The following is a 56,079-nucleotide window of genomic DNA, read 5'->3' as shown; positions in this document are numbered from 1 at the left end:
CCGCCCTCGACGTCGCGGACGCGGACGGCGACGGCGCGGCGACCGTGGCGGACGTCACGCGCGTGCTGACCGCGCTGGGGGTGCCCGAGGACATCGCGCGGCCGGTCGCCACGGCCCTCGACGCCGACGGTGACGGCAAGGTGGGGGAGTCGGAGATCGTGCCCGCCTTCGCCCGGTACTTCACGGTTCCCGAGTGACCGTACCGCCGTCCTCCGCGCGCCCGTAGCGGTCGCGGAGCTGGTACTCGAGCCCCTTTCGCGGCGTCTCGTCGCGCGGCAGGGCGTCGACCACTTCCAGCCGTTCCGGCAGCTTGTGCGCGGCCGGCCCCGCCGCGCGCAGGTACGCCGTCACCGCCGCCAGGGCCAGCGGGGCGGCGCCCGGCGGCTGTCCGACCACCGCGCACACCCGCTCCCCGCGCTCGGCGTCGGGCAGCCCGATAACTGCTCGCGCGGGACCTGCTGTCCGGGCCTTCTCGATAAGCGACCCGCCAATGTCGCGGATCGTGGCATCCCGTTTTCACGGAGCGTTGATATCGGCTCGTGTCGCAGGCGTGACTCGTCACGTCCTGGAGTCGGAGTCCGGCTCCGGTACCTTGTGTGGGATGCGAGTGGTTCCGGGCACCTGGCGTGCCGGTGGTGACCAGGAGGGCCTTGCGTCCCCCAGTTGTTCGACTCCCCGGAGTGGGCGTCGCACAGTATCGCGCACGGGTACTCCTTCGCGCTGGAATATGCCCGAAGCGCTTGTTGGCGTGACGGTACGTCAACCATGCTGTCCCGCAAGGAATTCACGTTCCGTGATCCTTGCTCTGGTCGTTGTTCTGGCCATGCGGAAAATGGCTACGATCGTGGCCCTCGTGAGGCGCGAGCCTCGGTGTCCATCGGTTCGGATGGTGTGAGCGGTGCAGGTGCTTCGAGCGCAGTTGGAGATCCGGCCCGACCCCGCTGAAGTGGGGCGCGCCCGGAGGTGGGCCCGGTCGCGGCTCGCCGGGTCGGGCATACAGGCCGACGAACCGCTCGCCGAGAACCTGATCCTGCTCGTCTCCGAACTGGTCACCAACGCCGTGGTGCACACCGGCTGTCCGGCCGTACTGCGGCTGTGCCTGCCCGAGGAGGTCGCCGAGTCCGCGACCGTCCGCCTTGAGGTGGCCGACTTCAGCACGCGCGCGCCGGTGCCCCGCTGGGTCGACGGCGAGGCGACCGGCGGCCGGGGGCTCGCCCTCGTCGACGGGCTCGCGGACCGCTGGGGCTGGTCCCCCGAGGGCGTCGGCAAGCGCATCTGGTGCGAACTGGACCGCTGTTCCGGCGCCGACGGGCGCTCGGTGGCGTACGCGGGTGGCGCGCTGCCGACGTGCCAGGGGTACGAGGGGTACGAAGGGCTGGCGTACGAGGCGGTGTAGCGCTGTGCGCCCGGGGCGTGCTTCCGTGCGCGTGCGCTGCAAAAAGGGCGTAAGTAATAAAACTCCGAACAGGTGTTGACGTGGCGTGTCCGTTTCCTCACGCTTGTGGGCAGCGATTCGCCGTGAGGGGACGACGAGGACTCTGGTGACGGGAGCCCTCGACGAGTGTGGGTCGTGAATCGGCGTCGGTCCCCTCAGGGCGCGGGGAAATCACGGGGCGGCTGCGCCGAGCCGGATGGCGGCGCGCGAGTCCCGCTCGCGGCGGAGGACGTCTCGCGCGGGTGACGCCGCGCCGCCAACCGGAATCCCCGCCCAGAGGAACCGGCCGGACGGCCCGGCATCTCCGGCCCGTTTCTCCACAGGCTGTGGACAATTCCTCCAGGTTCCGGTTCCGCCCCTGGAGCGCATCCCCATCTCCGTCGATTGCTCCGTGCGCACCAGCACGACGTCACCCGCGCGCACCCGCACCGTGACGGGCGCCGGACGCGGCATCGGCCGGGCGGTCGCGCTCGCGGCGGCTACCGAGGGCGCGCGGGGTGTCGACGCTCGCCCAGCAGGTCGGCTTCACGGCGGAGCTGGCCCGGGTCGTCCGCGCGGCGAGACGGGACACCGCCGTCGCCTTCGGCGCCACCGACTTCCGCACCTCGGCGGACGGCGTGCGGGAGATCCTGCCCAGGGGTGCCGACCAGGTCTTCGAGTGCCTGGCCCGCGCGGTGGTCACGTTCTGACGCCCTCGGAGCGGACGGGGGCGGTACCCGCGCGGAAGGTGCGCCGGTAGGCCGTAGGGGTGACGCCCAACGCCGCCTGGAGGTGCTGGCGCATCGACTGGGCGGTGCCGAAGCCCGCCTCGCGGGCCACCTGGTCCACGGACAGGTCGGTGGACTCCAGCAGGTGCCGGGCCCGCTCCACGCGCTGCTGGGTGAGCCACTGGCCGGGGCTGACGCCGGTCTCCTCGCGGAAGCGGCGGGTGAACGTCCGTACCGACATCGACTCCCGCGCGGCCATGTCCCGGAGCTGGATCGGCTCCCCGAGGCGGCCGAGCGCCCACGCGCGGGCGCTCGTCGTGGTCGCGGACTGCGGATCGGGCACCGGCCGCTCGATGTACTGCGCCTGCCCGCCGTCGCGGTGCGGCGGTACGACGGTGCGGCGGGCCACCTCGTTGGCGACGGCGGCGCCGTGGTCGCGGCGCACCATGTGCAGGCACAGGTCGATCCCGGCGGCGACGCCCGCCGAGGTGAGCACGTCGCCGTCGTCGATGAACAGCACGTCCGGGTCGACCCGCACCTTGGGGAACATCCGCTGGAACCGGTCGGCGTCGGCCCAGTGCGTGGTCGCCGGGCGGCCGTCCAGGTAACCGGCGACGGCGAGGACGTACACGCCGGTGCAGATGGAGGCCATGCGGGTGCCGGGGCGGACGCGGGCGAGGGCGGCGGCCAGTTCGGGGGTCGGCACGCCGTCGTCGAAGACCGGCCCGAGTTCGTACGACGCCGGGACGATGACCGTGTCGGCGGTGGCGAGGGCCTCGGGCCCGTGCTTGACCTGGATGGCGAAGTCGGCGTCGGTGTCGACCGGCCCGGGCGGGCGGACGGAGCAGGTGACGACCTCGTACAGGGGGCGCCCCGAGGCGTCGCGGGGGCGGCCGAAGATGCGGTGCGGGATGCCGAGTTCGAAGGGGAGCAGGCCGTCGAGGGCGAGGACGACGACGCGGTGCGGGCTGCTCGCGGGGGTCTGGTCGGCCGTGTCCATGGCCCGATCCTAACGAATGCTGTCCTCCGGGCCACTCGATGGAGCGGATCACTGACCCGAAGCTGTATGACGTGACCCAGACAACCGATGCAGCCGTCACGCGCGAACAGGACGGCACCCCGCCGAAGTCCCCCCGCGTCCACTGGGCGTGGTTCGCCGCCGCCGTCACCTTCGTGACGATCATCGGCGCCGCGGCCTTCCGCTCCCTGCCGGGCCTCCTCATCGACCCGCTGCACCAGGAGTTCGGCTGGTCACGCGGCACCATCGGCGCGGCGGTCTCCGTCAACCTCGCGCTCTACGGGCTCACCGCGCCGTTCGCCGCCGCGCTGATGGACCGGTTCGGCATCCGGCGCGTGGTCGCCGTCGCGCTGACGGTGATCGCGGTCGGCTCCGGCGCCACCGTGTGGATGACGGCGGCGTGGCAGCTCATCCTCTGCTGGGGCCTGCTGGTCGGGCTGGGCAGCGGCTCCATGGCGCTCGCGTTCGCCGCGACCGTCACCAACCGCTGGTTCACCGAACGGCGCGGCCTGGTCACCGGCATCCTCACCGCCGCCTCCGCCTCCGGACAGCTCATCTTCCTGCCGCTGCTGTCCTGGATCGTCGAGACCCACGACTGGCGCCCGGCCGCCGTCACGGTGTCGCTCGCCGCCCTCGCCGTCGTCCCCTTCGTCTGGCTGCTGCTGCGCGACCACCCGGCGGACGTGGGGCTGCGGCCCTACGGCGCCACCGAGTTCGTACCCAAGCCGGAGCCCGTGCCGGGCGCCGCCCGCCGTGCCGTGACGGTGCTGCTGTCGGCGGCCCGCACCGGGCCCTTCTGGCTGCTCGCGGGCACCTTCGCGATCTGCGGCGCCTCCACCAACGGGCTGATCCAGACCCACTTCGTGCCCGCGGCGCACGACCACGGGATGCCGATCACCGCGGCGGCCTCGCTGCTCGCCGTCGTCGGGATCTTCGACGTGGTCGGCACGGTGGCCTCCGGCTGGTTCACGGACCGCTTCGACGCGCGCCGCCTGCTGGCCACGTACTACGCCCTGCGCGGCGTCTCGCTGCTCTTCCTGCCGATCCTGCTCGCGCCGAGCGTGCACCCGCCGATGGTGTTCTTCATCGTCTTCTACGGCCTCGACTGGGTCGCCACCGTCCCGCCGACCATGGCCCTGTGCCGGGAGCACTACGGCGACGACTCCGCGATCGTCTTCGGCTGGGTCCTCGCCTCCCACCAGGTCGGCGCCGCGCTGGTGGCCTGGCTGGGCGGGGTCGCGCGGGACGTCTTCGGGGCGTACGACGTCGTCTGGTACGCCTCCGGCGCGCTGTGCGCTGCGGCGGCCCTGCTGTCGCTGGTGATCCGGCGCCGGGCGCCTATGCCGGTGGCCGCGTGAACCGGCCCCGGTGGAACAGCGGCGGCGGCCCCTCGGGGACGGGGGCGCCGGACGCGAGCACCCCCGCGAGCCGGGGCGCCCCGGACACCGGCGCCGCCCGTTAGGCGGGGGCTGGGCGTACGCTCCGGCGCGTGGGGTGGGGAGAGCCGGTGGGCAGGGGCAGGGGCAGGGGCATACGGCAGCGGGTGCGGCGGGCGCGCGCCGCCTGGAACACCGTCGACGTCAACGCGTCCGCGGCCGGGAGCGCGGCCCAGGGCCCCGCGGTGCTGCTGCTGTGGTCCCTCGCGCGGATGGCGGGCGATCCGTACGGCGTCGGCTACGGCGGCGCCCTGCTGTTGCTGCCCTGCGTGTGCGTCCTGGGGTACGTGATGCTCCCGGTGCTGGGCCTGATCCACGTCGCGGTGCACATCGGTCCGGGCTGGCTGCTCGGCCGTGCGGTGGCGGCCCGCGCCCGGTCCGGCCGTCAGCACGCGTGGGCGTGGCACCTGCTGGGCACGACGGTCGTCGGCGCGGGCTGGGCGGTGGTCCTCGCGGTGCTGTGCGGCTGGCCGTTCGCCACGACGGCGGCGGTGTGCGCGGCCCTCGCGGCGGTGCCCGTGCTGTGGGCCGCCCAGGCGCGGCGCCGGGCCAGGGTCTTCACGGCACCGCGCGGCCCCGTCGCCCTGTGGGGCACGTCCCTGCTCGCCTCGTTCGGGCTGGCCCTGCTCGCCTTCGGCGTCGCGGGGGTGGCCTCGGTGACGGGCCTGGGGCCGTTCAAGGAGTACGAGCCACCGGAGCTGTCCGCGGCGCAGGTCGCCGGTGTCTGGCGGGGCGAGGACGGGGCGGTGCTGCGGCTGCGCCCGGATGGCCGGGCCGACGCCACCAGACTGACGGCCGAGCCCTCCTACTCCGACTCCGACGACCGCGAGTACGTGGTGTGCGACGGCACCGGCCACTGGTCCTTCGTCACGGAGGGCCGTGACCGCGTCCTCGTACGGGTCGGTGGCGGCTGCGGCGAGGAGACGGAGTGGACGGTCATCGGCACCGAGCGCAGGCCCGAGCTGTTCCTGTTCGTCGGGGACCCGGACGCCGGGGACCTGCGCGTCCTGCGGCGCGACTGACCCTCAGCGCCCCTCGAAGCGGGGGGTGCGGCGCGCCGTGAAGGCCGTGAGGCCCTCGACCCGATCGCGGGGCACGTCAGCGCATGGGCGCTACCCCGGGGCGGGCTAGCCGCATGGCCCTCACCCCGGGGCGCGTCAGTGGCGACCGTGTTCCCGGGGCGCGTCAGCCGCGCGACCGTCACCCCACCACCCGGGACACCTTCCCGCCCATCCTCCGTGTCACCGACTTGGCGATCTTCTCCGCGTCGATCGCCATCTCCCGGAACATGCCGCTGATCGGGTTGGTGAAGCCGGTGAAGTACAGGCCGGGGGCGTTGTCGGGGGTGCGGGCGCCGTGCACGACCGGTCGGCCGCGGGCGTCGAGGACGCCGAGGTGGCCGACGAGCGGCTCCAGGCCACGGACGTAGCCGGTCGCCGCGATGACGGCGTCAGGGGCGACGCGGTCACCGTCGGCGAGGACGACCTTGCCGTCCTCGAACCCCTCCACGGCGGCCACCACCTCCACCCGTCCGGCCCGCACCGCGTCCACCAGGCCGACGTCCTGCACCGGGATCGCGCCCTCGCGGACCCGGCTGTAGAGGCCGGTGTCGGGCCGCGGCAGCCCGTGCGCCGACAGGTCCGGCACGCTCAGCCGGGCCACCGGGCGGGCCAGCCGGTCGACCAGGCGGACCGGGAGGCGCCGGATGAGGACGGCGGTGTACTGGGCGGCCCACCCGGCGGTGGACCGGCGCACGATGTGCGGGGTGGTGCGGACGGCCAGCCGCACCCGCGACGCCCCGCCCTCCACCAGGTCGACGGCGATCTCCGCGCCGGTGTTGCCGACCCCGACGACCAGCACGTCACGGCCCGCGTAGGGCTCGGCGTTGCGGTAGTGCGCGGCGTGCACCAGGTCGCCGGTGTAGGTGTCGCGGCCGGGCCAGTCGGGGACGCGGGGCGTGTGGTTGAAGCCGGTCGCCACGACCACCGCGCCGCCGGTCAGCTCCCGCCCGCCGGTGGCGTGCAGCAGCCAGCCGGTGCCGTCGGGCGCCCGGTCGACGCGGGACACCTCGACACCGGTCACGATCTCCAGCTTGTGGTGCTCGGCGTACTTCTCCAGGTAGCGGACGACGTTGTCCCGGGAGACCCAGCGGCCGAAGCGGCGCGGCATCGGCAGACCGGGCAGGGCGGACAGCCGCCGGGTGGTGTGCAGGTGCAGCCGGTCGTAGTGGCCGCGCCAGGACGCGCCGACGCGGTCGGCCTTCTCCAGGACGACCGCGCGTATGCCCTCGGCGCGCAGCGCGTAGGCGGCGGCGAGTCCGCCCGGACCGCCGCCTATGACGTACACGGGCCGGTCTGCGGGGGGAGGTGTGGAGGAGTGGGCCATGGGCGCGAGCGTAATCCCATGCCGTGTTGTTGGGTCTCGGTCAAGACCGGAATTGGTTGCGGATCGATCACGGGTGTGTGGGTCGTGTGCGGACGCGTCAGTCATGGACCCCATGGAGACGACGTGGCTCACCGGCGCCGAATGGTTCGCCGTCCTGCGGATCACGTCGGAGACGCGAGTGCCGGCCCTCGGCCTCGGCCCCGTCGATGTTCCGGCAGACGTGGTCCCCCGCGCCTACCGGAGATCGTGGAGCGCGCACCGGCGCGCCCGCGGGCCGGGCTGGCCCTGACCGTCGCCTTACGGGACGGAATCCCCGTCTTCCGCCCCGCGCCGTAGACCGCGACCCGCCCGTCCAGCCCATGTGAAGTCGGCGCGCCGACGCGTTTCAATGGCCGGATGGCCCACCGCATAGTCACCCCGACCCGCCCCCGCGCCCCCCACCCCGAACCGCACGGACACGGGCTGCGCCTGTGCCGCTGGGACGCGGACTCCGACACCGACGTGGCGGACTGGCTGCGCGGGCTGCTCGACCCCGAGTTCCAGCGCTGGAACACCCCCGTGCTCCCGATCACCGACCTCGACTCCGCCCGCGCCTCCCTGCGCTCCAAGAGGCAGCAGGAGACCGACGGCACCGGCGCGTCCTTCCGGATCACGGACGCGGCGACGGGTACGACCCTGGGGCACATCGGCGTCAACGAGATCAACCACGCCCTGCGCACCGCCCGCGTCGGCTACTGGATACTCCCCGAGGCCCGCGGCCACCGCGTCGCCACCCGCGCCCTCGCCCTCGCCGCCGACTGGGCCCTCACCGACCTCGGCCTGCACCGCCTGGAACTGGGCCACGCCGTCGGCCACGACGCGTCCTGCCGGGTCGCCGAGCGGTGCGGCTTCCGGTACGAGGGGACCCTGCGCGACGCGATGTGGGAGGCCCAGGACCGCGACGCCTTCCGCGACGTCCACCTCCACGCCCGCCTGGCCACGGACGCGCCGCCGACCCTCTGACCCCGGCGGCCCCGCCCCCTCACGGCCACAACAGCTCACGGACCCAGCCCGCACCCCCCTCCCCCCTGCGGTAGCGCACCCGCACGTGCCGCCGCTCCCCGTCCCCCTGGAAGAACTCCACCGCGTCCGGGCGCACCCGGTACAGCGTCCAGGTGGGAACGGGGGCGTCCGGTTCCCGCCGGGCGCGTTCCCAGGCGGCCCGTGAGGCGTGCTCCAGATCGTCGTACGACGGCAGGACCTCGCTCTGGTGGCCGGTGAGCGCCGCCGCCAGGGCGCCCGTCGAGCGGGCGTGCAGGTCGGCGGCGCTCTCGGTGGCCGGGGCGGCCGTGACCGGACCCCGGACGCGCACCTGGCGGCCCAGTACGGGCCAGTAGAAGCCGAGCGCGGCGTACGGGCGGGCGGTGAGCTGGCGGCCCTTGGCGCTGCTGGCGTGGGTCGCGAAGGCCCAGCCCTCCCGGTCGGCGCCGTGCAGCATCACCGTCCGTACGTCCGGGAGGCCCGAGGCGTCGGAGGTGGCCAGGGACATGGTGTGCGGCTCGGGCTGCCCCGCCGTCACCGCGTCCGCGAACCACGCCGTGAAGAGGGCGAGGGGGTCGGCGGGCGCGGTCGCGGGGTCGAACACGGGCAGCTCGGTGATCTCGGGGTCCCAGACGCGCAGGGACCTCAACAGCACCGCCAGATCCGTCGTATCCGTGGGATCGGTAGTCATGCCCCGATTGTCAGGCCCCGGCCGGACTCAGAAGGTGCCGAGGTCCGAGCCCACCCAGCGCTCCGGGCGCATGTGGTGGATGATCGTGTCGGCGTGTTCCTTCGCGTTCGAGGTGTACTCGACGTACGCCTCGACCTTCTCGGCGGCCATGTAGCGGCTGGCCATCTCCCGGACGTGTTCCGAGTAGCCGGTGTAGCTGTCGACGATGGGGCCCTCGACGGACACGTAGCGCACGGAGGGCTGAAGCCGGTCCACCATGAGGGTGATCCGGCCCGACTTGCTGATGAGCTGGTTCTTGCGGGACTTGCGGCCGGTCATGAACCAAACGTCGCCGCCAGGCGTGTACTTGTACCAGATGGGAACGGTGAGCGGGGCCCGGTCCGGCCCCGCGTAGACGGAGAGTGCCGCGATATGCGGCTGGGCTAAAAACTCCTCGCGTTCTTCGCGCGTCAGGGCCACTGCGGTCTCCTTCGGTCGATGATGCGCCGGAAAACGGAGCGTGGGGGAGGTTACGGGGCGAGCGGGCATCGCGCGCCCCGCGGAGCGCCCCCGAACCGTGCTCCGTGCATACGGCGGGGACACAACGCCAGGAACGCGACGCCGGAAACCGAACGCCCACTGGCCCCGCCCCCTTCACGTCCCCTCACCCCGCCCCCAGCACCACCGTCCCCGACGAGCAGAACCAGCCACCCGTCCCCGACGCCACCGCCAGCCGTCTGCCGTACCGGTCACCAGCGTCATGTACGCGCAGGCGTCGTGGACATGGGCGAAGTCCGTCTCCTCCGGCCGCACCCCGGCCCGCGCGACAGCGAGCGGGTGAGGCGGCAGGGTGCTGCCCAGCACGGCGCTGCTACCGGGCCTCGCACGGGAACCGAGGGGATGACGCACAACAGGCGGCGACCCACGCCAGGGTGGGCCACCGCCTGCGGTACAGGACAGGACTCTCGCGGATCAGGAGCGCCGGGCTACCTCGTCGGCTTCTTGCCAGTGATCCCCAGGTACACCAACAACGCCAGATTCGGCTTCAGTTCCGCCTGCTTCACACCCCACGACGTGAAGCCCTTCTGGTGCGAGGCCACCGCCGCGAGCATCGCGACCAGGGAACCGGCGATCGCGGCCGGGTTCACGTCCTTGTCGACCCTGCCCTTGGACTGCAACTCGGCGACCGCGTCCGCGAGGGAGCTGTTCACGGAGTTGAGGATCTTCGTCCGGAGCTTGTAGAACCGCTTGTCGCCCTCGGCCGCGCCGAGGTCCACGACGCGCAGGATGGCCTCGTTCTTCCGCCAGAACTCCAGGAACGCGTCGACCAGTTCCTGAGCGGTCTGCCACCCGGCCTTGCCGACCCAGGAGCGCCCTTGGACGACCTCGGTCAAACCGGCGCCCTCGGCGGCCATTTGCTCGGCGATCTCAAGGACGGCGCCCTCGACGTCCGGGAAGTACTGATAGAACGTCGCGGGCGAAGTCCCCGCCTTGCGGGCGACGTCGATGACTTTGACGTCGCGGTACGGAGAGGAGCTGAGCATCTCGCTGAGGCAGTCGAGCAGCTTCTGCCGCGTCGCCTGCCCACGCCGACCGGCCACGCGGCCGTCGACGGTACGCACTTGTCCTGTCATGCCGTCAGCTTACCGACGGGTGATCTGAGCGCTATTCGGCCGAGTGCAAATGGGGTGCGCCCGGCTCCGACGGGTGGTGTGCCTGGTAGGCGGGGTGCGCGCCGGGCCGTTACGTTGACGACATGGCCGAAAACAGGGCATCTGCCACCGAAGAGACGTACCCCGAGGGCGTCCCCTGCTGGCTGGACGCGCAGCTCGCCGACGTGGCGGCGGGACAGCGGTTCTACGGTGGGCTCTTCGGGTGGACCTTCGAGGAGTCGTACGGCGGCACGGTGTGGGCGTACGCCGAGGGGGAGCCGGTGGCCGCGCTCGCCCAGAAGGCGGACGGACGGCTGCCCACCGTGTGGACGGTGTACTTCGCCACCCCCGACGCCGACGCCCTGACCCGGCGGATCCACGCCGCGGGCGGCCAGATCGTCACGCACCCGATGCCGCTCGGCGACCTGGGCACCGCCGCCCTCGCCACCGACCCCGAGGGCGCCGTCTTCGGCCTCTGGCAGCCGGGCACCCACGCGGGCTTCGGGCGCCGTCACGAACCGGGCACGTTCGTGTGGGCCGAGCTGTACGCCCGGGACACCGCCGCCGCCAACGCCTTCTACGGCGGCCTCTTCCCCGACGCCCTCTTCGGGCCCGGCGCCGAGCCCGACTTCGGGCGGGCGCCGCTGGCCGACGTCTTCCCCGCCGAGATGCCGCCGCACTTCCTGATCCACTTCCGGGTGCCGGACTGCGCGGCGGCGCTGGCGGACGTGGTCCGGCTCGGCGGGCGGGTACAGGCTGATCCGCTCACCACCTCGTATGGGACCGTGGGCCTGGTGAGCGACGACCAGGGGGCGTCGTTCGCGGTCCTGGAGCGCTGAACTGCCACCCTATGGTGCTGTCTGGGTGAGACATCCCCATTCGTCACCGGGTTCGCAACCTGCGCCCCGGCCAGGAAGAATCGGGGTGCGTGCCGCCATGGCGGTGCGGTGGTGAGACGCTGCACGGGGCGGCTCGTACGGGGAGGTGGCAGGCAAGTGGTGGATCAGCTGACGCAGCACGATCCGCGGCGGATCGGGCCGTTCGAGGTGCTGGGACGGCTCGGCGCCGGCGGCATGGGGCTGGTCTATCTCGCGCGCTCGGCGTCCGGACGGCGCGTGGCGATCAAGACGGTGCGCACCGAGCTGGCGGAGGACCAGCTCTTCCGGGTCCGCTTCACCCGCGAGGTGGAGGCGGCCCGCGCGGTCTCCGGCTTCTACACGGCGGCCGTCGTCGACGCCGACCCGCGCGCCGCGGTGCCGTGGCTGGCCACCGCGTACGTGCCCGCGCCCTCCCTGGAAGAAATAGTGAACGACTGCGGACCGCTGCCCGCCCAGGCGGTGCGCTGGCTGGCCGCGGGCGTCGCCGAGGCGCTCCAGTCGATCCACGGCGCCGGACTGGTCCACCGCGACCTGAAGCCGTCCAACGTCCTCGTCGTCGAGGACGGCCCCCGGGTGATCGACTTCGGGATCGCCTCCGGGGTCTCCAACACCCGGCTGACCATGACGAACGTCGCCGTCGGCACCCCCGCCTACATGTCCCCGGAGCAGGCCAAGGACTCGCGCAGCGTGACCGGCGCCTCCGACGTCTTCTCCCTCGGCTCCACCCTCGTCTTCGCCGCCACCGGCCACCCGCCCTTCCACGGCGCCAACCCGGTCGAGACGGTCTTCATGCTGCTGCGCGAGGGCCCCGACCTGGAGGGCCTCCCGGACGAGCTGCGCCCGCTGATCGAGTCCTGTATGCAGATGGACGCCGGGGCCCGCCCCACCCCCGCCGACCTCCAGGCCCAGCTCGCCCCCCACCTCTTCGGCTCCGGCTCCGACGACAGCGGTACGGCGTCGGCGTGGCTGCCGGGCAAGGCGGTCGCCCTGATCGAGTCCCGCCGCGGTGGACGGCTCCCCGCGCCGAAGCCCGCCCACGGCCACGGCAGCGGCGGGCACGGCGGCGGCGGTCACGGCGGCGGCCACGGTGGCGGTCACGGCGGTGGGCACCACGCCGGTGGCCGGGGCGGCGGCCGACCGCACGTCCCGCCCCCGCCCCCGCACGACCCCGTCGTCCCGCCGCCGCCCACCGCCCCGCCCGTCCCGGCGCCCGTCCCGGCGCCCGTGCCCGCGCCGGTCGGCGCCCCCGACGGCGGCCCGGTCCGGCTGGCCGGGGCCCGCGTGCCCATCGGCCCCGGCCCGCGCGTCGCCGACGTCCGCGCCGCCGCCCTCCAGGCACCCCCGCCCGAGGCGGGCCTCGCCGCGTCCTGGTCCAAGCCGCGCCCCGGCGTCAACGGCGCCGACGCGGCCCTGCCCGGCGCCGCCGACCGCACCGCGCCCGCGCCCGTGGCGGCGCCCGACCCGGGGGCGACCGGCTGGCGCCCCTGGCGGTTCCGCATGTCCAACGACGTCTGGGGCACCCCGGCCGTCGCCGCCGACCTCGTCTACGTCACCTCCTTCGAGGTGCACGCCCTCGACGTGGCGACCGGCCGACGGCGCTTCAAGACCCGCGACGTCGCCTGGTCCATGGCCGTCGCGGACGGCCGCATCCACGCCTCCGACGGGCCCACGCTGTACGCCCTCGACGCCCGCGAGGGCACCGACCTGTGGCGGCTGTCCACGGACGCGTGGGTGTACTGCCTCAAGGCCGACCGGGGCACCGTCGTCACCGGCACCCGCGGCGGCGGCGTCCAGGCGTGGGAGGCGTCCAGCGGGCAGAAGCTGTGGGAGGTCAGCGGCTGCCAGACCGACTTCGAGACCCCGGAGGCCGGACCCGCCCTGCACGACGGCACCGTCTACGTCTGGCAGGACGCCCGGCTGCGCGCCCTGGACGCCCGCACCGGCGACGAGCGCTGGTCCTACCCGATCGGCGACGCCGCCTCCTGCGGCGGGGTACCGGTACGGGTCAGCCCCGCGTCCGACGGCCACGTCTACGTCTGCGCGGGCACCCGCGTCATCGCCGCCGACGTCGCCACCGGCCACGTCCGCTGGCACTTCGAGGCGCCCGCGGTCTTCCTCTCCCCGCCGACCTTCGTCCCCGGCCCCGCGGTCACCGGCGGCGGCGTCTACCTCGCCGACTACCTCGGCACCGTCTACGCCCTCGACGCCACCGACGGACGCGACCGCTGGCGCATCGCCACCGAGGCCCGCTCCGCGACCGACCCGGTGCTGGTCGCCGCGGGCCACGTCCACGTCGGCAGCGGCACCGGGCTCTACACCCTGGACGCCGTGACCGGCACGCCCAAGTGGCGCTTCCAGGCGGGCGGCGACATCGTCGGCGCGCCCGCGGTGGCCGAGGGCCGCATCCACTTCGGCTCCACCGACCACCTCCTCTACACCCTCAAGGCCGACGACGGCCGACTCCGCTGGAAGCTCGCCACCGGCGGCGAGATCACCGGCTCCCCGGTGGTGCGGGACGGCATCGTGTACGCGTGCAGCAAGGACCGCTGCGTGTACGCCCTGGACGCCGAGAAGGGCACGGGCACGGCACGCGCCTGACCGGCCGGACGAAGGCGTGGGACGGCCGTCGCACCGGCGTACGGAAGGGGCCCGGACGGCGGCCGTCCTCCCTGACCGTACGCCGGGTACGGACCGGTCGCCATGCGGTGACATGACCGTGACAGGCGACTGGCTAGGGTGTGGGCCATGCAGATTCGGGGGAGCGCACTCAAGCTCACGGCGGTGTCGGCGTTGGTGGTCCTGGCCCTGACGGGCTTCTCGACGGGCCGCGGCCACCGCTCCGGCGGCGACTCGGACGGCGGCGGCTGCAGCAGCTCAAGCCAGAACCACGACAGCTCGTCGGTGGGCAAGTACGATGATGACGACGACTACGACGACGGCTACGGCGGCGGATACGACAGCGACGGCAGCGGCAGTTCGGGCTCCGACTCCGGCAGCGGCCAGAGCGGTACGACCCTGGAGGCGGCCACCGTCGAGCTGGTCACCTGCGCCACACCGGACCAGCCGTACGCCACCGTCGAGGTCACCAACCCCAACAGCACGGAAGGCGTGTTCGACGTCACCGTGGGCTTCGAGGACGCCGCGGCCACCGAGATCACCACCCAGCACAAGGTGACCAGGGTCCCCGCGTACGACACGGTGACCGTCCAGGTCGACCTCGGCAGCGGCGAGTCACGGGCCGCCGACGTCGACCACTGCGAGGCCGCCGAACTGGCCCCCGCGACCGTCTGATCACCGGGTACGGAACCCCACGCGGCGGTCCCCGTCAACGCCATCCCGGCCGCCGTCACCAGGGACTCGTACGCGCTGACCCTCCCGTAGGTGGTGTGCGGGCCGAAGAAGCCGCGGACAGTGTGCGGGAAGGAGGTGATCGGCCCTTTTGGCTCACGCCCAGCCCGCCTCTCCTCAGGAGTGAGGATGGTGTTCGTCCGTCCTGGTCAGGAGGGCGTGGGTCAAAGGGGCCAATCACCCCCCACCGGGCCGGAAGCCGCTGAGCCAGCCCGGCGTGCTGGCGAGGCGCGGACGCGCCCCTCAGCCCCGGCCCACTACGCACCCCACCTGAAGGGACAACGGACCTGGGGCCCCCGCCTTTTCCGGGCCGTCCGCTCGCTTCTTACCCGTGCTGGAGCGGGCCGGGGTCAAGGGTGGCCCGCTAGGGCCATCGCCGAAGGCGACGCGACCGTAGGGAGCGCCCTTGAGGCCGGGCCGTGGAAGTACGACCCTGGCAAAGAAGCGGGCGGCCCCAACGGCACCCTCTCCAGCAGGCGTCGCACAGATGCCCTCCCCCTCCCCTACCTCCAGCACTCCGCCCACAGCAGCTTGCCGACCTCAGGGGTGCCCAGGCCGTGCGGTGTTGCCGCGCCCCACGTGTCCGCGCAGGACTGGACGAGGGGGATGCCTCGGCCGTTCTCGGCGTCGGGGGGTGGGGTGGGGGTGCGGGCGTCGGAGAAGGCGGGCGGTACCTGGGGGTCCGTGTCCCAGACCGCCACGCGGAGGCGGTCCGGTGCCGTCGAGCGGACACGGAGGGCGTACGGGCCCTTGGTGTGGCAGTGGGAGTTGGCCAGGAGTTCCGCCGCGACGAGTTCCGCCGTGGGGGCGAGGTCGGGCATCTCGTGTGCGGCGAGGATCAGTCTCAGGGTGGCCCTGGCGATACCCGGTGCGCGTGGATCGTGCGGAAGATGAAGGGTGTACTTCCACGACGGGGATACGGTGACCATCGGAAGTCTCCGTTCGCTGAAGGGGTGTTGGACAGATGCCTGGTGTCTCTGCCGCGGCGTCCCACGGTGCGCTTCCAGGCGAGGCGCCTGAGGATGACCATAAGGGCTGGGCAAATACCATTTGCGGGCTCCCGGGATACTTCGGTCAGCTTCCCTCATGTGAGTGACGCGCTATAGGAACGCATGTCCAGGAGGGGTTCACGTGCCCGCAAGACCACCGCTGACGGCACGCCGCCTGCGGCTCGCCGCAGAGTTGCGCAAGATGCGGGAGCGCGCGGGGATGACGGCCACCGAGGCCGCGCGCACGCTGGGCACCAGCCAAGGTCAGCTCAGCAACGTGGAGTCGGGACGGTTCGGGGTGAGCCCCGAGCGGATCCGGGCGCTGGCGCGTATCTACTCTTGCCCTGACCAGGCGTTCATCGACGCCTTGGTCACGATGGCGACCGACAGGAACCCCGGCTGGTGGGAGACGTACCGCGAGGTGCTGCCCTCAGGGCTTCTCGACCTCGCCGAGCTGGAGCACCACGCAATCGCCGTACGCACGGCGTACACCGCCCATATGCCCGGACTGCTCCAGACCGCAGATCACGCACGCGAGATTTTCCGCCAGATCATCCCGGCGCCCACGGCGCCCGAGGTCGAGCACCGGGTGTCCCATCGCGTCAAGCGTCAGGGAATCCTCTACGGGGACACTCCGACGCCGTACCGGACCACTGTGCACGAAGCCGCCCTGCACATGCGGGTTGGCGGGCGGAAGGTATCGCTTGCCCAGTTGCGGCACCTACTCGACATGAGCGAACGCGACCACATCACGATTCGCGTGCTGCCCTTCGACGTGGGCGCCTTCCCCGGTTCCGGCCAGTCGATCAACTACCTCTACGGATCCGTGCCCCAACTCGACACGGCACAACTGGACCAGTTCCACGGGCCCGTGCTGCTGGACGCCGAGTCACTTCTGGACAAGTACCGACACCTTCTCGACATCGTGGAAACCGCCGCACTCAGCCCGGCACAGTCCCGGGATCTCATCCACTCCATCGTCCGAACCCTGTGAGGGAGCCGACATGACCCCGCACCGCTGGCAGAAGTCGTCCTATTGCCAGGAAGGCGACGCCTGCGTCCACATAGCCGCCGCCCCCGACGCCATCCACTTCACCGACCGCCCCGAGCCACCCCATCCCACCCTCACCCTCACCCCCACCGCGTTCCGCACCTTCCTCCGCGCGCTGAAGGGCCAACACCTCACCCCCCGTTGACCCCCACACGCACCCCCGCCAAATCCGCCACCACCGCCGCGTGGTCCGAAGGCCACACCCCGTCCACGGGACCGTCGCACGCTCGCCGTGCGGTGCGGACGTGGCCGATGCCGTCGGGGCCGGGTGGGGCGACGTGGATGTAGTCGATGCGGACGCTGGGGCTGTGGGTCTCGGCGACGTAGGGGTTGGTGGCGTCCCAGGTGGCGGAGGGGGCCGTCGGGGTGGCGTACTCCCAGGCGTCGAGGAAGACCTGGCCCGGCACGGCGGGGGCGGTACGGGTGCCGCTGAAGGCGCGGACCTCGTCGGAGTCGGGCCAGGCGTTGAAGTCGCCGGTGACGACGGGCGGGAAGCGCGTGCCGCCCCGGTACTCGGCGACGAAGCGCGCGATCGCCGCCACCTGCGCGCACCGTACCGCCGACGCGTGCACCGCCGACGTCAGGTGGGCGGTGAAGAAGGGGATGTCCGCTCCGGGCGCCGCCAGTCGGGCGTACAGGGCGAGGCGGCCGTCGTCGAGGTCGGCGGGGACGGGCAGCGGCAGGACCGCCTGTTCCGTCACCGGCCAGCGGCTCAGGACCGCGTTGCCGACGTCCACCGGCGCGCCGCCGATCCGCCGCCGCCACCGCTCGGGGCGTTGGGAGGGGGCCCAGGCCCAGTACATGCCGAGTTCCCCGGCCAGCCACTCGGCGAGGTTCTCCCCACCGGCCGCCCACACCTCCTGGAGGCCGACGACATCGGGCCGTACCTCACGCAGCGCCGTGAGGATGGCCTTCTGGCGCGTCTCCCAGGGGCCGAACCGCCACCACAGATTCCAGGTCATCACCCGCACCGCAGCCACCTGCCTCCGTCAGCGTGCGCAGGGGACCATTAGAGCAACAGCGACCGCCCCACGTCGCATCAGACCGGCAGTCAGACCGTTAGGAGCGCGCACCCATGAGCCGCCTCACCGACGTCCGTTTCCGCGCCGCCACCGCCTTCCAGCGGTACGTCGCCAACCCCCTCACGCGCCGACTGCCCGGTCACACCCTCATCGAGACCACGGGGCGTGTCTCGGGGCTGCCCCGCCGTACGCCCGTGGGCGGGCGGCGGGTCGGGGACGCGTTCTGGCTGGTGTCGGAGTTCGGCGGGCGGTCGCAGTACATTCGCAACATCGAGGCCGACCCCCGGGTACGGGTGCGGCTCCACGGACGCTGGTACACCGGCACCGCCCACCTCCTCCCCGATGACGACCCGGTCGCCCGGACGCGGAGCCTGCCGCGGTTCAACAGCGCCGCCGTGCGGGCGCTCGGCACCGACCTGCTGACCGTACGCGTGGACCTCGATCGGTTGTGAGGGGGTCACCGCACCCCCGCCACGCCAGCACCCGCCTGACGGGCCGTCAGCTCCAGTCGTCGCCGTATGCGCGCGAGGTGTGCTCCTGCCGTGTACTCCTTGTGAACCCCCGCCGATCGCCTGTGATCGCCATCTCCCCCGGCTGACGCATCCGGCATCCACAAGGCAAACTGACCTAGTTGTTGGGGATGTCTAGGGGGACGGGCATGGACGGAGTACCGCGCGCACCGCGGACGTCGCACGTACCGCGGGTACCGGAGCAGCGGCGTCCGGACGAGTCGGCGGAGCCGCCCGTGACCTGGCGCTTCAGCGTGCTCGGCCCGGTGCGCGCCCGGCGCGGCGACCAGCCGCTGGCCACCGGCTCCCCCCAGCAGCGCGCCCTGCTGGCCGCGCTCCTGCTCCGCGAGGGCCGCACCGCGACCGCCGCGGAACTCATCGACGCCCTGTGGGGCGACGAACCGCCCTCCCAGGCGTTGGCGGCCCTGCGCACCTACGCCTCCCGGCTGCGGAAGGTGCTCGACGCCGGGGTGCTGGTCAGCGAGTCCGGCGGGTACGCCGTGCGCGGGCTGGCGCGGGGGGCGCTGGACCTCGCGGAGGCGCAGGACCTGGCGGCCGAGGCGGAGAAGGCCCGCGCCGCGGGCGACCTGTGCCACGCCCGCGACCTGCTCGGCCGCGCCCTCGCCCTCTGGGACGGGGAGGCGCTGGCGGGCGTACCCGGCCCGTACGCGGAGGCCCAGCGGGTACGGCTGGAGGAGTGGCGCCTCCAACTCCTCGAAACCCGCCTCGACATGGACCTGGAGCAGGGCTGCCACGCCGAGGCGGTCTCCGAGCTGACCGCCCTGACCGCCGCCCACCCCCTACGGGAGCGGCTCCGGGAACTGCTGATGCTGGCCCTGTACCGCAGCGGGCGCCAGGCGGAGGCCCTCGCGGTGTACGCCGACACGCGCCGCCTCCTCGCCGACGAACTCGGCGTCGACCCGCGCCCCGGCCTGCGCGACCTCCAGCAGCGCATCCTCCAGGCCGACCCGGGCCTGGCGGAGCCCTCGGCCCCGGTCGCGGAACCCCCGGCGACCCCGGTCCGCCCGGCCCAGCTCCCCGCCTCCGTCCCCGACTTCACCGGCCGCGCCTCCTTCGTCGCCGAGCTGAGCGAGGTGCTGGCGTCGGCGGAGGGCGGGGTGATGGCCGTCTCCGCCGTGGCGGGCATCGGCGGCGTGGGCAAGACGACGCTGGCGGTGCACGTCGCCCACGGCGCGCGTCCCGCGTTTCCCGACGGCCAGCTCTACGTCGACCTCCAGGGGGCGGGCCCGCGGGCGGCGGAACCGGTGACGGTCCTCGGCGCCTTCCTGCGCGCCCTCGGTATGGCGGACTCCGCGATCCCGGACTCGCTGGAGGAGCGCGCGGCCCTGTACCGCTCGGTCCTCTCCGGCCGCCGTGTCCTGGTCCTGCTGGACAACGCCCGCGACGCCGCGCAGGTACGGCCGCTGCTCCCGGGGACGGAGGGCTGCGCGGCCCTCGTCACCTCCCGGGTGCGGATGGTCGACCTCGCGGGCGCGCACCTGGTCGACCTGGACGTGATGTCGCCGGACGAGGCGCTGGCGCTCTTCACGAAGATCGTCGGCGAGGAGCGGGTCGCGTCGGAGCGGAAGGCCGCCCTCGATGTGGTCGCGGCCTGCGGCTTCCTGCCGCTCGCCATCCGCATCGCCGCCTCCCGCCTCGCCGCCCGCCGCACCTGGACGGTCTCCGTCCTCGCGGCCAAGCTGGCCGACGAACGCCGCCGCCTCGACGAACTCCAGGCGGGCGACCTGGCCGTGAAGGCCACCTTCGAACTCGGCTACGGCGCCCTCGACGCCGCCCAGGCCCGCGCCTTCCGCCTCCTCGGCCTGGCCGACGGCCCGGACCTCTCCCTCCCCGCGGCGGCGGCGGTCCTCGACCTCCCGGCGGAGGACACGGAGGACCTCCTCGAATCCCTCGTCGACACCAGCCTCCTGGAGTCCGCCGCCCCCGGCCGCTACCGCTTCCACGACCTCGTCCGCCTCTACGCCCGCTCCTGCGCCGAACGCGACGAACAACCCCCCACGGAACGCGAGGCGGCCCTCTCCCGCCTCCTCGACTTCTACCTCTCGACGGCGTCCCGCGTGTACGCGATCGAACGCCCCGGCGACCGCCTGGTCGACCACCTGGCACCCACGGCCTACCCCGGCCTGGACTTCGCCGACCGCGGCGCGGCCCGCGACTGGCTCTACACGGAGGCCAACTGCCTGCTGGCGCTGGCCCAGCAGTCCGCCGACCGGCCCGACTCCCTCAGCCGGGCCATCGACCTCCTCTGGGCCGCCCTCGACATCTCCGAGTCCGGGGCCAACTCCAGGGAGTACGAGACCACCGCGAAGGTGCTGTTGCAGTCGGCGCGGCGGCTCGGCAGGCCGGGCATGGAGGCACGGGCGCTGATGACGCTCGCGCACGCGCACGTGGACGGCGGCCGGTTCGACACGGCTGACCGGGCCGCCGAGGACGTCATCCGGCTCGCGCACGAGGCGGACGACCTCCTCCCCGCCTGCTGGGCCCGTAACGCCCGGGGCATCATCGCCCTCTACCAGAACCGCAACGCCGACGGTGAGGAGCACCTCTCCGAGGCCATCCAGCACTTCCGGACCCTGGGTGACCGTCCGGGCGAGGCCAGCGCCCTGTGCAACCTCTCCCGCATCCACCTCGCGACCGGCCTCACCCAGAGCGCCGTCACGCTCGCCCAGCAGGGCATGGAGATCTACGACGCCATGGGCAACTCCATGCGCGGGGCCAACGGCCGCTACGCGCTGGGCATGGCCCTGACCCAGAGCGGCGAACTGGACGCGGCGGCCGAGCGTCTCCTGGAGGCGCTGAAGGTGTTCCGCGAGAGCCGTCAACGGCTCTGGGAGGGCATGACCCTCTTCCGCCTCGCCGAGGTCGACATCGCCGCCCACCGCTACGCCCAGGCCGCGACCAACGCCGAGATGGCGCTCACCGTGCTGAGGGGCATCGGCGGCGAGTGGCGGCGCGGCAACGTCCTCACCGTCCTCGGCCACGCGCTCACCGGCTTCGGACACGTGGGCCGCGCGCAGGTGTGCTGGCGTGAGGCGCTGCGGATCTACGAGGAGTTGGACGCGCCCGAGGCGGCGACGGTCCGCGAACTGCTCAGCCCGGTACGGGCCGTCTGAGGTCCGGTGCGGGGCGCCTGAAGTCCGGTGCGGGGCCGTTCATCATTCGTTTATCGCCGCCAGCCATGCTCGTCGCAGTCGATCCGTCGCGTCGGGGGGCAGACGGGTCGCCACGGTGGGCCTCGCACTGACGAACTAGGGTGAGCGCCCGAGATGGGCCCGTCCGGCCACACATCGGGGGAGTGACCGGACGGGCCTCGCCGACCTACTGACGTACGAACCAAGTGGAGCAGAGCCCATGAGCGACAAGTCGGTCACCAAGCCCGAGGACATGCACGCCACCGGCACGACGGACACCGAGGCCGCGGCCGACGACGTCAAGACCACCGACGGCGACGCCACCACCGAGGACATGCACGCCACCGGCGAGCCCGTCACCACCCTGGACATGCACGCCACGTCGGAGCCCTTCAAGCCGACGAAGTAGGCGTCCCCGACCGGGGGCACGGCCGCGGCGGCGCGGAGGGGGATCCGCCGCGGCCGACGTCCCCGGCGGCCGGTCCGACGACACCCGGGAGTTATCCACAGGGGAGTGGGACTTACCCACAGGCCGAGCGGACCTTCGGCCACCTCCGGCAACCTGGGGTGGTGGGGAACGGGGAGCGGGGGAAACGAGCCGACGTGGCCGCACTGGCCACGTCGGCTCCACTCGTGTCACTGGCCAGGGGCGGCATCCTGCTCACCTCCCGCGCCCTGCGCGCCGGTTGGCCCCGAAGCACCCTCACCCGCACCCTGCGCGCCGAGGGATGGACATCCGTCCGCAACGGCGCCTGGGCCGAACCGGGCCACGCACCCGACCTCCTCACCCGCCTCCGCACCGAGCAACTCATCGAGCCCCGCCTCATCGTGAGCCACCGCTCCGCGGCCGCACTCTGGCTGATCGAGACACTCACCCCACGCTCAGCCCCGCCCCTCGACTTCATCGACCCCCACCTCGGCCGCCGTCCCAAGGCGGAAGGCGTCCGCGTCCACCGGCTCCCCCTCCTCCCCCAGGACGTCACGGAACGCCGGGGCCTCCGCGTCACAACCCCGGCCCGCACCCTCGCCGACCTCCTGCGCACCGGCCCCCGCGACGAAGCCCTCGTCGCCGTGGACTCCGCCCTCTCCCGACGCAGAGTCGGCAACGTCCGACGCGCTCCCCTCACGACCCCGCCCGCCCTCACCACCGCCCTCGACACCAACGCCCGAGGCGCGGCCCGAGCACGCACCTGGCTGGAACTGGCCGACCCGGGCGCGGGCTCCCCCGCGGAGACCATCGCCCGCCTGCGCATGTACGACGCCGACCTGCACCCCGAATCCCAGGCCGAACTGCACACCCCCGACGGCCGACGCCGGTTCCTGGACTTCCTCTTCCGCGCCGAGGGCCTGGGCGTGGAGATCGAGGGCTACGCCTACCACGGCACCCGCGCCGCCCACCGCGACGACGTGGCCCGCTTCAACCAGCTCCAACAGTGCCCCGAGATCCGCACCCTCCTCCGCTTCACCGCCGAGGACGTCTTCCACCGCCCCGCCCAGATAATCGCCCAGATCGAACTCATACTGACGGGACTTAGGTGACTGGGTGGGTGGGCGCGCGGGTGGGACTTGGGGGGCATGTTCACGGGTTGCCGTGGGGGCCGCCCGCTTCTTTTGCCAGGGTCGTGCTTCCGCGGCCCGGCCTCAAGGGCGCTCCCTACGGTCGCGTCGGCTGCGCCGATCGGCCTGCGGCCGACCCTTGACCCCGGCCCGCTCCAGCACGGGTGAGAAGCGCGCGGACGGCCCGGAAAAGGCGGGGGGCCCGGGCCTGTGGGTCCCTTGGGTGGGCTCCACGTGTGCGTGGGTGCGGGGGCGCGCTGGCGCCTCGCCTGCACGCCGGGCTGGCTCAGCGGCTTGCGGCCCGGTGGGGGGAGGGAGGGAGAGAAGGAGAGGGGCTCGTGTCAAGAGGCGGGCGGTGATTGGCCCCTTTGACCCACACCCCTCTGGGAAGAAAGGGTCAGAGCGTGAGCCAAAGGCACCAATCACCCCCTCCCCGCACACTCCTGAGGCCCATGTGACAGCAGAGGCAAGCCCTCGCCCTCCTCTACTCCCTCGGCTTCCTCGCCCCCTCCCCCCACCGGGCCGCAAGCCGCTAAGCCCACCCGGCGTGCAGGCGAGGCGCCGACGCGCCCCTCAGCCCCGGCCCACTACGCACCCCACCTGAAGGGACAACAGACCTGGGCCCCCGTTTTTCCGGGCCGTCCGCTCGCTTCTTACCCGTGCTGGAGCGGACCGGGGTCAAGGGTCGGCCGCAGGCCGATCGGCGCAGCCGACGCGGAGCGACAGCGGAGCGCCCTTGAGGCCGGGCCGTGGAAGCACGACCCTGGCGAAAGAAGCGGGCGGCCCCGACGGTGAGTTGGAATCAAGGGGGTGACGTGCCGGAGGTCTGTCACCTAGCTGCGGCCCCCCTCGCCCTCGCCCTGGTCCTCACCCTCGCCCTGGTCATTCCGACCAGTTGGTATGGACAGATTTCCGCCCTCGCGGTACAACCGACACCATGCGCATCGCCGTGACGATCTTTCTCACCGACGAGACGATTACCCCTGCCCGGCTCGCTCGTGAGCTGGAGGAGCGGGGGTTTGCCGGGCTGTATCTGCCTGAGCACACGCACATTCCCGTGGAGCGGGCCACGCCGTACCCGGCGGGGGGTGAGCTGCCGCGGGAGTACGGGCGTACGCTCGACCCCTTCGTCGCGCTCGGGCAGGCCGCCGCCGTCACCGAGCGGCTTGGGGTCGGGACCGGGATTGCGCTGGTCGCCCAGCGTGATCCGATCGACCTGGCCAAGCAGATCGCCACGCTGGATCACCTGTCGGGCGGGCGGTTCACCCTCGGGCTCGGGTTCGGGTGGAACGTCGAGGAGGCCGACGACCACGGGGTCGAGTGGCGTACGCGGCGGGAGCTCGTGCGGGAGAGGGTGGCCCTCATGCGGGCGTTGTGGGCTGAGGAGCCCACGGCGTACGAGGGCGAGTTCGGCGGTGTGCGGGCCAGTTACGCCTACCCCAAGCCCGTGCAGAAGCCGCGTGGGCCGGTCAGTGGGCCGCGGACGCTGGTCGGTGGGGCGGCGGGGCCGAAGTTGTTCGCGCACGTCTGTGAGTACGCCGACGGGTGGCTGCCGATCGGTGGGCGCGGGCTGTCGGAGTCGCTGCCGGTGCTGCGCGCGGCCTGGGCCGACGCGGGCCGGGACCCGGCGGCGCTCCAGGTGGTGCCGTACGCCGTCCAGCCCACGCCGGGCAAGCTCGCGCACTTCGCCGACCTCGGGATCGAGGAGGTCGTGGCGCAGTTGCCGCCGGGTGGGGAGGCGGAGGTGCTGAGGGCGTTGGACGCCCTCCAGGCCCACCTGTCCTGATCGCCGCTCAGCCACCCCTCGTACCCTCCGTATCCTCGAAGGATGACGACTTCCGCGACTCCCGGACCCGGCTCACCCGAGCGCCGCCCCGGCGGTACCGGCCCGACCGCGAACTCCATGCGTCGCGCCCTCAAACGGGCCCGTGACGGCGTCGCCCTGGACGTCGCCGAGGCGGCCGTGCTGCTCCAGGCCCGCGGTGCGGACCTCGACGACCTCGCCGCGTCCGCCGCCCGGGTGCGGGACGCCGGGCTCGAACAGGCGGGGCGGCCGGGGGTCATCACGTACTCCAAGAGCGTCTTCGTGCCGTTGACCCGGCTCTGTCGGGACAAGTGTCACTACTGCACCTTCGTCACCGTTCCGGGGAAGCTGCGTCGTGCCGGGCACGGGATGTTCATGTCGCCGGACGAGGTGCTCGACGTCGCCCGGCGCGGTGCCGCCCTCGGCTGCAAGGAGGCCCTCATCACCCTCGGCGACAAGCCCGAGGAGCGGTGGCCGGAGGCGCGGGAGTGGCTGGACGCGCACGGGTACGACGACACCATCGCGTATGTGCGGGCCATTTCCGTGCGGATTCTGGAGGAGACCGGGCTTCTTCCTCATCTCAACCCCGGCGTGATGTCCTGGACCGACTTCCAGCGGCTCAAGCCCGTCGCGCCGTCCATGGGCATGATGCTGGAGACCACCGCCACGCGACTCTGGTCGGAGCCCGGCGGGCCGCACTACGGCTCACCGGACAAGGAACCGGCGGTGCGGCTGCGGGTGTTGGAGGACGCCGGGCGGTCGTCGGTGCCGTTCACCTCCGGGATTCTCATAGGCATCGGGGAGACGTACGAGGAGCGCGCGGAGTCGCTGTTCGCGCTGCGCCGGGTGTCCCGCGCCTACCACGGCATCCAGGAGCTGATCATCCAGAACTTCCGCGCCAAGCCGGACACCGCGATGCGCGGGATGCCGGACGCGGAGCTGGACGAACTCGTCGCCACGGTCGCCGTCGCCCGGCACCTGCTCGGGCCGTCCGCCTGCCTCCAGGCCCCGCCCAACCTGGTGGACGCCGAGTACGGGCGGCTGATCGGCGCGGGGATCGACGACTGGGGTGGTGTCTCGCCGGTCACCATCGATCACGTGAATCCCGAGCGGCCCTGGCCGCGGATCGAGGAGTTGGCGGAGCGGTCGCGGGCGGCTGGGTTCGAGCTGCGGGAGCGGCTCTGTGTGTATCCCGAGTTCGTGGTGCGGGGGGAGCCGTGGCTCGATCCGCGGCTGCGGCCGCACGTCGCCGCCCTCGCCGACCCGGTGACCGGGCTCGCCGTGCCGGACGCCGTGGTCGAGGGGCGGCCCTGGCAGGAGCCGGAGGAGGCGTTCGTCGCGGCGGGGCGTACCGATCTGCACGCCACCATCGACACCGAGGGCCGTACCTCCGACCGGCGCGACGACTTCGACGAGGTGTACGGCGACTGGGGTGCCCTGCGGGAGGCCGCCGCCCCCGGGATGGCGCCCGAGCGGGTCGACGCCGACGTGCGGGAGGCCCTCGCCACCGCCGCCGACGACCCGACCCGGCTCACCGACGAGCAGGCGCTCGCCCTGCTGCACGCGGACGGGCCCGCGCTGGACGCGCTCTGCCAGGTCGCGGACGACGTGCGCAAGTCGGTCGTCGGGGACGAGGTGACGTACATCGTCACCCGGAACATCAACTTCACCAATGTCTGCTACACCGGCTGCCGTTTCTGCGCCTTCGCCCAGCGGCGCACCGACGCCGACGCCTACACGCTCTCCCTCGACCAGGTCGCTGACCGGGCGCAGCAGGCGTGGGAGGTGGGCGCGGTGGAGGTGTGTATGCAGGGCGGTATCCATCCCGACCTGCCGGGGACGGCGTACTTCGACATCGCGCGGGCCGTGAAGGAGCGGGTGCCCGGGATGCACGTGCACGCGTTCTCCCCGATGGAGGTCGTGAACGGCGCGACCCGTACGGGTATGTCCGTGCGGGAGTGGTTGACGGCGGCGAAGGAGGCCGGGCTCGACTCGATTCCGGGGACCGCCGCGGAGATCCTCGACGACGAGGTCCGGTGGGTGCTGACCAAGGGGAAGCTGCCCGCCGCCACCTGGATCGACGTGGTGACCACCGCGCACGAGCTGGGCATCCGGTCGTCGTCGACGATGATGTACGGCCATGTCGACCAGCCCCGGCACTGGCTCGGCCACCTGCGCACGCTCGCCGGGATACAGCAGCGCACGGGCGGGTTCACGGAGTTCGTGACGTTGCCGTTCATCCACACCAACGCGCCCGTCTACCTGGCCGGGATCGCCCGCCCGGGGCCGTCGGTGCGGGACAACCGGGCGGTGACGGCGATGGCGCGGCTGCTGCTCCACCCGTACATCCCGAACATCCAGACGAGCTGGGTGAAGCTGGGGACGGAGGGGGCGGCGGAGATGCTGCGGTCCGGTGCGAACGACCTGGGGGGTACGTTGATGGAGGAGACCATCTCGCGGATGGCTGGCTCCGCCTACGGGTCGTACAAGTCGGTTCGTGACCTGGTCGCGGTGGCGGAGGCGGCGGGGCGTCCGGCCCGGCCGCGGACCACGCTCTACGGCGAGGTGCCGGAGGAGCGGCAGCGGGTGGCGCGGGAGTCGGACGGGCACCTGCCCGAGCTGCTGCCGGTGCTGGACTGAGCACACCGCGCAGTACGATGATCCGACACCCGGTACCGGGTCGGAGACTGAGGAGATGCGTGCCGTGCCAGCCCGACGGATTCCCTCCTGGGCCTGGGTCAGCGGCCTGACGGCAGGGGCGATCGTTGCGGTCGCCGTGCTGGCCGTCCAGGCCGAGGGGGGCCCGCAGCCGACCGCCGCCGCCAGCCCCCGCCCCACGGCCTCGGCGTCGGCGGACGCCAAGCCCTCCGCGAGCCCCACGGACACCGCCCCGGTGGCGGTGCCGGACGACTCCGGCACCGGGCGCCGTATCGTCTACTCGCTCGGTGCGAAGCGGGTGTGGCTGGTCGACGCGAGCGACGCGACCCGGCGGACGTTCGCCGTCTGGCCGGGCACGGTCAGCCCGGACCCCGGGAGCTACGCGGTGTCCTCCCGCAACGAGGGCACCACCGGCTCGGACGGGGTGGAGATCGAGCACATCGTCTACTTCACCGCCAAGTCCGGCGTCTCCATCGCCTTCTCCAACGCCCTCGACGGCTCCTCGCCCCCGCCGCCCGCCCAGGGCACGCAGACCGGCGGCATCCGGACGCGCGTGGCGGACGGGGACGCCCTGTGGGCGTTCGGTACGGCGGGGACGACGGTCGTGGTGGTCGAGTAGGGCCTCGTCAGTCGGTGCTGGTGCTGGTGCTGGTGCTGGTGCTGGTGCCGGTGCCGGTGCGGGGCGTCGCCTGGACCGCCAGGAGGGTCACGCCGCCCAGGACGAACACCCGGAGCGCCGCGTCGAGGCCGTTCCAGTCCTCCGACTGCCACATGGCGAACCACTCCCCGCCGATCGCCATGAACCCGGCGCCGAACAGGAGCAGCACCATCAGCAGGCCGTAGGTGGCCAGGCGCCGGGCGGTGGCGGGGCTGCGGCGGGCCCACAGCCAGGTCGCGGCGAGCAGCAGCAGGGCGGTGACGGTCTCCCACGCGATGATCGCCACGTAGGCGGTGTCCTGGAGCCAGCGGGTGGTGACGGCGCGCCACATCAGGTCGTCGTCCTTGAAGGTGGTGTCCATGGCCAGGACATGGCGGACGAACTGCTGGTTGGTGCCGAAGTCGGTGATGTTGCCGAAGGCCACGAGGGTCATGTAGAGCGCGACGGTCGCGGTGAGGACGGCCGCGGCGAGGGGGGTCGTTCGCGAGGAAGTGGTCATGACACTCATCTTTCCCGCTGGCCCCAGGGTCCCCGTGCGCATTGAGCCACCACCTGTCATTGTTCGATTACAGTGCTGAACTGGCGTACGGAGTACGGACAGACGGACGGTGCCTGGGAGGTCTGGGTGGGCGCGACAGCCGGTGCCGTCTGGGGGCGGGCCGAGCAGCAGGACTTCCGGAGCCGGGTGCGCGGGACGCTGCTCGGGGCGGCGATCGGGGACGCGCTCGGGGCGCCGGTCAACGGGCTGGGCCTGGTCGGGATACGGGACGCGCACGGCCCGGAGGGCGTCGTGGACCTGTCGCCCGCCTACGGTCGGCGCGGTGCCGTCACGCACCTCACCCAGCTCACCCTGTTCTCCGTGGACGGCCTGATCCGCGCTCAGGTACGCCGGGACACCGGCGCCTGGCACCCGCCGACGGACGTGCACCGGGCGTATCTGCGGTGGGCGGCGACGCAGCGGGACTGGGGGCCGGACGAGCGGCGCAAGGACGACGGCTGGCTGGCGCGCGAGGAGTGGCTGTACGCCCGGCGCGACCCGACCCGGACGCTGCTGATGGGGCTCGGCGACGACACCATGGGCACGCTGGAGGTGCCGAAGAACCCGAGGGCGGCCGGGCCGGAGGCCGCTGCCCGGTCGGCGCCGTTCGGGCTGCTGGTCGGCTGGGAGCCGCAGCTCGTCGTGCAGTTGGCGGTGGAGTGCGCCGCGCAGACCCACGGCCACCCGACCGCCTGCCTCGCGGCGGGCGCGTACGCGGTGATCGTGCACGGGCTGGCGTTGGGCGAAGGGCTGGACGGCGCCGTACAGCGGGCGCTGGGGCTGCTGGCCGCGCGGCCGGGGCAGGAGCCGGTCGCGGACGCCCTGCAGCAGGCGCTCGGCGCGGTGCGGCAGGGGCTGCCGAGCCCGGGGCGGGTGGCGGAGCTGGCGGGGGAGGGGACGGCGGACCAGGTGGTGTCGGCGGCCGTGTACTGCGCCTTCGTCGGGGACGACGTACGGCAGGGGCTGCGGCTCGCCGTCAACCAGGACGGGCCCTCGGCCGCCACCGCCGCCCTCACCGGGGGTCTGCTCGGCGCCCTGTACGGCGAGACGGCCCTCCCCCCGGCCTGGCTGGCCGAGCTGGAGGGCCGTCCGACGATCCTGGAACTGGCCGACGACTTCGCCATGGAGATGACCCAGGGGCCCGCCCTGCACGGGCCCGCGGGCGCGGCCCCCGGGTGGCTGGCGCGGTACCCGAGGGCCACCTGAGCGTCGTCAGTCCTTGACCGTCGGGCGCAGTGCCTCCTGCGCCTGCGCCGCCGGTTCGGTCGTGGGGAGCGGGAGCGCCGCCGCGTCGTCGCCGTCCGTGTTGACGCTGTCGATGACCGCGAGCCGCTCGGGGGTGTCCTCCGGCTTCAGGTAGCCGATGAGGACGTAGAGGACCAGGGAGACGGCGAGCGGGATGGAGACCTGGTACTGGAGCGGGACGCCGCCGTCGACGTTCCAGTTGATCGGGTAGTTCACCAGCCAGAAGGCGAGCAGGCCCAGCGCCCAGCTCGTCAGCGCCGCGGTGGGTCCGGAGCGGCGGAACGGGCGCAGCAGGCCCAGCATCATCGGGATGGCGATCGGGCCCATCAGACCGGCCACCCACTTGATGACCACGGTGATGATGTCCTTGAACGTGGGCGAGTTGACCTGGGTCGCCACCGCCATGGAGAGCGCGAGGAAGACGACGGTCGTCAGCCGGGCCGCGACCAGGCCGGAGCGGTCGCTCCAGGTGCGCGCCCTCGCCGAGAGGACCGGGGCGACGTCCCGGGTGAAGACGGCGGCGATGGCGTTGGCGTCGGAGGAGCACATCGCCATGGTGTGCGAGAAGAAGCCGACGATGACCAGGCCGAGCAGGCCGTGCGGGAGGAGCTGTTCGGTCATCAGGGCGTAGGAGTCGGAGCCGTCGCCCTTCTCGGAGGTCACCAGCAGCGGCGACATCCACATGGGGAAGAACAGCACCAGCGGCCAGACCAGCCACAGCGCCGCCGAGAGGCGGGCGGAGCGCTCGGCCTCCTTGGCGGTGGGGGTGGCCATGTAGCGCTGGGCCTGGTTGAGCATCCCGCCGTTGTACTCGAAGAGCTTGATGAAGAGGAACGCGAGGAGGAAGACGGTGCCGTAGGGGCCGACCAGGGGCTTCGCGTGGCCGTCGAGGGCCGGTTCGTCCCAGACGCCGAAGAAGCCGCCGTGGTCGCCGATCTCGATCAGGACGGCGACGAACATGGCGAGTCCGGCGAGGAGCTGGATGACGAACTGGCCGAGTTCGGTGAGCGCGTCCGCCCACAGGCCGCCGATGGTGCAGTAGATGCCGGTGACGACGCCGGTGATGAGGATGCCCTGGTTCAGGGAGACGCCGGTGAAGACGGAGAGCAGGGTGGCGATCGCCGCCCACTTCGCGCCCACGTCCACGATCTTCAGCAGCATCCCGGACCAGGCCAGCGCCTGCTGGGTGCGGAGGTCGTAGCGGTTCTTGAGGTATTCCAGCGGGGAGGCCACGTGGAGCCGGGAGCGCAGCCGGTTGATGCGCGGCGCGAACAGCTTGGAGCCGATGGCGATGCCCAGGGCGATCGGGAAGGACCACGTCACGAAGGACGTCACGCCGTAGGTGTAGGCGATCCCGGCGTAGCCGGTGAACATCACCGCGCTGTAGCCCGACATGTGGTGGGAGATGCCGGAGAGCCACCAGGGCATCTTTCCGCCCGCCGTGAAGAAGTCGCTGACGTTGTCCACGCGTTTGTGGGACCAGACGCCGATCGCGACCATCACACCGAAGTAGCCGATGAGTACGGCCCAGTCGAGACTGTTCATGCGCCACCCTTCAACGGTCCGCCTTGTGAACGGCCCGCTCATCGTGGGGGCGCCTACATGGGCACGACAAGAAACCGGTAGGTCAAGAGGGAGTAAAAATGTTCCGCTCGATGACCGACGTTCATGCACATGAACGTCGGTGGGATGGGTTCAGAAGCGTCCTCCCGCGCCGTCGTCGGCCAGTCGCATCAGCAGCACCTCGAACTCCGCGTCCCGCGTGAACCGCGGTTCCCCGCCGTCCTGGCGCACGAGCCGGGTCAGCGTCCCCTGGTGCCACCAGTAGACGTCCGGGCTCACCGGGCCCACCGCGTCCGTGAAGTTGGCGGCGGCGAAGGCGGCCATGCCGTGCAGCGTCGGGAGCAGCGCGGCGCCCCCGACGGCGGCCACCGGGCACAGGGCCAGGTGGTAGCGGTTGGGCAGCGCCACCAGCGCCCCGCCGGGGCCGAGTTCGTCGCCGGTGAGGTCGCGGACCAGCCGGTCCGCCGTCAGCACCCGGCTGGACGTGAAGAACGACTCGCCCGTCACCACGCCGAAGCGCGCGCCCCCCGCCCCGTGCAGCACCGTGTGGCTCCCCACCGGCAGGGCGCCGAGGTTGGCCAGCGCGCGGCGGCGCAGCCCCGCCAGGTCGCCCAGCGGCGCCAGCGCGTCGTCGGTCAGCGGCAGCACGCTCTCCGGCAGGTCCAGGGCGAGCACCTCGCACAGGCCGGGCGCCACCACCCGGGCGTGGGTGTAGTGGACGGCGTCCGGCTCGATGACGTCCCGCGCGACCACCCAGGGGCGCAGCGCGGCCAGCAGCTCGGCGGGCGTCAGGGACGCCAGCGGGGACGGTCCGTCCACCACCCGCAGCAGACGGCCGACGTGGTCGTGGATCGCCTCCGGCCAGCCGCGCCGCCCCCGGGGTTCGTGGTGGCAGACCGCGGCGAGGTCGTCCAGCGCGAAGTGGCGGCCCGAGCTGTCGCTGACCCCCGTCGGCTGGAGCGTCACCTCCAGACCGCGCTCGGCGAACGCCTCCCGCACCCGGGCGCGGAAGTAGGCGGCCTCGTCGACGGAGAGGAAGGCGTAGGCGGTGTCGCGGGGGGTGTCCCGCGGGTCACGCCGTGGCGAGCGATGGGAGATCCACATGAGGTCGGCTGCCCTTCCTGACGGTGATGGTGTCAGGCCGCAACGTGGGGGAGCGGTGGAGGGTTCAACTCCGGTACACGGCACGGGGACTGAACCGGTGGGGGCGCTGTGCCGTTGGTGCCCCCTGAGGTGAGGAGGTCCCGCTTGCTGGTTCCGGGCCGGGTCCAGGAGGTCGACGTGCTGCGCGGGGTGGCGCTGCTCGGCATCCTGCTCGTCAACGCGCAGGTCATCGCCGGGCCGCGGGTGGGCGCGGGGGGCGTGCCGGTCGTGTCGGCGGTGGACGAGGTGGCCGGGTGGCTGGTCACCGCGCTCGTCGCCGCCAAGTTCTATCCGCTGTTCGCGTTCCTGTTCGGCTACAGCTTCACCCTCCAGCGCGCCGCCGCCGCACGCGCGGGCGTGCCGTTCGCGCCCAGGCACCTGCGCCGACTGCTCTGCCTGCTCGCCCTCGGGCTGGCGCACGGCGTGCTGCTGTTCGCCGGGGACATCCTCACGGTGTACGCGGTGCTGAGCCTCGTACTCTTCGCGTTCCGGGACGTCGCACCGCGGGCGGTCGTGCGGACGGCGGCCTGCCTCGTCGTGGGCTGCGCGGTGTGCCTGCTGGCGTGGGGGCTGCTCACGGTCCGCTACGCGGAGCCGGTGGGCGCGCGGGAGGTGGCGGTGTGGGCGCAGGAGCGGGTCTCGGTGTACCGGGGCGGTCCCGGTGACATCGTCGGGGCGAACGCGCGGGCGCTGCGGGACGGGCTCGGGTGGAACCTCGTGTACGCCCTCGACGTCCTCGCGGCCCTGCTGGCGGGCCTCGCCGCCGGGCGGGCCGGGCTGCTCACGGCTCCCGGTCGGCACCGGGCGCGGCTGCGGCGCGTCGTCGCCCTCGGGCTGCCGGTCGGGCTGGCCGGGGGCCTCGTCATGGCGGTCTGCCGCAACGGGCCGCTCGACAGGCGCTGGTACGACGTCGGGTCCGCCGTCGGCGTGCTGACCGCACCGGCGCTGACGGCGGCGTACGTCTGCGGGCTGCTGCTGGTGCTGGACACGGGCGCCGGACGCCGGTTCGCCGCCGTCCTCGCCCCCGCCGGGCGGCTGGCGCTCACCCACTACCTCTCCCAGTCGCTGGTCCTGGCGCTGGTGTTCACCGGGTACGGGCTGGCCTGGTACGGGCGGGCGGGGACGGCGGCGCTGCTCGCCGGGTGCCTCGTCCTGTACGGCGTCCAGGTCGCCGTCAGCGGCTGGGTGACGCGGCGCTTCCGGTACGGACCGGCGGAGTGGGTGCTGCGGGCGGCGACGGTGGGGCGGGGGCGGGGTTCCGCGGCGGGGTGAGTCATCCTCCGGGCTTGTTCAGGGTCACCGCGCCGCGCTGCCACTTGCTCAGGACGTCGGCGTCGGAGGGTGTCTCGTGGGCGGTCGCCGTCTCGTAGGCGGTCGCCGTCTCCTGCTCGGTCGCCGTCCCGTGGGCCGTGGCACCGGTCCACGCCCGGGTAGCGCGTTCCGTGATCGCCGCCGTCTCCGCCTTCGCCGCCGCCGAGATCGCCGCCGCGCCGGGCTCCTTGTACCAGGGGCGGAGCTGGATCAGCGCGGGCCGGACGCCGGTGGCGAGGAGCAGGGCGGTGCCCTTGGGCAGGGCGCGGATGCGGTCGGCGGGCAGCACGGGGTCCAGGCGGTAGGAGTACGACCGGGAGACGCCCTCCTTGCCACGGGAGACCGACGGGGTGCGGACGTCGGCGTTGCCGACCAGCTTGGAGATCTTCTCCACGAAGTCGGCGTCGTCCAGGCCCGCGCCGAGCAGCTTGATCGTGGCCGCGCTCCACAGCGCGTCCATGCCCGCCTCGCCCCACACCCGGCTGCCCTGCCGGTAACTCTGGAGCAGGGTGACGACGTTGATGCCGCGGGAGCCGAAGTGGCTGTACAGGTCGGGCAGGTCGGAGATGCGGCAGACGTTGGCGGCCTCGTCGAGGACGGCCGTCATCGGCGGGTCGAGGCGGCCCCCCATCCGCTCGGCCGCGACCACCCCGGCGCGCATCGTGGCGTCCGCGAGCCCGGCGATGACGCCCGCCGCGGAACCGCCGCCGTCCTTGGAGAGCAGGTACAGGGTGTCCTTGCCGAGGACGTGCTCGGCGGGCTTGAACTGCGGCAGCCGCGGGTCGGGCGTCACCCAGGCCACGATCTCCGGGTCCAGGAGGCAGGCCACGCACTGCCGGGCCGTCTCGTAGATGCCGTCCCGGGTCTCCACCGCGCCGCGCACCGTGCCCTGCAACTGCTCGGCCATGGCGACCATGTTGACGTCCCGCAGCAGGTCGACCGGGGTGCGGTCGGCGGGGTCCGCGAGCCAGGCCAGCAGGTCGAGGACCGACGCCTTGCCACGGGCGGCGGCGAGGAACAGCGCGGTGAGGGTGTTCTGCGCGGCGGAGATCCAGAAGTCCTTCTTCGACTGGTCGTCGTTGACGGAGGCCACGAAGTGCCCGGCCAGTCGGCGGGCGCCCTCGATGGTGTGGCAGTCCGCGAGGATGTCCCACCACATCTCGCGCGGGGCGTGCGCGATGCCCTGCGGGTCGAACGTCCACACCCGGCCGGTCTTGGCGCGCTCGGCGCGGGTGACGGCGTACACGTCGGACTTGTTGGACGTCAGCAGCACCGCGCCCTGCGCGCGCAGCACGCGCGGGACGGCGATGCCGGTGGACTTGCCCGCGCGCGGGGCCATCAGGTCCAGCTCCACGTCCTCGAAGGAGGACCGCAGTTCGGGGCCGTTGGGGGCGAGGTCGCCGAGGAGGTTGCCGGTCTCGTCGGGGTGGAGTTCCGTACGGCCCTTCAGGGAGGGGCGCAGTTCGCGGGCGCGGGCCGCGATGCCGTCCGGGGCGAGGGCGGCCAGCTCCCGGCGTCCGGCGAGGCCCTTGGGGCGGGAGAGGTAGCTGACCGCCTTGCGGACGGTCAGCACGCACAGCGCGATGGTCGCGCCGAAGACGACGGCGATCCCGGCCGTCACCCCGGCCGGGTTCGCGCCCGGCCAGAGCGGGTCCGGGCCCTCGGTCAGCAGCGTCGCGAACGACGCCAGGCCGAACGCCGGGGGGTGCCAGCCGGAGCCGGTTACCGCGGCGCCCAGCGTGCCGCCGAGCCAGACGCCGCCGAAGAGGACCAGGAAGCCGCCCGCCACCAGCACGATCGCCCACGGCATGAGTTCGCCGCCGTACATGCGGCCCTTGGCCGCGGTGGAGCCGCTCATGGGTTCACCTTCCGTCAGCGGGGGCCGTTGGCGGGCTCGTTCGCCGCCCAGCGCTTGTTGGTGTCGTGCAGGTGCCGTTCGGTGTCGGTGATGGCGACCTGGATGGGGATGCCGGGACGGCCACCGACCTTGATCAGGAACCGGCCGCGGCCGGGCGGCTCCTCACGGTCGCCGTGCGCGGCCCAGCCGGGCGGGGAGGACCAGGAGGAGACGAGTTCGATCTCGCGTCGGGACAGGCCCACGATGTGGCCCAGCTCCTCCATCTCCTGGCGGGGCAGCCCGGCGCACACCACCATCCCGGCGCGCTCCACGAAGCCGCGCGCCTTGACCCGGTCGGCGTCGGTGCCGAGCGCCTCGGCGTCCTTCAGGGTGTGGGTGATCTTGGCGTCGCCGAGGCCGAGGGTGCGGTTGAGGCGGGTCAGCGCGTCGATGCGGTCGACGATGCCGGAGGCCGCGCGCAGCGGACGCCACAGCTCGTCGAGGACGGTGAAGAACCAGCGCCGGGGCGCGAGTCCGGCGTCCGCGAGGGCGTGCGAGGCGGCGACCGTGCCCAGCCCGTCGGACCAGGCCGCGAGCATCGCCGCCGCGGTGAGCTGGGTGTCCGCCTCACCGATCCGGGAGATGTCCATGCACACCGCGGACGAGTTGAGGTCGATGCGGGTGGACGTCTCGGCGGCGAACGTGTCACCGAGCGGGCCGTCCAGGATGCCCAGCAGCGAGCGGTGCAGCGGGTCGACGGCGTCGCGGTAGCGGGACTCGTCGCCCCGGTCGAGCGTCACCGCCCGTACCCGGGGCGGCCCTTCGGCGAGGACCCGCACCAGCTCGGGCAGCAGCGGCGCGCGGCCGGGCGGGGTGCGCTCGCGCAGGTGGTGCAGGGCCGCCGAGAGCACGGACTGCTCGTGGTCGCTCATGGCGCCGTCCCGCACGATGGTGATCAGCGCGGCGACCATGTTGAGGACGCGGCCGTGCGTCTCCGCCTCCAGCATCCGCCCCGCGTCCCCGCCGATCCGCTGGGCCGCCGCGCCCATGGCGCCGGGGTCGAGGACGTTGATGCCGCCGACGCCACGGCCGATGGAGATGACCTGACCGCCCAGCGCGCGCACCGTGTCGGCGTAGTCCGGCTTGAGGTCGCCCAGCACCAGCGGCACCACACCGGTCGCGGCCAGCCCGATGAGCATCCGGTTGACCAGCGTCGACTTGCCCAGACCCGGCATCCCCAGCATGAACAGCGACGGGTTGGAGATGTAGTGGGCGCGGGTGAACCAGGACAGCGGGTCGCCGCACACGGTGGCGCCGGTGTAGAGGTGCTGGCCGAGCGGTACGCCCGTCATGGGGGCGCCGGAACCGGCGGCGAACGGCCACAGACCGCACGCCTGCACGGTGGTCGCCCGCCACATCGACGGCGGGTCGACGTTGGCGACCTGCCCGCCACCGGGACCGGGCCAGCCACGGGAGGGGACGACCGGCTCCCTGCGGGGGCGGTCGGGGGCCTTCTTCTTGGCCTTCGGCTGCTTCCTGTCGCGTGGTCGCCTGCGGTCCGGGTCCTCGTCGCGGTGCGGGGCCGGGGCCTCGTCGTCCAGGTGCGGGTCGAGGTCGTCCATCGTCCGTACCTGCCGTATCCGCGTTCTCACAGCGCCTCCTTCAGCTCGCGCGGGACGAGCGTGTGCTCCCACGGCAGGAGACCGACCGGGAGCGTGCAGCTGAACGCCGCCGCCTGCATCCGGTCGGCGGGGCGCATCAGCAGCCGCGCCCCGGCCAGCAGGTTGCGGACGGTGACGTTCGCGTCCTCCAGCTCGGCGTCCGAGTCGACCGTCACCGTGACCATCAGCGAGAACTCCACCAGCCCGGCGCCGGTGGCCTCCTCCACCGCCGTCTGCTCGGCGGCGCGCACCTCGTTGGCGGCGCGGGCCTGCACCATGCCGCGCCGGGACGTCGCCATGAACTGCGCCGCCCGCCGGTCGGCCTCGACGATGCGCGCCGACGTCGCCGGGTCGATGGGCCGGTACAGCAGCGCCACCCGCTTGCGCCGGGTGCCGGGGGCGTCCTCCAGCAGGCCGCGCAGCACCTGGGCGCGGACGGTGCCGCGCGGGGCGAGGGTGAGCATCCAGGTCCGGGAGACGCCCGAGTCGTGCTGGTACGCGTTCACCTTCTCGATCGCCGCGGCGGGACCGGCGTCCTCCCACGTCAGGCCGGTGCCGCCGTGCACGGCACGGGCTTCGAGGACGTCCGCGCCGACGGCCGGGTCGTACGCGACCCGGACGACCTCGGCGATGCGTTCCGCCGACAGGGGGGTGGCCGGTCCGCCGCCCGCCCGGACGACGCCTTCGAGCAGGCCGGGGATGCGGACGGCGAGGTCCGCGACGAGGTCCTCGGCGCGGCGCTTCTGGCCGGGCGGCATCCCGTAGGTGAGCGCGAGGTAGGTGTGCATCTCCGACGACGCGGTGGGGTAGCGCTCCACGACCTCCTCCATCACCGCCCGCGCCGCCGCCGGGGCGTTCGGGTCGATGCGGGGGAGCACCTCGTTGGCCAGCCGGGTGCCGGTGTCCGGGGCGGTCTCGACGACCACGGACGCGCCGCGCAGCCCCGGCTCGCTGGAGAGCCGGGCCAGCCAGTGCCCCCAGGACGCCACCCAGTTGTCGATCTGGTCGGAGTCGACGAGGGAACCGCCGTCGGGTTCACAGCCGAGCACGATGGTGTAGAGGTTCTTGCCGGGGTGGTGCAGTACGCCGAAGGGCTGGTCGTAGGCGTCCCGGCCCTCGGTCACCTTGACCCGGCTGAGCAGCCCCGGCGGGCGGAAGTCGCCGCCCGGGCGCGGGGACAGCGGGCCGGAGACGTAGCTGGTCGACCCTTTGGCGCGGCGCCGGAACCAGCCGACGCGGACCGCGAACAACTGGTAGACGTTGCGGCCGTCCTGGGTGCGCACGGCCAGCGGGAGCAGGAACAGGAGCTGGATGAGGACGACGCCCAGGGTGAGCGGCAGGGAGATGAGCGACACCATCAGGTCGACGACGAGCCCGCCGAACAGTCCGACGGTGCCGACGAGCCCGAACGGACCGAGGCCGGGCCGCCTCGGTCGGCGCCAGTTCCCGTACGTCGGGGAGGCGGGGGCGGCTTCGGTGGACATGGGGTGGCTGTCCCTTCGGTGAGGTGGGAGGAGGTTGACGAGGAGTGAGGGGGCCGGGTGCGAGGGGGACGCACCCGGCCCGGTCCACGGTCGGCCACCGGGGCGGCCGGGTCAGCGGTCGTCGTCGCGGTTGGCGCCCTGGACGCCGCTGGCGAGGACGCCCACGGCGCCCTTGCCGATCTTTCCGGCCACGACCAGGGCGGCCAGCGCGGGATTCGCCGCCGCAGCCGCGCCACCGGCGCTGGCCGCACCGGCGCTGGCCGCACCGGCACCGGCCGCTCCGGCACCGGCCGCTCCGGCACCCGCCGCCCCCGCGCCGCCCGCACCGGCGCCCGCCGCTCCGGCCTGGCCCGCGGGTCCGGCGCCGCCGTTCGCGCCGCCGCGACCGCCCGACCCGCTCGCGCCGGAACCGCCGCTCGCGCCCGAGGGACCGCGCGAGCCCGAGGGACCGCCGCCCCCGCCGCCCGAGGCCGCCTTGCGGCCGCCCGAGTCGGCCAGCGACACCGCGCCGGACGCGATGCCCCCGGCGACGCCCATGGTGGCGGAGCCGACCGAGTCGCCGCCGAGCGCGGCCGTCGCCGGGACGATCAGCCGCATCAGCGCGGGCAGCGCCACGGCCGACAGCAACAGCAGCCCCATCCCGGCGATCTGCGTGTCGACGTCGCTGTGCGCCTCGGAGGCGTCGACCATGACGGACCCCGAGTACAGGACGAGCGCGACCGTCGGCTTGTACAGCAGCCAGGCGGCCATCCAGCCGACGTGCTTGCGCCACCAGGTGCCGCCCCAGTCCGTCATGGACGCGGCGGCGGCGATCGGCAGCGTGCCCATCAGGATGATCATCACGCCGAGCCGGATCCACATCAGCAGCGCGTGGATGATCCCGGCGATCAGCAGCAGCACCCCGATGACCAGCAGCAGCATGTTCGGTACGTCGCCGTTGCAGTTGATGCCCTCCATCAGGTTCTGGAGGGTGCCGCGCAGCAGGAAGTCGGAGTACCGGTCGGTGAGGTCGACGAACGTGCCGATGATGGCGGTCACGCCCGCGCTCACCACCAGGACGCGCAGGATGCCCTTGAGGGCGAGCTGCCCCGACTCCGCGCGCCGCGTCAGCGCCATCTTGGTGGCGGCGACGAGGATCGAACCGCACGCGAGGTACACGACGATCCACCGCGTCTGGTTGCTGATCTTGCTGGAGGCGCCCGGGTTCGTCGACTCGATGTCCCACACCGCGTCGAAGACGCCGAGCGCGCCCTGGATGATGATCTCGGCGACCATCTGGATCATCGTGCCGATGGGGTCGCCGAACATGCCGAGGAAGTCGATTCCCCCGTCGCACCCGGCTCCTGCCGCGGCCAGATTCATCTCACGCCCCCCACAGGGTGAAGCCGTCGGTTGTCGCCCGGCGCTTGACCGCCGAGTACAGGGACCCGTCGTCGCGCAGCGCCACCTTCCAGTCGCCGTCCCGCCAGCGCACCGACACCGAGGTGGTCAGGTAGCCGCCCATCGGGTCGGTGACGAGCAGCCGTACGTCCGCGCGGTCGGCGGCGTACGACTCCAGGGCGTAGCCCATGAACCGGCCGACGGGGCTGTCCGCGGAGACGGCCTTGCCGGACTTGGCCTTGTCCGTGACGAACGAGTCCCGCGGCGCCCCCGGTACGACCTGCTGCTGGGCGACCAGCCGCCAGGAGACGCCGCTGAGCTGCACGGGGATGACGTGCGCCGCGAGCACCGCGCCGGTCGGCGTGTGGGCGAAGCACCACCACATCGTGGCCTCGGTGTTCAGCGGCCCGGCGGTGGGGGAGACCGGCACCATGATGGCGACCAGCTTCCGCCACTCCACGTCCCCCGGCGCCGTGGTGGGCCGCGCGGCGTCCCGGTCGTCGGTCGCGCAGTTCTCCGGTCGGCCGCCCGGACCGCCGCGCACCTGCTGCGGGTCGCCGGGCGACAGCGGGCCGTCCAGGCCGGTCAGGATCTCCCGGCTGGTCTCGGCGAGGTCCACGCCCTTGGGGTCGCTGACCAGGGCCACCAGGGACATGACCAGGAAGAACCCCAGGAAGAGGGCCGAGCTGATCCAGCCCCGCTCTTTGTAGAAGGGACCGCTCACCGGGTTACCGCTCACCGGGTTACCGCTTGCCGGGTTTCCGTTTGCCGGGTCCCTCTTGCGCTGTGTACCGAACACGTCGACGGCCTCTCCCCGTGGTCGGCCTCAGAAGAGGAACGCGACGGTGGGGCCCGCGGTGGCCACCAGCACACAGCCGCCCAGCACCATGCCGAGGCGGCTGAGGTGCTCCGACCCCTCACCGCGCTTCATGGACACCGCCATCATGATCCCGGTGACGATGACCCCGGCCACCCCGGCGGCGGTGCCCGCCCAGGCGGCGATGCCGAGCACGGTGTTGACGGCGTCGGCGAGTTCGCCGGGTGCCTGCTTCTCCGGCTGCGGGACGTCGCCGGTGCCGCCGGTGGTGCCGCCGGTCGCGGCCAGGATCAGGGTGTGCAGGGTGTCCTTCATCAGGTTCTCCAAGAGCTGTGACGGGTGGGGGACGGAACTGGCGGCCGACGGCGCGGCGGCTACAGCACGAAGTTGACGATCGGTCCGGCGGTGGTGCCGAGGACGCAGGCGGAGATGACGACGAAGCCGCCCCGGAAGTAGGTCGCCCCCTCGCCCATCTCGCCGCGGCGCAACTGCATGGCCATCTGGATGCCCACGACGAGCAGACCGCCGACCGAGGCGGCCGACACGATCCAGGTGAGGTAGCCGAGCAGGTCGCCCACCTCGGGCTGCGGGTTGAAGGAGCCGTTGGGGCCGAACTCGTCGGGGTTGACCCCGGCCAGGGTGAACCGGTCGGCCAGGAACCTCACTTCGGCCTCCGTGCGCGTCCGGCCGGTGCGGCGACGACCCGGGCCAGCGCGCGCACCGGCCGCGGCAACTGCTCGGTCCGCTCACCGAGCCGCCAGCGGGGCATCCACGGGACGCGGTGCACCGTGGCCGCCGAGCGCAGCACGCGCACCTGGCGGCCGAGCGGGCGCGGCAGCCGTCCCGGCGCGTCCGCGACGAGCACGACGGCGACCAGCTCCACCCCGGCCGGGTGCTCGCCCTTGCGGAGCGCGTTCAGCGCCTGGGACGCGGCGCGCATCCCCGCGTGGTGGGTGCGCGCCACCAGCAGCACCTGGCCGGGCTCGCCGCTCGCCGGGTCGGGCCAGCGGCGGCCGAGGTCCGCGCCGCCGAGGGCCTGGGCGAGGGTGCTCGCCCCGGCGCCGCCGTGCGCGCTGACCCAGGCGACCCGGTCACCCCCGGCCACCTGCGCCGCGCGCCCGGCCACGGGGACGGCGGCGGCCCCGGGCAGACCCAGGCCCACCGGTGCGACGCGCCCCGTCTGCGGCGGCGCGGCCTGCGGCGGCGCGGCCTGCGCTGGCGCGGCCTGTGGTGCGGTCGGTCCGCGCACCCACATCTGTGAGCCCGCTGACGTCGCCGAAGGGACGCCCATGCGTGTCCACCCCTTCCTTGTCCCGGATTGAACTGATGGATCGCCGTGTCCGTTGCTGCGTGCGGTGCCGCGGTGATCCGTCGGGCAGCCACTACGGGAAATCAGGTGACCTGGTTCAAGGCGAGGGGTGAGGGGTCGTGGGCGCACCGGGCGGAGGGGACTCCCAGAACGAGGCCGACCGTAAACGGAACTCCATGCTCATCGCCGCCGGGGCCGGTACGGGCGTCCTGGGCTGCCTCTTCGCGCCGCTGCTGATCCTCCTGCTGCTGCTCGGGGTGCTCGTGATGTGCGCCATCGGCTGGATCCTGTGGCCCGTGGTGCTGCTCTGCGAGATCGGCATCCTGCCCTGCGGCGGGGGCGGCGGTGGCGGGGGCGGCGGCGTGGACAGCAGCGTGATCGTGGACGCCTTCAACAGCGACGGCCTCGGCGAGCTGAACACCGAGGCGGTGCCCAGCAAGTACCGCGAGGTCATCGAGAAGGCGGGCGGCGAGTGCGCGCAGATCGGCGCCATCGTGATCGTCTCGCAGGTGCAGTACGAGTCCGGGTTCGTGGAGAACCTGGTCGGCCCCGACGGCGCCAAGGGCCTCTCCCAGCTCCCGCCCGACAAGTTCGAGGAGTACGGCGAGGACGAGGACGACAACGACGAGACCTCGGCCCTGGACGGCGAGGACTCGATCATGGCGCAGGCCCGGTACATGTGCGCGCTCGCCAAGGACATCGACGCCCTGCTCGCCAGCGGCGAGGTGGAGGGCGACCGCCTCGACCTCACCCTCGCCGCGTACGACGCCGGTCTGGACGCGGTCAAGCAGGCCAAGGGCGTCCCGGAGACGCCGCGGTCCCAGACCTACATCATCGGCGTCCGCTCGTCGTTCGCCCTGTACTCCGAGGGCGCGGCCCTCTCGGACGAGGAGTACCCCAGCCTCAGCCCGCGTCCGACGCCCTCGGACTGACCAGCACGCCCAGCGTGGAAAGGAGCCCGCAGATGTTCGGCAGACGTACCCGCGAGGACCAGCGGCCCCCGACGGCCCCCTTCGACGTCCTCATCCGGGGGGACGGCACCGCGACGGTCGACGGCCAGCCCCTCGCTGTACCCGAGGGCGAACCGGTGCACGTGGCCGTCCTCGACCTGATGCACCGCCACGCGCAGGCCCGGGGCGGCCCCGTCGAGGCGGCGATCATGGACCGCCAGCAGGGCGAGGTCACGGTGGTCGAGGTCGCGCCCGACGGATCGAGCCGGGTCGTGCTGCACGAACGGCACGAGGAGCTGGTGGAGGAGGCCCCGGAGGAGGCGGACGGGCCGGAAGACGAACCGGAAGTCGAGCCGGACCAGCCCGACGACGTGTACGAGGCGGCGGCATCCCCCGGCGACACTCCCGTCCCGGCACCCCCCGGCGACACCTCCGTACCGGCACCCCCTGGCGACACCTCCGTCCCGGACCAGCTCGCCGAACTCGTCCGGCTCGTCGCGGAGTCGCTGGACTCCGGCGCTCCGGAGCGGGCCTCGGCGCTCGCCTTCCGGCTGCGGGAGCACACCGTGCGCGCCTACGGGCCCGAGCACCCGCACACGCTGGAGGCGCAGGCACTGGAGGCGTTCGTCGCGCACCGGACCTCCAACCACCGCCTCGCCGCCGACATCTGCCTCGAACTGGCCCGCGTCCGCCACCGCCAGGGCGACCCGCGCGCCCACGAGGAGCTGACGCGCGCGGCCGCGGCCTGGCTGCGCAACGACGACGTGCCCTCCGCCGTCGAGCAGGGCCGGGCACTGCTCGCCGCGCTGCTCACCCTGCGCCCCGCGCACCAGGGCACGCGGACCGTGCTGGACGCCGGGGTGCCGCACCTCGTCAATCGCCGTATGCGCGCCCTGACCACGGCCCCCGTCACGGGCGCCGCCTGACGGCGGACGCGCAGCTCAGCGGGGCTGTGGCAGGGGCGCGGACCGGAACCCCGCGACCCCGCCACCGCCCGGCGCGGGCCCCCGGTCCGGCGGTGGCCGTCAAGCGGGCCGTCAACCGCTCGTCAACGCCACGTGGAACTCCCCTCGCAAGACTCCCGGCCACATCGGGGCCACCGACCACGGCCCCGGAGCGCGACCTCTGCCACGAGGTCATCGACTAGGGGGTACGACCTTGAGCTGGACCGTGATGGGCTCGACGGGAGCGGACACCGCGAGGGAACGGGCGATGCGGACGCTCTACGACGAGCAGGCGGGGGATCTCTACAAGTACGTGCTGCGGTTGCTGGGGGGCGACCGGCACCGGGCGGAGGACGTCGTCCAGGAGACGCTGCTGCGCTGCTGGCGGACGCAGGACCTGGTCAGCGGGGAGCCGTTGCGGCCGTGGCTGTTCCGGGTGGCCCGCAACATCGTCGTCGACGACTACCGGACGCGGATGGCCCGTCCGCAGGAGGTCGACGGCACGGCGTGGCTGGACGAACTCCTCGCCCGCCGCGACGACCTGGACCGGCTGCTGTCCTCGGTGGTGCTCGCGGACGCCTTCAAGTCCCTGTCGGTCAAGCACCGCGAGGTGCTGTACGAGACGTACTACACCGGCAGGTCGACCCGGGAGGCCGCCCTCGCGCTCGGCATCCCGCCGGGCACCGTGAAGTCCCGGCTGTACCACGCGGTACGGGCGCTGCGGATGGCCCTGGACGTGGTGGCGGCGCCGGACGAGGAGGTCGAGGCGGCGCCCGCCTGGTACTCACCGGCCGCGTGAGGCCGTACGGCTGTCAGCGGGCCGCCCTGACGTCCTGAGCGGGGCGTTCCCAGGTGGGCGTCGGACGCCGCGCGGGGGCCGTGGCTGGCGGCGGCGCCGGGACCGTTCCGCGCGCCGCCGCCAGCCACGCCTGGTGCTCCATGACGGCGGTCAGCGCGCTGCCGTCCGGGCCGGGGAGCTGGTTGCGCAGGCGTACGACGCCGATCCCGGCCGTCAGGGCCGCGTCCAGGTCGGTGATCTGGAGCCAGACCGTCTCGGCGCGGGCGGCGGCGGCCTCGGCGCGCTCGCCGTCCCCCTGGTAGTGCCAGCGCTCGGCGATGTCCCGGAACAGCCGTACGCCGCCGCTCGCGTCCCCGGCGAGCACCGCGACGCGGGCCCGCACCTCGCGGATGCCGAGGGCGTCGGGGTGCGAGACGCCGAGGGTGTCGGCGGCCTGCTCGTCGAGGAACGCGGCGAGTTCGGCGGCCCGCGCGATACGGCCCGCCTTGAGGTGCGCGGTGACCTGGGCCAGTGAATCGGCGTAGGCGTCGGGGCCGGTACGGGGGTCGGGGCCGGGGTCTCGTCCCTCAGCGGGGCTTCCGGGGGCGGAACCTCCGGTGGGCAGACCCTCGGAACCCGGGCCTGCCGGGCCTGCTGAACCCGCCGGACCCGCTGCCCGCGCCGGGCTCGCCGGACCCGCCGGACCCGCCGGACGCGCCGGACGCGCCGGGCCTGCTGCCCGCGCCGGACCCGCTGCCCGCGCCGGACTCGCCGGACCCGCCGCGCCCGCCCGCCCCGGCGCCGACCCCGCCGCCCGCTCCCCCCGCCGCCTGGACGACCGCTCCCGCTGCCCGCCCCCGGGCAGTTCCTCCACCGCGCCGTCGGGGGAGACGGCCAGGTGCCACACGGTGCCGTCCGGCTCGGTGGCCCTGGCCCGTACCGGACGGTCGAGTCGGGCCGCCGCCGCGGCGACCGTGCCGATGGCCTCGGCGCGGCTCGGGTGCCGGGTCACCGGGACCAGCGGGCCGTGGGCGACGACCCGGCCGTCCTCGTGCACGGCGAGGGAGTAGACCGGCCAGGCGGGCACGTCGGCGGACTCGTACGCGGGGGGCATGGTTCCTCCGGGCTCGGGGACGGGGAGGTCCGGGCTACTGGACGGCGACATCGGCGACCCGCCACCCCGTACCGGCCGCCGCGCGGGTGAGCCGTACGTACGCGACGACGGTGCTCGGATCGCCCGTCCACCCGGCACGGCCCCGCGGGGACGCGGTCACCGTCCACTGCCGCCAGGCCTCCGTGTCGCTGTCGGGCGGGATCGCGGCGTCGGCGGCCCGCTCCAGCGTGACCTCGGTGACGGCGCGGTGCCCGGCCCACTCACGCCACTGCGCGCCGGGCACCGAGCGCGGCTGGTGGTCGCGCAGGCGCCGCGCGTAGGCGGGGGTCAGCCAGCCCGCGTCGGCCGCGCGGAACCCGGCGTCGTGCGGGCCGCCGTCGGTGACGGTGTCGAACGTCCACAGCACCGTCAGCGCGCCCCGGGCCACCGCGTCGGCGTCCTCCTGGTCGACGTCGGCGGGGCGGGGGACGTCCACCCGCGGGGTGCCCGGGGCCGCCGTCGGCACGGGGGACGCCTCGGCGGGCCCGGACGGGGAGGGGTACGGGCCGGTGCCGGTCGCGGCGGGCAACGAGGGCGCCGTGGGCGCTGCGGGTGCCGCGGAGCCGGGTCCGCCCTCGCCGCCGGTGACGGTCCAGCCGGAGCCGCAGCCGCCCAGGGTGAGGACGAGCGCGAGCGCCGCGACCGTGCCTCGGGCACGGGGGTGCGTCATCCCCACCGTCATCCCCACCGTCATCCGTACCGTCATCCGAACCGCCTCACCTTCTGGGGCCTGTCGCTGTAGTAGGGCTGGTCGAGGCGGTCGATCTTCACGACGTCGCCGGTCTTCGGGGCGTGGATGAACTGCCCGTTGCCCAGGTAGATGCCGACGTGGTCGAAGCTGCCGTGCAGGTCGAACCCGATCACGTCGCCGGGCCGCATCTCGGCGGGGTCGACCGCCTGCCCCGCGCCGACCTGGAGCTGGGAGACCCGAGGCGGCAGCACCTCGCCGCCGCTGGCCTGGTAGACGGCGTACTGCACGAGGCTCGAACAGTCGAAGCCGACCGTGTTGGCGCCCTGCGCGAAGCCCCGCCCGGGGCCCTCGGGCCCGCCGCCGCCCCACGCGTACGGGGTGCCGAGCCACTTCCGGGCGGCGGCCACCACCCGGTCCCCGAACGCGCCGCCGCTCTCGGTGAGTTCGCCCGCGGTGTAGCTCGCCATCGAGGCGACGATCCTGGTGACGTAGGACTGGGTCTCCGGGTACGGCGGGACGCCGCCGAACGTCTGGACCGCGCCGGGCCCGGCGTTGTACGCGGCGAGCATCAGCCGGGTGGGGTCACCGTCGGCGGCCATCGCCCCGACCTTGTCGGCGAGCCAGCAGTCGTAGCGGGCCTGGGTGAGGATGGCGTCGGCGGGCGTGAACGGGTCGGCGACGCCGTCCGGCTGGGCGCTGCCGCCGTCGCCGCCCGCGTCGACGCCCCAGGTCTCCCAGGTGCCGGGCATGAACTGGCTCAGGCCCCGCGCGTCGGCCGGGCTGACCGCGAGGGGGTTCCAGCCCGACTCGGCCTCGATCTGCGCGGCCAGCAGCGGTGCGCTGACCTCCGGGCACTGCCGGGCGGCCAGCTCGATCCACGGCACGTACTCGGCCGGGACGCGCCCGGCGTCGAAGGCGGTGGCGAAGCCGACCGGTGCGGCGTCCCGCCGCTGCTCCGCGGCGCCCAGCACCGACAGGCCGACCATGGAGCCGAGCAGCCCGAGGACGGCACCGCCGGTCACCAGGAGCGTCGATCTCGCGTGTGCGGCTCGGCCGTTCATGTCCAACCCCCTGAGGAAAGCGCGTGGTTCGGGAGCCCCTCCGGGCAGCGTGACCCAACTCGTCCGGTATAAGAGCTTTTTCGAGCTTTCTGGTGAGACATCCCTTGTGCGTCTTACGCAACGTATGTATAACTTGCGTTCGTTGAGTCAGCGGATGAAGGAGTTGCCGTGGCGGGGGATGTGCCGGATGTCAATCCCTGGTTGCCGCAGCCGGGTCCTTCGAGGGGCAGCAACGGGAAACCCCGACGATCGGTTCAGGAGGTGTCGGTGCGGCTCTCGGGCCCCGCGGCGCCCCAGGGCGTCGGAGTGCCCCGGCCCGAACACGCGCTGCCCGTCGCCCCGCCGCCCGGGCCGGACGCGACCGGGCACGCCGGGCCCTCCTGGTGGTGGCTCGGCGTGCACGGCGGCGCGGGCGTCAGCACCCTGGAGCGCGCGGTGCCCGGCGGCCGGGACGCGGGCCGCGCCTGGCCGGTGTCCCCGGCGGCCCCGGCCGCGTCCGTCGTCCTCGTCGCCCGGTCCAGCGCGCACGGCGTGCGGGCGGCGCAGAACGCGGCGCGGCAGTGGGCGTCGGGCATGGTCACCGGCGTCGACCTGCTCGGCCTGGTCGTCGTCGCCGACGCGCCCGGCCGCCGTCCCCGGGTCCTGCACAACCTGGTCCGGCTGGTGTCGGGCGCGGTGCCCCGGCTGTGGGAGATCCCGTGGGTGGAGCCGTGGCGGCTCGGTGAGTCGCCGCTGACCCACCTGCCCCGGGAGTGCGCCCCGCTGGCCCGCGACCTGACCCGGCTCACCCGGCCCGCGTAGGCCCGCCCGTCCCCCGCCCGCCCACCGTCCGACCGAGTAGGAGCCCACCGTGTCCAGCCTGCTGGCGACCGTCCTGGACGCCTCACCCCACCTCGTCCCGCTGGCCCAGCCCTCCGGCGTCCCGGACGTCGGCGGCGGGGAGGCGCCGCCCGGCGCGGAAGGGCTGCTGACGGTGCTGAAGTGGGTGGCCTGGAGCGTCACCGCGCTGTGCGTCGCGGGCATCTTCGGCGTCGCCGCCCGGATGGCGGTCGACCACTCCCGCGGCGGTGGCCGCGAACACGCCCGGGGGCTCGGGATGGTCCTGGGGGCGTGCCTGCTCGTCGGCTCGGCGTCCGGGATCGTCGGGGCGCTGGTCTGACCGCCGGTCGAGGAAGAAGGAGCGAACATGCCGGACTCCCGCGACCGCGCGGCCCCCGACGAGCCCCGCAGCCCCTGGCTGCGCGGCGGCTTCGTCCTCGCCGCCGCGTTCGTCGGCTTCGTCACCGTCATCGGCGCGGCGATAGCCGTGGGCGCGGACACCTCGCGCGAGGACGACCCCACGGCCACCGTGCGGACACCCGGCGCCCGGACGTCCGCTCCCGCCGCCCCCGGCGGAGCCGACTGCCCCCAACTCGCCGACGACGTGCGGGACGTGCCCGACTCCGCGCCCGCGGACGTCACCTGGACCCTCTACGGGTCCGTGGCCCTCCCCGCCTCCGAGGCGGCCGGACCCGCCGTCACCGACGGGGACGTGGCCCGCTGCTACGCCCGTACGCCGCTCGGCGCCCTGCTGGCCACCAGCCAGATCAGCGTGCGCTACCTGGCGGCCGGTGACTGGCTCGCGGTGACCCGCGCGCAGACCGTCGGCGCGGGCCGCGACGCCTACATCTCCGACCGGCGCGCGGCCGAGCGCACCGCGCCCCCGGACGCTGGGGCCGGGGGCGCCGTACACGGGCAGATCGCCGGGTTCCGGTTCGTCACGTACCACGACACGACGGCGGTGATCCAGACCGTGTGGCGGTTCCCGGACGGCCGGATGCAGGCCGCCACCACGACCGTGCTGTGGCGGGACGGCGACTGGCGCCTGGAGTACCCGGCCGCCCCGGTCGCCCCGACCCCGGTGGACTCCCTCGCCGGGTACGCCGAGTGGGGAGGCGTGTGATGGCGGGCTGTGACTTCGGCTGGGTGGCGCCGACGATCGGCGGCTACTGCGTGGGCGACGGCGCGGGCACGGCGCCGAAGGACCTCGGCGACAGCGGCTTCGACGACATCGCCGAGAGCGCCGCGCAGGCGGCGAGTACGACGGTGAAGGCGCTCGGCGGCGCCTGGATGAACCTCGGCACGCCCGACCTCGCGGACAGCGCGGGCCCGGTGGCGTTCCTGCGCGGCTCCACGCTCTGGTTCACGTCCTTCGCCGCCGTGCTCTGCCTGCTCGTCGCCGCCGGGCACATCGCCTGGCAGCGGCGCGGGGAACCCGCCCGGCAGGCGCTGCAGGGGCTGCTCAACCTGGTGGTGGTCTCCTCGGCCGGGGTCGCCGTGGTCAGCCTGCTGGCCGTCGCGGGCGACAGGTTCAGCGTCTGGATCATCGACCGGTCCACCGGCTGCGAGCAGATCAGCGCCACCGGCGACCCGGTCGCGGCCTGCGTCGAGGAGTTCGAGCGGCGCACCTCCGCGATGCTGGCGCTGGGCGGCACGGAGTCGTCGTTCCTGGTGCTGGTCATGGCGCTGCTGGTGGTCGTGGGCAGCGTCGCGCAGATCGCGCTGATGATCGTACGGATGGCGATGCTGGTGATCCTCACCGGCACGCTGCCCCTCGCGGCGGCGGCGAGCGGCACGGCGGGCGGCCGGGTGTGGTTCCGCCGCTCGGTGGGCTGGCTGCTGGCGTTCGTGCTCTACAAACCGGCGGCGGCGGTCGTGTACGCGGCGGCGTTCGCGATGGGCGGGGAGGGCCAGGGGGCCGACGGCGACGGGGTGGTCTCCATGGTCTCCGGTGTCGTCCTGATCGTGCTGGCCTGCTTCACGCTGCCCGCGCTGATGCGGTTCGCGGCGCCCGTCGTGCAGGCGGTGGCGTCCGGGACGGGACGGCGGGGCACGGCCGGGGCGTCCGCCGGGGCGGGCGGCACCGTGTCGGTCACCGGCGCGCTGCCCGTACCGCAGTTGCGGAACCTAGCCGCGGGCCGCTCGGTGTCCGGCGCCGCGCTGACCGCCGACGGCTCGGCGGCCACCGGTGGGCGCACCGCCCCCGGCCCCGCCCCCGCCCGCGGCGCCGACCGGGCGCGCGGCACCACCGACCCCGACCGCACCGCGCCCCGCGACCACCCCCAGCAGACGCAGACGGCGTACGACGACGAAGAGGCGGCGCCACCGGTCCCGGTCCCCGACCGGGACCCCGCCGCCGACGAGCGGCAGGAGAACCCCCGTGGCAGTCACTGAAGCACCCCAGCCCCGCACCTACGGCAACTTCCGCAAGCCCCGCACCTCAGGGCTGCGGGGCCTGTCCCTCGGCGCGACCCTGCTGCTCTTCGCCGGGCTGGTCGCGGTCGTCCTGGCGACGCTGGTCTCGATCTGGGCGGCGCTGGGCCTGGCCGTCGCGCTCGCCGTGCTCACGGCGCCGCTCGCGGTCCGGGACCGGCACGGGCGCACGCTGATGCAGCGCGGCGCGGTCCGGCTGGCCTGGTGGCGCACCACGTCCTCCGGCGGCCACCTGTACCGCTCGGGCCCGCTGGGCCGCGCCGGGTACGGCACCTGCACACTGCCCGGCCTGGCCGCCGGGTCGACGTTGACGGAGGCGCAGGACGGCTACGGCCGCCCGTTCGCCGTGATCTCCATCCCGTCGACCGGGCACCACAGCGTCGTCATCGCCTGCGACGCCGACGGCGCCGCCCTCGTCGACGAGCGGCAGGTCGACACCTGGGTGGCGCACTGGGGGCAGTGGCTGGCCACCCTCGGCGCCGAGCCGGGCCTGGTCGCCGCGAGCGTCACCGTGGAGACGGCGCCCGACACCGGCGTACGGCTGCAACAGGAGATCGCCGCCAACTCCGTCGCCGACGCCCCCGACCTCGCCACCGCGATGCTCCGGGAGGTGCTGGCCGCCTACCCCGCCGGGTCCGCGCAGATCACCACCCGGATCGCGCTGACGTACTCCGGCGCCGCCCGCCCCGGCTCACCGCGGCGCAGCGCCGACGACATGGCGGTGCACATCGGCACCCGGCTGCCCGGACTGACCGCGGGCCTGTCCATGACCGGCGCCGGTACCGCCGTACCGATGACGGCGACCGAGCTGGCGGAGGCGGTCCGCGTCGCCTACGACCCGACCGTGGCGCCCCTGGTGGAGGAGGCGCGGGCCACCGGCGGCTCCGGGCTGACCTGGGACGAGGCCGGGCCCATGGCCGCCCAGGAAGCCTGGGACCACTACCGCCACGACGGCGCGTACAGCGTGACCTGGGCGATGACGGAGGCCCCGCAGGGCGAGGTCTTCTCCAACGTCCTCACCGGCCTGGTCCAGCCCAGCCGTGACATCGCCCGCAAGCGCGTCACCCTCCTGTACCGCCCGCACACCCGCGCCGAGGGCGCCCGCGTCGTCCAGCAGGACTACAAGAACGCCCTGTTCACCGCCCAGCAGTCGCAGATCGGGCAGGCCCGCGACGACGCCGAGGTGACCGCCGCCCGCCGCACCACCGAGGAGCAGGCCCAGGGCCACGGCGTCATCCGCTTCGGCCTGCTGATCACCGCCACCGTCAACTCCGCCGCCGAACTGGCCACCGCGGCGGCCGCCGTCGACAACCTCGCCCCGGCCGCGCGGATCGCCGTACGGCCCGTGTACGGCTCCCAGTCCGCGGCGTTCGCCGCCGCGCTGCCGCTCGGCCTGGTGCTGCCGCTGCACACGGCGCTGCCGCAGACGGTCCGGGACGCGATGTAGACCAGGAGAACTGTGATGACCCGTACCCCCACCTCCACCACCGACCACCGCCCCCCGCGCCCCACCTCCCGGGGCTGGCCGGGACGCGGCGGCGGCATGGTCGGCTACGTCGACCCGGCGCCCGAGTGGCGCGGCACGACGGTCCAGGTCTGCGGGCTGTGGCCGTTCGGCGCGGGCGCGGGGACGCCCATGGTCGGCGTCCCGCTCGGCCGCGACCTGGACTCCGGGGCGACGGTGTGCTGCGACCCGGTGTCCTGGTTCCTGCGCACGGGCCTGCTGGCCAACCCGTCGATGTTCGTGCTCGGCCGCCCCGGCCTCGGCAAGTCGACGGTCGTACGGCGGATGGCGCTCGGCCTGTCCGGGTACGGCGTCCACCCGCTGATCTTCGGCGACCTCAAGCCCGACTACGTCGACCTGATCCGCGCCATCGGCGGGCAGGTGATCAGCCTGGGCCGGGGGCGGGGCAACCTCAACGTCCTGGACCCCGGCGAGTCCCTCCAGGCGGCGGCCCGGCTCACCGGCGAAGCGCGCCGCCGCCTGCTCGCGGACATCCACGGGCGCCGCCTCCACATGGTCTCGGCGCTGGTGACGATCCTGCGCTCGGCGCCCCCGACGGACCGCGAGGAGACGATCCTGTCGGCGGCCCTGAACGTCCTCGACGACCGCACCGGCACCCAGGCGCCGGTCCTCGGTGACCTCGTACGGGTCATCAAGGACGCCCCGGAGGCGGTGCGTTCGGTCGCCCTGGACCGCGGGGACCTGGCCCGCTACCGGGACATCACCGAGGACCTGGAGGCGTCCCTGACCGCGCTGCTCGGCGACGGCCGACTCGGCGGCACCTTCGCCCGCCCGACGACGGAGCCGATGAAGCTGGACCGCCCGGTCTGCTTCGACGTCAGCGGCATTGACGACAGCGAGACCCTGCTCCAGGCGGCGGCCCTGCTGTCCTGCTGGTCCTACGGCTTCGGCGCGGTCTCCGCCGCGCACGCCCTCGCGGACGCCGGACTGGAACCCCAGCGCAACTACTTCCTCGTCATGGACGAACTGTGGCGGGTCCTCCAGGCGGGCCGCGGCCTCGTCGACCGCGTCAACGCCCTCACCCGCCTCGACCGCCAGCGCGGCGTCGGCCTCGCCATGGTCACCCACAGCATCGACGACCTCCTCGCGCTGCCCACCGAGGAGGACCGCACCAAGGCCAAGGGCTTCGTCGAACGCGCCGGGATGGTGATCTGCGCGGGCCTGCCGCCCGCCGAGATGCCGCAGCTCTCGCAGGTCGTGGAGCTGACGGAGGCGGAGAAACGCCTCCTGACCGACTGGTCCACCCCGCCCGCCTGGGACGCCACGGGAGGCCGCCACGCCGACCCGCCCGGCCTCGGCAACTTCCTCATCAAGGTCGGCAGCCGCCCCGGCATCCCCCTCCACGTGGACCTGACGAAGGCGGAGCTGGGCGTCAACGACACCAACCGGCGCTGGCGGAAGCGGACGTAACTCCCGGGGGAGACACGAAGGTGGGCCTGGCGAAGAGGGTCGGACGGGCGCTGCTGCGGGTGCTGTCCCGGACGGCGCCCCTGTGGGGCCTGGCCGCGGTCGGCCTCGGCCTGGGCCTCGCCATGGGCGCGACGATGGGTCTCGCGCTGCCCATGGGGCTGGCCGGGATGGCCTGCTTCGGTGCCGTCGGGCGGGAGATCATGAGACGCCGGGCGGCGGCCCCACGGCCCGCGGCACGGCCGTCACCACCGCCCGCCCCGCCCAGCGAGCCCGTGCCGCCCCCGACCCCGCCCCCCGTCCGGGCGACGCGGACGACGCAGCCGCCGTCGATGCCGCCCTCCGTGGCACGGTTCGCGAACCTGCCCGTGCCCGGCGCGACCGCCCGGTCCGCGCCCCGGCCCCGCACCCCGGCGCCCACCGCCTCCCGACGGCGGCGCACAGGGCCCTCCCGGTGACGGCGTGAACCGTTTCCCCCGCCGCTCCGATGTGCCTGACGACGCCAACAAGGAGGAGGTCCAGCGATGGCGGACCAGGAGCGCAGGAACAGGCGGGGTACACCGGACTCGACGGGGAGCGGGAACTCGGGGAACTCCGGGAACAGCGGCAACAGCGGCGACTCCGGACAGACGAACACGAGCGTCTCCAGCAGCGACAGCTACACCACCGCGCCGGAGGTGTGGAACAGCCTGCCGGACGACCCGCCCAGCGAACGGCGGGTCAGGGAGACCGCGCGGGACCGGGACAGGGTGCGGCTGCCCTCCAACTTCGACCCGGAGTCGCTGCGGGCGCTCCCGCAGCGCAACCCCTTCTACTCGACCGCCATCCAGGGCTGGGCGTACGTCACCCACGGCAGGACGTTCACGTCCGCCCTGAACCGGGCGGGCACGGCGTACCGGTGGGTCGAGGCGAACCGGAACCAGATCGCCGCGATCGGCGGTGCCGGGTCAGCCGCCATCCTCCAGGGCGCGGGCATCCTCGGCCAGAGCGCCGCCGCGCCCGCCCAGACACCGGGGCAGGCCGCCTACGGCGCCGGTACCGGCGTGGCCGCGGGGCTCGCGGCGCTCAGCACCATCGAGGGCGTGCGGAGCGTCGCCAACGAGCTGTACCGCCGCTACACCGGCCAGGGGCCGTCCCCGGAGTTCCAGCGGTCGCGGTGGAGCAACCTGGGGGTGTGGGTCACCCAGGCGATGCAGGCGGGCGGCGCCGCCGCCTACGGCTACGGAGCCAGCGGCCACCAGCAGGACGCCAACGCCGCGTACCTCACCCAGGGGCTCGGCGCGCTGACCCTCGGGACCGGGACCCTGGCCCAGCCCGTCGCGGAGTGGTACGCCAACCGGAACAACCCGCAGTCCACCGGGCAGGGCACGACGCACGGCACGACGGACGGCACGGAACTGAGCACCCTGCCCTCCCAGCAGAGCCAGCCGGTGGCCCCGGTCGCGCCGGTGGACCAGTGGGAGACGTACGACGCCCAGAGGTGGAACAACGCCACGGAGGGCCAGCCGTTGGCCGAGTCGTCGCGGATGGGAGCGGCGCGCGCGCAGAACCCGGTGGCCTACACGTCCAGCTACCTGCCGCACAACGCCGGTTCGGCGGCCGACCAGACACGGCGGTCCAGCCAGTCCACGTCGTCCGGTCAGTCCCAGCAGAACAACGGCAGCTCCTCCACCCAGCAGAACCAGCACAGCGGCAGCAGCAGCCGCAGCAAGGGCAAGAAGCCCGCGAAGCGGGGCAAGTGATCCATGGCGCCTGACAGCTCCGAGGCGGCTGGCTCGGAGACGGCTGGCTCCGAGGCCGGGACCGAGCAGCCGCGGTTCATCCTCTACCTGAACGGGGCCGACTACGCCCGGACGCTGCGCCAGCTCACGCTGTGGGCCCACCACGTCCTGCTGCCGGTCTACGGTCGGGAGGTCACCTCCTCGGAGCCCTGGTGTTCCCGTTGGTGGGAGCACCCGGAGGCGGTCGCCCAGCTGCACGGCCTGTGGCTGGCCTGGGGTGAGCTGACCGGCCCCGGGTCGGGGATGTGCGGGCCCGCCAACTGGCACCGGGACTACCTGGGTCCGGTGATGACGGCCCTG

Annotated in this window: 53 protein-coding genes and 2 pseudogenes (2 of these 55 running past the window's edge); 32 read left to right on the top strand and 23 right to left on the bottom strand. The window is 73.8% G+C overall.

All coding sequences use genetic code 11. From position 1 onward, the window contains the following. Positions 1-197, top strand: the final stretch of a protein-coding gene (locus tag ACFQZ6_RS15930; RefSeq protein WP_381609202.1) for an EF-hand domain-containing protein. The gene continues 316 nt to the left of window position 1, outside the view; 197 of the gene's 513 nt are visible here — the last part of the coding sequence; the start codon falls outside the window, past its left edge; the stop codon is at positions 195-197. On the opposite strand, the pseudogene ACFQZ6_RS15925 reads toward ACFQZ6_RS15930, so the two are convergent. Then, positions 181-513, bottom strand: a pseudogene (locus ACFQZ6_RS15925) (AMP-binding enzyme); the annotation flags it as partial. The gene ACFQZ6_RS15930 and the pseudogene ACFQZ6_RS15925 sit on opposite strands and share 17 nt — an antisense overlap. A 385-nt stretch (positions 514-898) precedes the next feature. Here ACFQZ6_RS15925 and ACFQZ6_RS15920 point away from each other — a divergent pair. Next, positions 899-1,396, top strand: a complete 498-nt coding sequence (locus tag ACFQZ6_RS15920; RefSeq protein ID WP_381609199.1) for an ATP-binding protein — start codon at positions 899-901, stop codon at positions 1,394-1,396. A 536-nt stretch (positions 1,397-1,932) separates the two neighbouring features. Continuing rightward, on the top strand, positions 1,933-2,124 hold the full coding sequence (locus ACFQZ6_RS15915) for a hypothetical protein (protein WP_381609195.1): 192 nt from the start codon (positions 1,933-1,935) through the stop codon (positions 2,122-2,124). On the opposite strand, the gene ACFQZ6_RS15910 is transcribed toward ACFQZ6_RS15915, so the two are convergent. Beyond that, complete coding sequence (locus tag ACFQZ6_RS15910) at positions 2,114-3,142, bottom strand: GlxA family transcriptional regulator (RefSeq protein ID WP_381609193.1); 1,029 nt, start codon at positions 3,140-3,142, stop codon at positions 2,114-2,116. The genes ACFQZ6_RS15915 and ACFQZ6_RS15910 overlap by 11 nt on opposite strands. 71 nt (positions 3,143-3,213) lie before the next feature. Here ACFQZ6_RS15910 and ACFQZ6_RS15905 point away from each other — a divergent pair, with 71 nt between their 5' ends. After that, on the top strand, positions 3,214-4,518 hold the full coding sequence (locus ACFQZ6_RS15905) for an MFS transporter (RefSeq protein ID WP_381609190.1): 1,305 nt from the start codon (positions 3,214-3,216) through the stop codon (positions 4,516-4,518). A gap of 149 nt (positions 4,519-4,667) precedes the next feature. Then, complete coding sequence (locus ACFQZ6_RS15900) at positions 4,668-5,618, top strand: hypothetical protein (protein WP_381609187.1); 951 nt, start codon at positions 4,668-4,670, stop codon at positions 5,616-5,618. Positions 5,619-5,796: 178 nt separating this feature from the next. Here ACFQZ6_RS15900 and ACFQZ6_RS15895 read toward each other — a convergent pair whose 3' ends face one another. Then, on the bottom strand, positions 5,797-6,981 hold the full coding sequence (locus ACFQZ6_RS15895) for a flavin-containing monooxygenase (protein ID WP_381609184.1): 1,185 nt from the start codon (positions 6,979-6,981) through the stop codon (positions 5,797-5,799). A 396-nt stretch (positions 6,982-7,377) separates the two neighbouring features. On the opposite strand from ACFQZ6_RS15895, the gene ACFQZ6_RS15890 reads away from it, so the two are divergent. Beyond that, positions 7,378-7,983: a GNAT family N-acetyltransferase gene (locus ACFQZ6_RS15890; RefSeq protein ID WP_381609181.1), complete on the top strand. Its 606-nt coding sequence runs from the start codon at positions 7,378-7,380 to the stop codon at positions 7,981-7,983. Between the two features lie 19 nt (positions 7,984-8,002). Here the strand turns inward: ACFQZ6_RS15890 and ACFQZ6_RS15885 are convergent, their stop codons facing one another. From ACFQZ6_RS15885 to ACFQZ6_RS15870, 4 genes and pseudogenes are all read right to left on the bottom strand, one after another. Beyond that, positions 8,003-8,692: a pyridoxine/pyridoxamine 5'-phosphate oxidase gene (locus ACFQZ6_RS15885; protein ID WP_381609178.1), complete on the bottom strand. Its 690-nt coding sequence runs from the start codon at positions 8,690-8,692 to the stop codon at positions 8,003-8,005. A 27-nt stretch (positions 8,693-8,719) separates the two neighbouring features. After that, entirely contained in the window at positions 8,720-9,151 is a 432-nt protein-coding gene (locus tag ACFQZ6_RS15880; protein WP_381609175.1) for a pyridoxamine 5'-phosphate oxidase family protein, read from the bottom strand. Positions 9,152-9,335: 184 nt separating this feature from the next. Further along, positions 9,336-9,449, bottom strand: a pseudogene (locus ACFQZ6_RS15875) (acetyl-CoA acetyltransferase); the annotation flags it as partial. A 208-nt stretch (positions 9,450-9,657) separates the two neighbouring features. Then, entirely contained in the window at positions 9,658-10,293 is a 636-nt protein-coding gene (locus ACFQZ6_RS15870; protein WP_381618341.1) for a TetR family transcriptional regulator, read from the bottom strand. A gap of 134 nt (positions 10,294-10,427) precedes the next feature. Here ACFQZ6_RS15870 and ACFQZ6_RS15865 point away from each other — a divergent pair, with 134 nt between their 5' ends. From ACFQZ6_RS15865 to ACFQZ6_RS15855, 3 genes are all read left to right on the top strand, one after another. After that, entirely contained in the window at positions 10,428-11,162 is a 735-nt protein-coding gene (locus tag ACFQZ6_RS15865) for a VOC family protein (RefSeq protein WP_381609172.1), read from the top strand. A gap of 156 nt (positions 11,163-11,318) precedes the next feature. Next, positions 11,319-13,799 (top strand): outer membrane protein assembly factor BamB family protein, encoded by a 2,481-nt coding sequence (locus ACFQZ6_RS15860; RefSeq protein ID WP_381609169.1) that lies wholly within the window; start codon positions 11,319-11,321, stop codon positions 13,797-13,799. Between the two features lie 147 nt (positions 13,800-13,946). After that, on the top strand, positions 13,947-14,492 hold the full coding sequence (locus ACFQZ6_RS15855) for a hypothetical protein (protein ID WP_381609167.1): 546 nt from the start codon (positions 13,947-13,949) through the stop codon (positions 14,490-14,492). A 560-nt stretch (positions 14,493-15,052) separates the two neighbouring features. On the opposite strand, the gene ACFQZ6_RS15850 is transcribed toward ACFQZ6_RS15855, so the two are convergent. After that, a complete protein-coding gene (locus ACFQZ6_RS15850; protein WP_381609164.1) occupies positions 15,053-15,478 on the bottom strand; it encodes an ATP-binding protein in 426 nt (141 codons plus the stop codon). A 202-nt stretch (positions 15,479-15,680) separates the two neighbouring features. Between ACFQZ6_RS15850 and ACFQZ6_RS15845 the strand changes: the two genes are divergently transcribed. After that, complete coding sequence (locus ACFQZ6_RS15845) at positions 15,681-16,532, top strand: helix-turn-helix domain-containing protein (protein WP_381609161.1); 852 nt, start codon at positions 15,681-15,683, stop codon at positions 16,530-16,532. Positions 16,533-16,542: 10 nt separating this feature from the next. After that, the gene (locus tag ACFQZ6_RS15840) at positions 16,543-16,734 is read left to right on the top strand and encodes a DUF397 domain-containing protein (RefSeq protein WP_381609158.1); all 192 of its coding nucleotides are present in this window, start codon (positions 16,543-16,545) and stop codon (positions 16,732-16,734) included. Here the strand turns inward: ACFQZ6_RS15840 and ACFQZ6_RS15835 are convergent. Further along, the gene (locus ACFQZ6_RS15835) at positions 16,721-17,560 is read right to left on the bottom strand and encodes an endonuclease/exonuclease/phosphatase family protein (protein WP_381618338.1); all 840 of its coding nucleotides are present in this window, start codon (positions 17,558-17,560) and stop codon (positions 16,721-16,723) included. The genes ACFQZ6_RS15840 and ACFQZ6_RS15835 overlap by 14 nt on opposite strands. Positions 17,561-17,664: 104 nt before the next feature. Between ACFQZ6_RS15835 and ACFQZ6_RS15830 the strand changes: the two genes are divergently transcribed. The 7 genes from ACFQZ6_RS15830 to ACFQZ6_RS15800 all read left to right on the top strand — a co-directional run bounded on the left by ACFQZ6_RS15830 (position 17,665) and on the right by ACFQZ6_RS15800 (position 27,910). Further along, positions 17,665-18,063 (top strand): nitroreductase/quinone reductase family protein, encoded by a 399-nt coding sequence (locus ACFQZ6_RS15830; protein WP_381609155.1) that lies wholly within the window; start codon positions 17,665-17,667, stop codon positions 18,061-18,063. Positions 18,064-18,269: 206 nt separating this feature from the next. After that, on the top strand, positions 18,270-21,254 hold the full coding sequence (locus ACFQZ6_RS15825) for an AfsR/SARP family transcriptional regulator (protein WP_381609152.1): 2,985 nt from the start codon (positions 18,270-18,272) through the stop codon (positions 21,252-21,254). A 238-nt stretch (positions 21,255-21,492) separates the two neighbouring features. After that, positions 21,493-21,681 (top strand): hypothetical protein, encoded by a 189-nt coding sequence (locus ACFQZ6_RS15820; RefSeq protein ID WP_381609150.1) that lies wholly within the window; start codon positions 21,493-21,495, stop codon positions 21,679-21,681. A gap of 224 nt (positions 21,682-21,905) precedes the next feature. After that, complete coding sequence (locus ACFQZ6_RS15815; protein WP_381609147.1) at positions 21,906-22,811, top strand: hypothetical protein; 906 nt, start codon at positions 21,906-21,908, stop codon at positions 22,809-22,811. 955 nt (positions 22,812-23,766) lie between these two features. Further along, positions 23,767-24,615 carry an LLM class F420-dependent oxidoreductase gene (locus ACFQZ6_RS15810; protein ID WP_381609144.1) on the top strand — a complete coding sequence of 283 codons (849 nt, stop codon included), beginning with the start codon at positions 23,767-23,769 and terminating at the stop codon, positions 24,613-24,615. Between the two features lie 42 nt (positions 24,616-24,657). After that, complete coding sequence (locus tag ACFQZ6_RS15805; RefSeq protein ID WP_381609141.1) at positions 24,658-27,273, top strand: bifunctional FO biosynthesis protein CofGH; 2,616 nt, start codon at positions 24,658-24,660, stop codon at positions 27,271-27,273. A gap of 55 nt (positions 27,274-27,328) precedes the next feature. After that, positions 27,329-27,910, top strand: a complete 582-nt coding sequence (locus ACFQZ6_RS15800; RefSeq protein WP_381609138.1) for a hypothetical protein — start codon at positions 27,329-27,331, stop codon at positions 27,908-27,910. A gap of 7 nt (positions 27,911-27,917) precedes the next feature. Here the strand turns inward: ACFQZ6_RS15800 and ACFQZ6_RS15795 are convergent, their stop codons facing one another. Further along, on the bottom strand, positions 27,918-28,448 hold the full coding sequence (locus tag ACFQZ6_RS15795; RefSeq protein ID WP_381609135.1) for a DUF2165 domain-containing protein: 531 nt from the start codon (positions 28,446-28,448) through the stop codon (positions 27,918-27,920). Positions 28,449-28,574: 126 nt separating this feature from the next. Between ACFQZ6_RS15795 and ACFQZ6_RS15790 the strand changes: the two genes are divergently transcribed. Continuing rightward, positions 28,575-29,693: an ADP-ribosylglycohydrolase family protein gene (locus ACFQZ6_RS15790; RefSeq protein ID WP_381609132.1), complete on the top strand. Its 1,119-nt coding sequence runs from the start codon at positions 28,575-28,577 to the stop codon at positions 29,691-29,693. A gap of 6 nt (positions 29,694-29,699) precedes the next feature. Here ACFQZ6_RS15790 and ACFQZ6_RS15785 read toward each other — a convergent pair whose 3' ends face one another. Then, a complete protein-coding gene (locus ACFQZ6_RS15785; protein WP_381609129.1) occupies positions 29,700-31,277 on the bottom strand; it encodes a sodium:solute symporter family protein in 1,578 nt (525 codons plus the stop codon). Positions 31,278-31,427: 150 nt separating this feature from the next. Then, positions 31,428-32,399: a hypothetical protein gene (locus ACFQZ6_RS15780; protein ID WP_381609126.1), complete on the bottom strand. Its 972-nt coding sequence runs from the start codon at positions 32,397-32,399 to the stop codon at positions 31,428-31,430. A 144-nt stretch (positions 32,400-32,543) separates the two neighbouring features. Between ACFQZ6_RS15780 and ACFQZ6_RS15775 the strand changes: the two genes are divergently transcribed. After that, positions 32,544-33,710: a DUF418 domain-containing protein gene (locus ACFQZ6_RS15775; protein WP_381609123.1), complete on the top strand. Its 1,167-nt coding sequence runs from the start codon at positions 32,544-32,546 to the stop codon at positions 33,708-33,710. Between the two features lies 1 nt (position 33,711). Here the strand turns inward: ACFQZ6_RS15775 and ACFQZ6_RS15770 are convergent, their stop codons facing one another. From ACFQZ6_RS15770 to ACFQZ6_RS15735, 8 genes are all read right to left on the bottom strand, one after another. Continuing rightward, the gene (locus ACFQZ6_RS15770; protein ID WP_381609120.1) at positions 33,712-35,607 is read right to left on the bottom strand and encodes a type IV secretory system conjugative DNA transfer family protein; all 1,896 of its coding nucleotides are present in this window, start codon (positions 35,605-35,607) and stop codon (positions 33,712-33,714) included. Between the two features lie 14 nt (positions 35,608-35,621). Beyond that, positions 35,622-37,238, bottom strand: coding sequence for an ATP/GTP-binding protein (locus ACFQZ6_RS15765; RefSeq protein WP_381609117.1), 1,617 nt, complete (start codon positions 37,236-37,238; stop codon positions 35,622-35,624). Continuing rightward, positions 37,235-38,731 carry an SCO6880 family protein gene (locus tag ACFQZ6_RS15760; RefSeq protein WP_381609114.1) on the bottom strand — a complete coding sequence of 499 codons (1,497 nt, stop codon included), beginning with the start codon at positions 38,729-38,731 and terminating at the stop codon, positions 37,235-37,237. Before ACFQZ6_RS15760 ends, ACFQZ6_RS15765 begins: the two co-directional genes overlap by 4 nt. A 111-nt stretch (positions 38,732-38,842) precedes the next feature. After that, positions 38,843-40,093, bottom strand: a complete 1,251-nt coding sequence (locus ACFQZ6_RS15755) for a hypothetical protein (protein WP_381609111.1) — start codon at positions 40,091-40,093, stop codon at positions 38,843-38,845. A 1-nt stretch (position 40,094) separates the two neighbouring features. Continuing rightward, a complete protein-coding gene (locus tag ACFQZ6_RS15750; protein WP_381609108.1) occupies positions 40,095-40,835 on the bottom strand; it encodes a hypothetical protein in 741 nt (246 codons plus the stop codon). Between the two features lie 102 nt (positions 40,836-40,937). Continuing rightward, positions 40,938-41,243, bottom strand: a complete 306-nt coding sequence (locus tag ACFQZ6_RS15745; RefSeq protein ID WP_381609105.1) for a hypothetical protein — start codon at positions 41,241-41,243, stop codon at positions 40,938-40,940. Positions 41,244-41,302: 59 nt separating this feature from the next. Then, a complete protein-coding gene (locus tag ACFQZ6_RS15740) occupies positions 41,303-41,593 on the bottom strand; it encodes a hypothetical protein (protein WP_381609102.1) in 291 nt (96 codons plus the stop codon). Continuing rightward, positions 41,590-42,219 carry a DUF6668 family protein gene (locus tag ACFQZ6_RS15735; protein ID WP_381609100.1) on the bottom strand — a complete coding sequence of 210 codons (630 nt, stop codon included), beginning with the start codon at positions 42,217-42,219 and terminating at the stop codon, positions 41,590-41,592. The genes ACFQZ6_RS15740 and ACFQZ6_RS15735 overlap by 4 nt, the downstream gene beginning before the upstream one ends. Before the next feature lie 194 nt (positions 42,220-42,413). On the opposite strand from ACFQZ6_RS15735, the gene ACFQZ6_RS15730 reads away from it, so the two are divergent. The 3 genes from ACFQZ6_RS15730 to ACFQZ6_RS15720 all read left to right on the top strand — a co-directional run bounded on the left by ACFQZ6_RS15730 (position 42,414) and on the right by ACFQZ6_RS15720 (position 44,930). Further along, positions 42,414-43,169, top strand: coding sequence for a transglycosylase SLT domain-containing protein (locus ACFQZ6_RS15730; protein ID WP_381609097.1), 756 nt, complete (start codon positions 42,414-42,416; stop codon positions 43,167-43,169). A 32-nt stretch (positions 43,170-43,201) separates the two neighbouring features. Beyond that, the gene (locus tag ACFQZ6_RS15725) at positions 43,202-44,113 is read left to right on the top strand and encodes a hypothetical protein (RefSeq protein ID WP_381609094.1); all 912 of its coding nucleotides are present in this window, start codon (positions 43,202-43,204) and stop codon (positions 44,111-44,113) included. A gap of 232 nt (positions 44,114-44,345) precedes the next feature. Further along, positions 44,346-44,930: a sigma-70 family RNA polymerase sigma factor gene (locus ACFQZ6_RS15720; RefSeq protein WP_381609092.1), complete on the top strand. Its 585-nt coding sequence runs from the start codon at positions 44,346-44,348 to the stop codon at positions 44,928-44,930. 13 nt (positions 44,931-44,943) lie between these two features. Here the strand turns inward: ACFQZ6_RS15720 and ACFQZ6_RS15715 are convergent, their stop codons facing one another. From ACFQZ6_RS15715 to ACFQZ6_RS15705, 3 genes are read right to left on the bottom strand one after another with little or no spacing between them, the layout of a single operon-like run. Beyond that, complete coding sequence (locus ACFQZ6_RS15715) at positions 44,944-46,023, bottom strand: hypothetical protein (RefSeq protein WP_381609089.1); 1,080 nt, start codon at positions 46,021-46,023, stop codon at positions 44,944-44,946. 34 nt (positions 46,024-46,057) lie between these two features. Next, positions 46,058-46,768 carry a hypothetical protein gene (locus tag ACFQZ6_RS15710; RefSeq protein WP_381609086.1) on the bottom strand — a complete coding sequence of 237 codons (711 nt, stop codon included), beginning with the start codon at positions 46,766-46,768 and terminating at the stop codon, positions 46,058-46,060. Next, a complete protein-coding gene (locus tag ACFQZ6_RS15705; RefSeq protein ID WP_381609083.1) occupies positions 46,765-47,814 on the bottom strand; it encodes a bifunctional lytic transglycosylase/C40 family peptidase in 1,050 nt (349 codons plus the stop codon). The genes ACFQZ6_RS15710 and ACFQZ6_RS15705 overlap by 4 nt, the downstream gene beginning before the upstream one ends. A gap of 267 nt (positions 47,815-48,081) precedes the next feature. Between ACFQZ6_RS15705 and ACFQZ6_RS15700 the strand changes: the two genes are divergently transcribed. The 9 genes from ACFQZ6_RS15700 to ACFQZ6_RS15660 form a co-directional block, all read left to right on the top strand. Beyond that, positions 48,082-48,615, top strand: a complete 534-nt coding sequence (locus ACFQZ6_RS15700; RefSeq protein ID WP_381609080.1) for a DUF6668 family protein — start codon at positions 48,082-48,084, stop codon at positions 48,613-48,615. A gap of 49 nt (positions 48,616-48,664) precedes the next feature. Further along, on the top strand, positions 48,665-48,973 hold the full coding sequence (locus ACFQZ6_RS15695; RefSeq protein WP_381609077.1) for a hypothetical protein: 309 nt from the start codon (positions 48,665-48,667) through the stop codon (positions 48,971-48,973). A 27-nt stretch (positions 48,974-49,000) separates the two neighbouring features. Continuing rightward, on the top strand, positions 49,001-49,756 hold the full coding sequence (locus ACFQZ6_RS15690) for a hypothetical protein (RefSeq protein ID WP_381609073.1): 756 nt from the start codon (positions 49,001-49,003) through the stop codon (positions 49,754-49,756). Next, positions 49,756-51,027 (top strand): hypothetical protein, encoded by a 1,272-nt coding sequence (locus ACFQZ6_RS15685; RefSeq protein WP_381609070.1) that lies wholly within the window; start codon positions 49,756-49,758, stop codon positions 51,025-51,027. The genes ACFQZ6_RS15690 and ACFQZ6_RS15685 overlap by 1 nt, the downstream gene beginning before the upstream one ends. After that, on the top strand, positions 51,014-52,513 hold the full coding sequence (locus ACFQZ6_RS15680) for an SCO6880 family protein (RefSeq protein ID WP_381609067.1): 1,500 nt from the start codon (positions 51,014-51,016) through the stop codon (positions 52,511-52,513). The genes ACFQZ6_RS15685 and ACFQZ6_RS15680 overlap by 14 nt, the downstream gene beginning before the upstream one ends. Positions 52,514-52,528: 15 nt before the next feature. Beyond that, complete coding sequence (locus ACFQZ6_RS15675) at positions 52,529-54,001, top strand: ATP/GTP-binding protein (protein ID WP_381609064.1); 1,473 nt, start codon at positions 52,529-52,531, stop codon at positions 53,999-54,001. A gap of 20 nt (positions 54,002-54,021) precedes the next feature. Next, on the top strand, positions 54,022-54,456 hold the full coding sequence (locus tag ACFQZ6_RS15670; RefSeq protein WP_381609061.1) for a hypothetical protein: 435 nt from the start codon (positions 54,022-54,024) through the stop codon (positions 54,454-54,456). Between the two features lie 66 nt (positions 54,457-54,522). Continuing rightward, positions 54,523-55,740 (top strand): hypothetical protein, encoded by a 1,218-nt coding sequence (locus tag ACFQZ6_RS15665; protein ID WP_381609059.1) that lies wholly within the window; start codon positions 54,523-54,525, stop codon positions 55,738-55,740. 3 nt (positions 55,741-55,743) lie between these two features. Then, positions 55,744-56,079: the 5' portion of a DUF4913 domain-containing protein gene (locus ACFQZ6_RS15660; protein WP_381609056.1), read on the top strand. It continues 105 nt past the right edge of the window; the window shows 336 of its 441 coding nt (coding positions 1-336); it begins with the start codon at positions 55,744-55,746; the stop codon falls past the right edge of the window.

It is taken from the genome of Streptomyces flavalbus (genome assembly GCF_042674625.1).
Lineage (GTDB): Bacteria > Actinomycetota > Actinomycetes > Streptomycetales > Streptomycetaceae > Streptomyces > Streptomyces flavalbus.
This window is presented reverse-complemented; position numbering and strand designations above follow the sequence as displayed.

Bases quoted from the DNA above. Each gene is read 5' to 3' on its own strand.
- ACFQZ6_RS15910 (WP_381609193.1), bottom strand. From the start codon at position 3,142: ATGGACACGGCCGACCAGACCCCCGCGAGCAGCCCGCACCGCGTCGTC.
- ACFQZ6_RS15895 (WP_381609184.1), bottom strand. From the start codon at position 6,981: ATGGCCCACTCCTCCACACCTCCCCCCGCAGACCGGCCCGTGTACGTC.
- ACFQZ6_RS15890 (WP_381609181.1), top strand. From the start codon at position 7,378: ATGGCCCACCGCATAGTCACCCCGACCCGCCCCCGCGCCCCCCACCCC.
- ACFQZ6_RS15885 (WP_381609178.1), bottom strand. From the start codon at position 8,692: ATGACTACCGATCCCACGGATACGACGGATCTGGCGGTGCTGTTGAGG.
- ACFQZ6_RS15865 (WP_381609172.1), top strand. From the start codon at position 10,428: ATGGCCGAAAACAGGGCATCTGCCACCGAAGAGACGTACCCCGAGGGC.
- ACFQZ6_RS15855 (WP_381609167.1), top strand. From the start codon at position 13,947: ATGCAGATTCGGGGGAGCGCACTCAAGCTCACGGCGGTGTCGGCGTTG.
- ACFQZ6_RS15850 (WP_381609164.1), bottom strand. From the start codon at position 15,478: ATGGTCACCGTATCCCCGTCGTGGAAGTACACCCTTCATCTTCCGCAC.
- ACFQZ6_RS15840 (WP_381609158.1), top strand. From the start codon at position 16,543: ATGACCCCGCACCGCTGGCAGAAGTCGTCCTATTGCCAGGAAGGCGAC.
- ACFQZ6_RS15830 (WP_381609155.1), top strand. From the start codon at position 17,665: ATGAGCCGCCTCACCGACGTCCGTTTCCGCGCCGCCACCGCCTTCCAG.
- ACFQZ6_RS15825 (WP_381609152.1), top strand. From the start codon at position 18,270: ATGGACGGAGTACCGCGCGCACCGCGGACGTCGCACGTACCGCGGGTA.
- ACFQZ6_RS15820 (WP_381609150.1), top strand. From the start codon at position 21,493: ATGAGCGACAAGTCGGTCACCAAGCCCGAGGACATGCACGCCACCGGC.
- ACFQZ6_RS15810 (WP_381609144.1), top strand. From the start codon at position 23,767: ATGCGCATCGCCGTGACGATCTTTCTCACCGACGAGACGATTACCCCT.
- ACFQZ6_RS15805 (WP_381609141.1), top strand. From the start codon at position 24,658: ATGACGACTTCCGCGACTCCCGGACCCGGCTCACCCGAGCGCCGCCCC.
- ACFQZ6_RS15800 (WP_381609138.1), top strand. From the start codon at position 27,329: ATGCGTGCCGTGCCAGCCCGACGGATTCCCTCCTGGGCCTGGGTCAGC.
- ACFQZ6_RS15795 (WP_381609135.1), bottom strand. From the start codon at position 28,448: ATGACCACTTCCTCGCGAACGACCCCCCTCGCCGCGGCCGTCCTCACC.
- ACFQZ6_RS15785 (WP_381609129.1), bottom strand. From the start codon at position 31,277: ATGAACAGTCTCGACTGGGCCGTACTCATCGGCTACTTCGGTGTGATG.
- ACFQZ6_RS15780 (WP_381609126.1), bottom strand. From the start codon at position 32,399: ATGTGGATCTCCCATCGCTCGCCACGGCGTGACCCGCGGGACACCCCC.
- ACFQZ6_RS15770 (WP_381609120.1), bottom strand. From the start codon at position 35,607: ATGAGCGGCTCCACCGCGGCCAAGGGCCGCATGTACGGCGGCGAACTC.
- ACFQZ6_RS15760 (WP_381609114.1), bottom strand. From the start codon at position 38,731: ATGTCCACCGAAGCCGCCCCCGCCTCCCCGACGTACGGGAACTGGCGC.
- ACFQZ6_RS15755 (WP_381609111.1), bottom strand. From the start codon at position 40,093: ATGAATCTGGCCGCGGCAGGAGCCGGGTGCGACGGGGGAATCGACTTC.
- ACFQZ6_RS15745 (WP_381609105.1), bottom strand. From the start codon at position 41,243: ATGAAGGACACCCTGCACACCCTGATCCTGGCCGCGACCGGCGGCACC.
- ACFQZ6_RS15735 (WP_381609100.1), bottom strand. From the start codon at position 42,219: ATGGGCGTCCCTTCGGCGACGTCAGCGGGCTCACAGATGTGGGTGCGC.
- ACFQZ6_RS15730 (WP_381609097.1), top strand. From the start codon at position 42,414: ATGCTCATCGCCGCCGGGGCCGGTACGGGCGTCCTGGGCTGCCTCTTC.
- ACFQZ6_RS15725 (WP_381609094.1), top strand. From the start codon at position 43,202: ATGTTCGGCAGACGTACCCGCGAGGACCAGCGGCCCCCGACGGCCCCC.
- ACFQZ6_RS15715 (WP_381609089.1), bottom strand. From the start codon at position 46,023: ATGCCCCCCGCGTACGAGTCCGCCGACGTGCCCGCCTGGCCGGTCTAC.
- ACFQZ6_RS15710 (WP_381609086.1), bottom strand. From the start codon at position 46,768: ATGACGGTACGGATGACGGTGGGGATGACGGTGGGGATGACGCACCCC.
- ACFQZ6_RS15705 (WP_381609083.1), bottom strand. From the start codon at position 47,814: ATGAACGGCCGAGCCGCACACGCGAGATCGACGCTCCTGGTGACCGGC.
- ACFQZ6_RS15690 (WP_381609073.1), top strand. From the start codon at position 49,001: ATGCCGGACTCCCGCGACCGCGCGGCCCCCGACGAGCCCCGCAGCCCC.
- ACFQZ6_RS15685 (WP_381609070.1), top strand. From the start codon at position 49,756: ATGGCGGGCTGTGACTTCGGCTGGGTGGCGCCGACGATCGGCGGCTAC.
- ACFQZ6_RS15675 (WP_381609064.1), top strand. From the start codon at position 52,529: ATGACCCGTACCCCCACCTCCACCACCGACCACCGCCCCCCGCGCCCC.
- ACFQZ6_RS15665 (WP_381609059.1), top strand. From the start codon at position 54,523: ATGGCGGACCAGGAGCGCAGGAACAGGCGGGGTACACCGGACTCGACG.